Source organism: Rhodococcus sp. 14-2483-1-1 (assembly GCF_002259335.1).
Lineage (GTDB): Bacteria > Actinomycetota > Actinomycetes > Mycobacteriales > Mycobacteriaceae > Rhodococcoides.
Genome location: NZ_NPFX01000027.1, coordinates 111,835 through 162,232, shown reverse-complemented (window position 1 = coordinate 162,232; position 50,398 = coordinate 111,835). Strand labels below are relative to the sequence as shown.

Below are 50,398 nucleotides of genomic sequence, written 5' to 3'. Positions count from 1 at the left end.
TCGTGTCCAGAACGTCGTCACGTCAGGAACGTTCAGCCTCGACGGCGGCACCTGGGATGTCGAGAACAACATCTGGCTGATCGGCGACGACGACGAGGTGGTGATCGTCGACGCCGCCCACACCGCTGCCCCGATCATCGACGCCGTCGCCGGCCGCACGCTCAAAGCCGTCATCTGCACGCACGGACACAACGACCACGTCACCGTCGCCCCCGAGCTCGCCGACACCCTGGATGCGCCGATTCTGCTGCATCCCGCCGACGACATGCTGTGGGAGCAGACCCACCCGGGCGTCGGTCACATGCTTCTCGAGGACGGTCAGCGCGTCACCGTCGCCGGAACCGACATCGTGGCGCTGCACACCCCGGGGCATTCACCCGGATCGACGTGCCTGTATCTGCCCGAAGCGGGGGAATTGTTCAGCGGCGACACCTTGTTCTCCGGCGGTCCGGGAGCCACCGGACGCTCGTTCTCGGATTTCCCGACCATCATCGGGTCGATCCGCGACCGATTGTTCGCGCTGCCCGCCGACACCCGAGTCAACACCGGACACGGAGACGGGACCCGTATCGGCGACGAGGCACCACACCTCGAGGAATGGATCGCCCGCGGCAGCTGAGTGCGCTGATATATCAAAGTCGGCAGTTCCTACTCATTGGTAGTGCAGACTCGGCGCTGCGCACAGCCCAGACGGCCACTGTGCGCACCGCCGGGCCGGTGCCACCTCGCACCGGACGAACAGGTCCTTGCACGCGCTAACCACGTGTTCAGCTGGCAGAACGTGCGGTTTGCCCGAATCGAGTTACATCATGTTTCGCAGGGGTGAAAAGTGCCGTCTCCTATTGACACGATCTTGTGTCGATGTTCACACTGTTGTTGCGGGAAGTAAGACGTGTTCCGCATAGCGATACAGAAAGGATCCGAATGCTCAAGGTGTGTCCCCTGGCCGACCTCCCGGGCGGCGAAGCTCTGCGCGTCGACACGACCCCTCCTGTGGCGGTGTTCCACACCGAGGACGGCGAGCTGTTCGCGATCGACGACACCTGTACGCATCAGGACGCGTCTCTCGCGGACGGATGGCTGGAAGGGTGTGCGGTCGAATGTCCGCTGCACGCGTCCACATTCGACCTGCGCACCGGTGCCGTCGACGCTCCCCCCGCGAAGTTGCCGGTTCGTACTCACACCGTTGTCGTCGACGACGGCGTGATCTACATCGAGCTGAGCACCGCGACCCCCAATCTTCCGCCCGACGTTCGCAGCCGGCTGGCCGCCGAGGGACATTCATGAAGAGCGTCACCATCGTCGGAGCCTCCCTGGCCGGCCTGTGCTCTGCACGTGCCCTGCGGGCGGCCGGGTTCGACGGCTCGGTCACCATCGTCGGTGCCGAGAGCCACCGACCGTACGACCGCCCTCCCCTGTCGAAGGAGTACCTCGCCGGCGACGTGGACGCGAGCACTCTCGCCCTCGAGCCCGAAGACGAAGACCTCGACGCCACCTGGATTCTGGGGCGTACCGCCACCGCACTCGATCCATCGCGTCGCACCGTCACCCTCGACAACGGCACGGAGCTGACCTCCGATGGCGTCGTCCTGGCCACCGGCTCGCGCGCGCGATCGCTTCCCGGTACCGATCACCTCGCCGGTGTGCACGTGTTGCGTACGATCGACGACGCCGACCGCCTGCGCGCAGAACTCGCGCCCGGCGCGCGTCTGGTCGTCATCGGCGCAGGCTTCATCGGAGCCGAAGTAGCCTCCACCGCAAGGAAACTGGGCCTCGACGTCACCGTCGTCGAAGCCGCCCCGTCACCACTCGCCGGACCACTCGGCGCGCGACTGGGTAGCGCGGTGGGCAATCTGCACCGCGACAACGGCACGACGTTGATCTGCGGAATCGCCGTCGACGGACTGACCGGCACGGACCGAGTGACGGGCGTTCGGCTCGCGGACGGTCGCCTTCTCCACGCCGACGTCGTGGTCGTCGGCATCGGCGGCATTCCGAACATCGATTGGCTCGGCACCAGCGGACTCGCACTCGGCAACGGAATCCTGTGTGACGGTGGCGGCGCGACCGCAGTGCCCGGAGTGGTCGCCGTCGGCGACTGCGCCGCATGGCTCGACTCGACCGGTGCCCATCGGCGCGTCGAGCACTGGGCCGGGGCGTCCGAACGACCCACCGTTGCAGTGGCCACTCTGCTCTCGGGTAGCTACGGCGGCCAACACGTCAAACCTCCGTATTTCTGGTCCGACCAGTACGGGTCACGTATTCAGTTCGCCGGCAGCGCCGGACCGGACAGTGAATGCACCATCGAAGAGGGCTCACCCGAGCTCGGGAGCTTCCTCGCCGTCTACCGCTCCGACGGACTTCCGGTCGGCGTACTCGGTGTCAATCAGGTTCGTCTGTTCACCCGCTGGCGCCGTCAGCTCTCGGCTCCCGCTCGCGCGGTCTGACCACACCCCGGCTGCTGTTCCACTCGTCGTATTCCACTATCCCAGTTGACGTCTCGTCACCGATCCACAAGATCGGCCACGTACGGAGGACCCCTTGACCACCATTCCCGACACCACGCCGCCCGCCACCTCCCTTCCCCTGCCCGAGAGTCTGATCTCCACCCTCCCCGGTCGCTACTACACCGATCCGGCCATCTTCGAGCTCGAGCAGGAGAAGATCTTCGAGGAGCTGTGGATCTGCGCGGTCCGTGCCGCGGATCTGGACAAGCCCGGTGCCTTCCGTACCGTGCAGATCGGCCGCGAGAGCGTGATCGTGACGCGCACCCGGACGGGGGCCATCAAGGCCTACCTCAACGTCTGCGCGCACCGCGGTGCACGAATCTGCATGGAGGACAAGGGCGAAGTCAAGCGATCCTTCCAGTGTCCGTACCACGCCTGGACGTACGACCTCGACGGAAAGCTCATCGCAGCACCGAATCTCACCAAGATGCCCGATATCGACCGGGTTCGCTACGGCCTGTCGTCGGTGTCCGTCGAGGAATGGCTCGGATACGTGTGGGTCAACCTCAGCGACAACCCGGCGTCCTTCGACACCACTGTGGTGCAGGACATCCGCGATCGACTCGGTGACGTCGAGTCGATCGATCGCTACAAGATCGAGGACCTGGGCCTCGGCAGGCGCGTGAGCTACGACGTCAAGGCCAACTGGAAACTCATCATCGAGAACTTCATGGAGTGCTACCACTGCGCTACCATCCACCCCGAGCTGACCGAGGTGCTACCGGAATTCGCCGACGGATACGCCGCCCAGTACTACGTGGGCCACGGAGCCGAATTCGGGGAATCGGTCAAGGGATTCACGCTCGACGGTTCGGAGGGACACGACTCCATCCCCGGAATCGCACCCGAACAGGACAGGCGCTACTACGCCATCACCGTCAGGCCGCAGGTGTTCGTCAACCTCGTCCCGGATCACGTGATCATCCACCGCATGTATCCGCTCGCCGCCGATCGCACTCTGGTGGAATGCGATTGGCTGTACCTACCAGGCGTCGTTGCCTCGGGACGGGATCTGCAGAAATCGGTGGAGTTGTTCCACCGCGTCAATCTGCAGGATTTCGAGGCGTGCGAACGCTGCCAGCCCGCCATGAGCTCCCGCAAGTACCGAGACGGCGGAGTGCTGGTGGGCAGCGAACACCACATCGGTATCTTCCACGACTGGTTGAAGAACCGCATCGAGGCCTGACCGACCCTGCCCCGCGCTCAGTGCCGATAGGATCGGTGACCATGAGTGTCGAGGTTGCGTCACCGGGCACCCCCGGATCGTCGGGGGTGCCCGGCGAACCGGGGGCGACCATGGCGGACGCGGCCTACGCGGCTATTCGCGACAAGCTGATCATGCTGGCGATCAAGCCAGGTGAAGCCGTCGTCGAGTCGGCGTTGTCCGTCGAGCTGGGCGTCGGCCGTACACCGGTGCGGGAAGCTCTGAAACGGCTCGAGTACGAGCGCCTGGTGATCTCACATGCCCGCCGTGGCACCTTCGCAACCTCCATCGACGTCGCCGATCTGGGCGACATCTCCGAGATTCGCCAGCGCCTCGAACCCCTGGCGGCAGCGAAGGCGGCCACCGCGTCCACTGCGACCCAACGTCAAGTTCTGTTGGGCATGGCCGATCGCACCGAGAAGTTCGAGGCCGCGCCGCCGAGCCAACACGACCTGATCAAATGGGACGCAGAGGTACACCGCACCGTGTACCGGCTGGCGGCGAACCCGGTTCTCGAAGACGCCTTGATTCGCTACAACAATCTGGCCACGCGAATCTTCTGGTTGTTCATGGATCGACTGCCGCCGCTCGCCGATCATGTGGGTACCCACACCACGCTGCTCCGGGCGATCGCGGCCGGGGAAGCCGAGGACGCTGCGGCGATTGCCCGAGCCCATGTGACCGAGTTCGACGACGCTGTTCGCGCCGTCATCTAGACGTCACTGCCCGAGGGTGCGTACCACCAGGTAGGTGTCCGGTACGTATAGTCCAGGGGGTGGCAACCGACGATTCGACACGTGCCCCAGAGGGTGGCGTCCAGTCCGTCGACCGCGCATTTCGAGTGCTCGAGGTCGTAGCGCGGCTCGGGGAGGCGGGCGTGAGCGCCATCGCCACCGAGATCGGTGTGCACAAGTCCACGGTGTCGAGGCTGCTTGCGTCGCTCGAAGAACACGACATGGTGATGCAGACGCACAATCGCGGTAAGTACCGGCTCAGCCTCGGAGTCCTGCGGCTCGCCGCCGCCGTACCCGAGCGCCTGGAGATCACCGAATACGGCCACGCCGTCTGTGAACGCCTCGCAGGCAAGCTCGGCGAGACAGTGAATATCGCTGTGCTGCGGGCCAATACGGCCATACACCTGGATCAGGCCCGCGGTCCCAGTTCGGTCGGCACCCACAACTGGATCGGGGAACAGACTCCCCTGCACGCCACCGCCAGCGGCAAGGTGTTGCTCGCCGCACTGGATGCCGACACCCGCAAGACGGTCGTCGAATCGCTCGACCTCCACCGATACACCGAGCACACCCTCACCACCAAAGCCGGTCTGACGGCCGAACTCGATGCCGCGGTGTCCCTCGGGTATGCAGTGGTCGTCGAAGAGTACGAGACCGGACTCAATGCCATCGCAGCTCCGGTTCTCGACTACACCGGCAAGACGACTGCGGCACTGAGCGTCTCCGGTCCGGTGTATCGCTTCGACGAGACCAGAATGCGGGCCATAGTCCCGGACGTACTGGCTGCCACGGCCGAGATCAGCGAGAAGATGGGCTACCGCGAGTCCTTCATCCCCTCGGCCTGAGCGGCTTCCGCACACTCCACCACGTTCGTGAGCAGCATTGCCCGCGTCATCGGACCGACGCCGCCTGTCGCTCCACTGATCCGCCCCGCGATCTGCTCGACGCCGGGGTGCACGTCACCGAGAATGCCCTCGACGGTGCGGGTGATTCCTACCGACAGCACCGTTGCCCCGGCACTGATCCAATCCGGTTGCACCAGATGCGCAACGCCCGCAGCGGCGATGACCACATCGGCGGCCCGAGTGTGCGCGGCGGTGTCCACGGTTGCCTCGTGACACATCGTGACCGTCGCGTGTTCACTTCGCCGGGTGAGCATCAACCCGAGCGGACGCCCGACGGTGATCCCGCACCCGATGATGCAGAAGCGTGCGCCGGTGATCGGAACATCATGGTGGCGAAGCAGTTCCAATATCCCGCGCGGTGTGCACGGCAACGGCCCGTCCATGCCGAGCACGAGCCGGCCCAGATTGGTCGGATGCAGCCCGTCGGCGTCCTTGCGTGGATCGATCAGTTCGATCACCCGATGGGTATCGATGTGCGGGGGAAGCGGCAACTGGACGATGAAGCCGGTGCACTCGGGGTCGTCGTTGAGCGCGTGCACCGCGTCTTCGATCTCCTGCTGGGTCGCGGTCGCGGGCAATCGCACCTGAATCGAATGCAGCCCCACCTCGGCACAGTCGCGATGCTTCGCTGCGACGTAGGAACGACTACCCGGATCGTCGCCCACCAAGATCGTGCCGAGACCGGGCCGGATCCTCTGCTGGGCGAGCCGTTCGACGCGATGTCGCAGATCGTCCTTGACGATCGCGCTGACCGCCGTCCCGTCGATCTTGAGCGCTGTGGTCATTCTGTGATTCCTCGGTTCGGCAGGCCCTGCGTTCTGATATATCAACTGTCGGCCAGGGTACGGCTGGTCGCCTCCGTCGGTCAAGAGCGGCGGTGTGGGAGGGTCGAGCCATGGAGCCCCTGCAGCCGATGCGGCCGGTCGACGTGCAGCGGGACGAGCGAGAGTCTGCACCGCGGTGGAAGGTGTTGTGCGCCTACGCCGGCGGCCCGGCGCTGTACCTGGCATCGATGTGGATCGACGGGGGTCACGAGTGGGCCGTCGTCGCTGGTGCCTGCATTCTCGCGATCGGGGCCACACTCTCCATCGCAGCGGCACGGCGAATTTCACGTGAGAACGCGGGGAGGCTTATTCCATGGACCGGATTCCCGCCGGTCCGGCCACGCAAGGTCGACTTACTCGAGAGCGTCGGCGCGTCGATGGCGTTGTCCGGTGCACTGTTGGCGGCGAACAACCTGTCGATTCCGTGGCCGGTTTCGTTGCCGATCCTCGGCTTCGTCTTCATCGGGGTGCCCCTTGCGGCGCAGGCATGGCACAACTACCGGGTGCGCACGACGTAAGAGCGCTCAGCCGGGCAGCGTCCAGGACGACCCTCCCGGCGAGGTGACGAACCCGGTCGCGCGTCCGTCTGCCTGCAGTTCCCAGCCCATCCGCTTACGCGAGCGCAGGGTCACCGACGACTCGACGACATTCAAATTCGGCGCTCGCTGTTCGAGCCACTCCTGCACTCGCAGAATGTCCGGCAGAGACGACACCCACATGCTGACAAGGAAGTTCGCCGGACCGGTGAGCGACATGCACAGTCGGAGTTCCGGGCGCGCGCGAAGGACGTCCACAACCTCCTGATGTGCCTGCACCGGCAGCCGGCACCACCACGTGACGGTGATCGGCCATCGCGTCGCCTCCTGGGCAACCTCACAGCGCAACACCACCGCTCGCGATCGCAGCAGCGCCGCCAGCTGACGGCGGACGGACGACGCCGGCCGGCCCAGAGCCGACGCGATCTCGGGCGCCGACGCCCTTCCGTTTCCCGTCAGTTCACCAACGAGTGAACGGGCGACTTCGTCGGTCAGACTCTCCGGCCTGGCAGAGCCCGGCCTGTCCGGCACGTCACCGAGCGCGGCAATCGCAGCCAACTGCGCACCGTCCAAGGAATCGAGCCTCCAGCGACTCCCCTCTGCGTGCAGCGCCGTGCACGTGTGCGTCTGGGTCGACTGCACACCGACGAAGCCGGGCAACTCGTCCAACACCAGACCCGACAATTCGTCGAGTGTCGAGGTCTGCACCGTCAGCACCAGATCCCGACCCCGCGCGGCATGCTCGATCGACACCACCCGTGGGTCTCGAACCAATGCGTCTACGAGGTCAGCCGAGTCCGCTCGACCGCACGTCACCTCGATCATTGCGGTGATCGACCCACCACCGGTCAACGGCGCGGGATACGCGGTGATCCAAGCCAGCCCCCGCTCCGCGATCGATTGCCATCTACGCGCCAACGTGGCCGCCGTGGTCCCGAGGATCGGTGCAAGGTCGGACCACGATGCTCGCGGAGTCACTTGAAGCGCGTGAATGAGCGAAAGCTCGGATTCCGTCAGTATTTCTTGCACACAACACCTGCTTTCTCGTCCTCGATGATCGAATCCGACGAAAATTCTCGTCCTTCGATCAGTCGACTCCACACTATGACCACGGACACAGTCCGACTGCAACAAGACCGCTGACACGAAGGTGCAGAATGAACCTCCCCGACGACGCCGACGCCATGGCTGGCGATCTGGTGCAGCTCAGACGCTCACTTCACCGCACACCCGAGGTCGGCCTCGACCTCCCTCGCACGCAGGAAATGGTGCTCGACGCCCTGGCCGGGCTTCCTCTGGAGATTCACATGGGCACGGCCACCACCTCTGTGACCGCAGTACTGCGCGGCACCGCTCGCACCGGAACTGCCGTACCCACCGTGCTGCTACGTGCGGACATGGATGCACTGCCGGTAGTCGAACAGACCGGCCTCGACTTCGCCGCACAGAACGGTGCGATGCACGGATGCGGCCACGACTTGCACACGGCCGCACTGGTCGGCGCGGCACAGTTGCTGTCTCGGCATCGAGACCGTGTCGCAGGAGACGTCGTACTGATGTTCCAACCCGGCGAGGAAGGCTGGGACGGTGCCGCCGCGATGATCGACGAAGGTGTGCTCGACGCATCGGGCCGGCGGGCCGATGCCGCCTATGGACTACACGTCTTTTCCTCGCAGCAACGCAACGGAACATTCTTCTCTCGACCCGGGACCCTGCTCGCCGCGTCGTACAGACTCTCGGTCACGGTGCGCGGCGAAGGCGGCCACGGGTCTTCGCCCTCCACCGCACGGGATCCCGTCACGGCGATGGCCGAGATGATCACTTCGATGCAGACGATGGTCACGCGGACGTTCGATGTCTTCGACCCGGTCGTCGTCACGGTCGCACATGTGCGGGCCGGTGTGCGGCACAACATCATTCCCGATGACGCTACCTTCGAGGCCACGGTGCGTTGCTACTCGGCGCGCACGTACGACGCAGTGCCGACCGCGCTGCGACGCGTTCTGGAAGGTGTCGCAACCGCTCATCGCGTCGATGTCGACGTCTCCGTGACGGCAGAGTTTCCGATGACGGTCAACGACATCGACGAGACCGGTTTCGGAGCGGCGACCATCGCCGAACTACTCGGCGAAGAACGCTACGAGACCGCGGCACATCCCCTGTCCGGCTCGGAAGATTTCTCGTACGTACTGCAGGAAGTGCCCGGCGCTTTCATCGGACTCGGCGCATGTATGCCCGACAACGATCCCGCCGACGCGCCGATGAACCACTCCCCTCGAGCCGAGTTCGACGACTCCGTGCTCGTCGACGCCGCGACCGTCTACGCCGGTCTGGCCATCGCTCGGCTCGACCACGCCCCCTCACCCGAAAGCGACGCCCGATGACCGACAGCGCAACCACTTCGTTCACGTCCGATCCCACCCGACGGCACGAACGCCGCGAGAAGTTCAAAGCCATTGTGGGAGTGGGTGCCGGCAACGGTATCGAGTACTTCGACTGGACCGTGTACGCAATCTTCGCGGCCTTCTTCGCGCCACAGTTCTTTCACACCGGCTCCGCCGTGTCGGACCTACTGGCATCCTTCGGCGTTTTCGCCGTAGGTTTCGTCGCGCGTCCGTTCGGAGGTCTGCTGTTCGGCTGGTTGTCCGACCGGCGCGGCCGAAAGCTGTCCATGACACTCGCTGTCGCGTTGGCATCGGTGGGTAGCCTCGTCATCGGCCTGACTCCGACGCATCAGACGATCGGCGCTGCTGCCGCCCTCGTTCTGGTGGTGGCTCGGATGGCTCAGGGAGTAGCGCACGGCGGCGAACTGCCCTCGGCCCAGACGTACATCATCGAGTACGCTCCTCCGTCCAGGCGGGGCCTGTGGTCAAGTGTCATCTACGTATCCAACACGTCCGGAGTCGTGGCGGGAACGCTGATGGGCGCCGTACTGACGACCACGTTGAGCAGTGAGCAGATGACGGACTGGGGTTGGCGACTGCCGTTCCTACTGGGTGGTGTGCTCGGCTTGTTCGTCCTGTGGATGCGCTCACGGATGACCGAGACCGTAGTGTTCGAGAAGTCCGGTGACACAGAGACACCGGTTTCCCTACGCCGACAGTTCTCGACCCATCGGCGGCAGATTCTGCAAGTGCTGTTCTTCAGTGTCGGCGGCACTGTCTTCTACTACGTGTGGGCGGTGTCGGCACCGGCGTACGCCATCACCGTGCGTGGAATCGATCCCTCAGGTGCACTGTGGGCCGGAGTCGGAGCAAACGTCGTCCTGATCGCATCGCTTCCCATGTGGGGCGCGCTTTCGGACCGGATCGGCCGGAAGCCGGTGCTGTACACCGGAAACATCGGGATTGCTGCGCTGCTGTTCCCACTCGAATCGTTCGTCGGCTCCAGTGCATTGTCCCTGTTCCTCACCATGTCGGTGGCCCTGTGCGCCATCGGCGCCATCCTTGCTGTGATGCCCGCGATGATGGCCGAGCTGTTTCCCACGGGTACGCGCGCCGCAGGTGTGGGCGTGCCGTACTCGATTGCCACCGCGGCCTTCGGCGGAACCGCCGCATACGTGCAAACGTTCTTCGCCGATCGCGGTTCGCCGGAGCTGTTCCAGTGGTACACACTCGCTTTGCTGGCCGTGTCCATCACCGCCCTGATCACCATCCCCGAGACGGGGAAACGGGACTTGACTGCGCCCGAACCGGCATCGGCGACCCGTCAGGTACGAAGTGCGATGTAGAGGGAATGTTCGGACGCCGTATGGATCGGATATCGATTGTCGTACTGCGTCGGGTCGACCTGAGCGTCCGGGTACGCACGCAAGAATGCGGTGACGAAAACGGCGATCATCGACAACGCGAACGACTTCCCCGGGCACGACCTCGGACCCTTGCCGAACGGCATCACCTTTGCCGAATCGACAACTGCACCATGCGCGTTCAGTAGCCGTGCCGGATCGAATGTGGGCCCACTCAGGGCATGAACTGCATGAATGTTCGGCATTATCAGCGTGTTTCGATGAAGCCGCACCACGCGGTCACCGACCTTCAGATCGAAATCCTCCGTGACTCGGCCGTTGAAGACCGATCCTGGCGTGTCGACCCGCAGTGCCTCCATCACGCACGCCCGCACCACCGCCGATGCGCCAGCAGATTCTGGGGCAACCGCGCCGACTTGGGTCTTCCAGATCGAATTCACTGGGGCCAGAATGTGTTTCAAGGTCGCGAGCACCGCGGTACGGGTGGTATCCACGGCGGCCACGAACGACGTCGCGGTGTCGTCACGGATGACGCCGGTGGAGAACCCGGAGTCACTGTGCAGCCGCGCGAGGTGACCCGCGACGGTCGAATCCGGTGGGTGAGCCGACATCTGCAGCATGTGCTGCTGCAGCGCGCGTGTGTTCGCACGCATCAGGCGTTGCTCGCGCGTCAACGGCAGGTGCTGCAGCCTCGGCTCGACCCTCATCGCGTAGGTGTTCGCGAACTTCCGCAACCGCAGAAAGTTCTCGTACAGCGCCTCCGCGAACGGGAGGCTGCACTCGCGTCCCTCCCGGTCGACGTACCGGACCGGCGCGAACGCTGCCTCACCCCACACAGCCTCGGCCACTGCCTCCCGGACACACACCGTGACGACCGGACGCAGATCGAGACCGATTTCAACCGAGTCGAGCGGTAAATGGCGATCTAGTGCACGTACGGTGACGCCAAGCGCGTTGCTCGAACCGGTCGCCACGACCAGGTTTCGCTTGCGCTCCTTGAAATCGGCTCGAGTCGACGACGCGAAGGTGACGGCCTCCGGACTCAGCTGTCCGAACGAATGACGCGCCGCAGTATCTCGGTCGATGTGAACGCCCGCGACCTTGGGATTGACTATCGCGTCGATCGCCCGCCGGGACAGCGCATACAACTGCACGCGACTGCCCCGCCACGTGCCGATGAAATCCGAGGTGCCGTCGCCGATGAAAAGATGGTCACGGGTCAACTTGTGTTCGATGGCCCCTGAGACCCCGAATTCGGCCGACAGCGGCAGCGCCCCACCCTCGAAGTGAATCCCCTGCCGAATGTAACTGGAGCGCTGCGCGAATACCGAGCTCACGTCATCACGGCTCCTCGACAATCACTCCTGCCGCCACTCGGCTGCTTCGGCCAGCTTAATCGCGGGTCGAGCAGCGCAAGGAGGATCGGAGAGAGTATTTCGGCGATACTGGAAACCATGATTCGCAACGTGGTTGTCGGACGCCTCCGTGCCTCGACCGATTCCGAGCAGGCCGACGCAGATGCGGCACAACTTCGGGACGGTCTCGCCGGAATCGCGGCGTTGAACCTGCCCGGCCTGCTCATGCACCACAGCGGCATCGATCTCGCACTGCGCGAGGGCGGTTGGAGCTTCGCGATCACCAACGACTGGCTCGACGCCGACAGCTACCGCGTCTACGACCTCGACGCCGAACACAATGTTCACCGTGCCCGAATCGCCGAGGTCTGTGACCACATTGCTCGAGTGCAGTTCGAAATGTGAGCGAGCCTCCGGATCTACATCTCCCGCTATGCGAGATCCAAGGCAAGTGCTCGGTGGTCGGACACCTCTGGTTTCGCGACGATCTGGAAACTTCGCACTGCAGTCGGATCGGACACCAACAGATAGCTGGCGCTTCGAACTCGTTTCGTATAACTGGACGCTCGCGTGTCTGCTTCTCCCACCAGGTCGGTCATTCCGTGCTCGGCCAGCAGTGTGAATGTCTTGCTCGACGGCAGCAGGTTCAGGTCGCCGCAGAGCACCATGGCGTCGCTCGACGGGCGAACATGTTCGACGACCTCGACCATCTTCCGGGCCTGCTCCAGCCGAATGGGACTGTCGTCCTTGCCTGCTGGATCACGCAGACCGTGTAGTTGGATGACGGAGACGAACCTGTCGCCGACGCGATCGCGAACGGTCACCGTCAACGCGGCTCGTGGACGGTCGTCCACGTTCCACTCCGTGTGATCGACGAACCGTGAATGCACGAACCGCGCGTCGAGTCCGACGACAGGAAAGTCCTCACGCACCCAGGTCGCAATCCCGAAGTCCTGTCTCAGTTCCACGCCGTCGGCGTCGGTGACAGGTCCGGCGTCGTTGGCGACGAAATACGGCGTGTATCCGGGCAACGCGGCGGACACGTCGCCGAACAGATCGAGCCGCTGCGGCAGAGTGCGCTCACCGTCGGCGAACGTTGCCCAACCCGATCGATTCGGAGTACGAGTGACTTCCTGAAGGCAAATGATCTCGGCATCAACGGATTTCAGCCATCCCACGAGCTCGTCGTACATGGCACCGCCCCACGCATTGATCGAGATGATCTTCACAGCACGATGATGGCAGATGTGGCGTAACTCGCGCGCTTCATTTTCGGTTACGACGAGTAGACCCCTGACTCGACTGCCAGATGGACCGGACGTAACGTCATCACCAATACGCACAGTCCGTGCGAATAACGCACCGAAGGAGACGCCGATGCCCGATCCAGACGCGGGAACCGTTGCCGAGGTTCAACTCCTTTACGGCAGGCAAAGCCACGCAATCGATTCCGGACGCGCAACGGAATGGGCAGAGACATTCACCGCAGACGGCGTCTTCGACTCGCCCAGTTACCCCGAACCCCAGGTCGGTAGCGACCAGCTGACCGCCTTTGCCCAACGCTTCTTCGACAGCGCGGCCGACGCGAACGAGAGGCGTCGGCACGTCATCACGAACATTGCCGTCGATCTCGTGAGCGTCGACGAACTGACAGTCGACTGCTACCTCCAGATCATGGCAACACCGCGTGGCGGCGAGACTAGGCTCGTTCGGTTCACGTCGGTCCGGGATCGTGTTGTACGAGTGAATGATCGGTGGCGTATCCAGCACAGGACCGTGTCTCGCGACGACGCCTGACACGACCCTCAACCTCCGGCTAACGAAGCAAACGCCCCAACCGTGCCGCCGCAGCGACGACGGCCGCACCGAGTTCCTCTTCGTCGTCGATCTCGAACACCGACGCACCCACACTCGCCATGGCGTCTCCGCGGCGACCCGGCACCACGGCGGACACTCCGCCGACCGATGGAATCACTTCACCGTGGGTGACCGCATATCCGACGCTTCGCGCCCTCGTCACTTCTGCACGTTCCCCGTCCGCCGGGGGCAAGGACGCGAGCATTGCCAGGCCGGCAGATCCTCGGTCGATCGGATCGACCTGCCCCCCACGGAACGCAACGTGCACCTTCGCGCCTCGTGGCTCGACAACCATCAAAGCCCTTACTTCCGTTTGATTTTCGCGAACGACGAGATGGACGGTCGCTCCCAGCTGATCCGCCAGTTCTTCGAGAACGGGGCGCGCCACGGTTCGCAGATCTTGCTCGACGGGTTCGGCGAGCGCCACCAGCCCGGCCCCGAGCGAAATGCGCTTGAAGTCGTCTCGCCGGCACAGATGATGAGCCTCGAGCGTGCGAACCAGCCGGTGCGCGACGGTGCGGTGCACACCGATTCCGTCGGCGATCTCGGTGATCGACAAGCCATTGGGATGTTCGGCCAATAGCTCGAGCACGGCGAGGCCGTGGTGCAGCGTTTTGGACATCCCAGAATCGATGGCCACGGAGTGACTGCCGTCCATGCGGCGTGGATCGGTGTCGGTCATGAAGCGCCCCCTATTGACGAGTGTGAGGTGGACCACCTACAGTTCGACCTGAATCGCACACTGCGTGCGATTATCGCACACAGCCTGAATCGCCGCAAGCTGTCCCCTCGGACCGCTTCGCAGGCTCGATCACGATCTTTCGCACGAGGAGAACGCCATGAACAATCCCAATCCAGGACGCGTCGTCGATCGCACGATGACCGCGGTCTACCCCGAACTAACAGGCAAGGTTGCTGTCGTCACCGGGGCCGCTCAGGGAATGGGATCGGTGTTCGCCAAGGGACTTGCGGCGCGCGGCGTATGCGTCGTCGGTGCCGACATCAACGACGCTCGCATGAAGGAAACAGCGGAGCAACTCAACACGGAGCTGGCCACCGACTCGCTGGTCGAGCAACCCGGAACGATCATCGGCGCACGAGCCGACGTCACCGTCGCCGATGATCACGAGGCTCTCGCCCGAACCGCTCTGGCCGAATTCGGGCGGATCGACTTCTGGATCAACAACGCGGGGATCTTCCCGTTCGCGTACGCCGCGGACATCACCCCCGAGCAGATAGGTGCCACGCTCAGCGTGAACGTCGAAGGCGTTCTGTTCGGTTCGCAAGCAGCAGGTCGCCATATGCGCGAAGGCGGCGCGATCGTCAATATGTCCTCGGTATCCGCGCTTCGCGTCCGTAAGGGCCGCGGTGCCTACTGCACGTCCAAAGCGGCCGTCGCCCACCTGACGGAATCCCTTGCCGTCGAATTCGGAGATGTGGGCATTCGCGTCAACTCCATTGCACCTGGCTACATCGACACCGAGATGACTCGGTGGGTACAGGAAGATCCCGAAGCGCTGGCCAAGGCACTCGATTCCGTTCCCCTGCATCGACTCGGCGCACCGGAAGAAGTCTTCGGGCCGCTCCTGTTCCTACTGTCGGACAGCGCTCGCTACGTGACCGGGCACAGCATTGCGGTGGACGGCGGGTCGCGACATGTCTGACACCGACTACGACGTCGTCGTCATCGGCGGCGGCGGTGCGGGGCTTGCCGCCGCAGTCACTGCAGCCGAAAACGGTGCGTCCGTCATTCTTTTCGAGGCGTGCAAGGAACTGGGCGGATCGACGGCACTGTCGGCCGGATTGTTCACCGCTGCAGCGACAAGCGTGCAACGCGCCCTCGGAATCGACGACAGCGCAGAGAAGTACTTCCAGCACTACATGGATCTCAATCAGTGGATGCTCAAACCCGGCCTGATCAGAACCTTTTGCGAGCAGGCAGGACCGACTCTGGAGTGGCTGATCGAACTCGGATTGGACATCCCCGCAAAGACTTCCGGCAACGCACACCAACCGGGCCTGAGCCAGGCGGGGGTCGAGGACGTCTGGAGGGGTCACGTTCCGAAGGATCAGGGGTACGGCCTCGTCCAGGTTTTGGACGCCGCACGCCGCAGGCACGGAATCGAGGTCGTTCTCGACACTCGTGTGCAAGCGCTACTCACCGAGAACGATCGGGTCGTGGGAGTCGTTGCCGATGATGTCGAACTCCGTTCTGCGGCAGTCGTCGTGGCCACGGGTGGTTTCGCCCGGGATCCCGAGCTGGTCGATATTCATTTTCCAGCTGCCAACCGGGCCGGCTCCGCTCTCTTCGTCGTTGCTGCCGAGGGCAGCCGCGGTGACCACCTTCGCTACGCGCCGTCGGTGGACGCATCCATAGCAGGTCACGGGTGGGGACTCATGCTGCCCACCGTCTACTTTCAGCGCTACCACCACTGGCAGTCGGGATTTCCCCCGAAATCACGTATTCACGTGAACGCCGCGGGGCGTCGATTCATGGACGAAGACGCCTCGTACGCGGTCTCGACCGGAATCATCGACGGTCAGGGTGGCTCGGCCTGGATGATCTTCGACGACAACGCTCGACAGAATCTGCCTGCGGGATATGCCGATTGGGCACCCGATCGTATCGAGGACGAGGCAGACGCCGGCCGGACACTTCGCGCATCCTCCCTCGCGGAGCTGGCCGAACTCATGGCGGTGCCCGCCGCGGCTCTCGATTCCACGGTCGAGCGATGGAACGCGCATCTGCCCCACGGCGAGGATCCCGACTTTCTGCGCCATCGGACACTCGCCAACAAGGGCAGTACGTCGAATCCCGAACCCATCGAGACCGCCCCCTTCTATGCCGCACGAATCCTCCCCGCCGAATTGGTGTGCACACATGCAGGTTTGGAGATCGACTCCGATTCCGCGGTGCTGACAACACGCGGCACCCGCGTACCCGGCCTGTTCGCTGCAGGCGAGGCAGGAGCGGGAGTTCTCGGGCAGAGGTACGTCGGTGGCGGTAACGCTGTCGCCAATGCACTCACCATGGGCCGGATTGCCGGTCGAAATGCCGCCCTTCACACCGTCGATGCACAGCCACTGACGGCCTGACCACCCCCGACCTCGAGGACACCGATGACTACGAACGATCGCGCCGTGCAGCCCGAGTCGGACGCACGAGCCCCCAGCACGAACCCGAAACAATCTCCCCTGACAGTGATCCGGGCCGCTGTCGTCGGAACCGTCGTCGAGTACTACGACTTCGGCATCTACGGCTACATGGCCACCACCATCGCCGCGCTGTTCTTCGTGTCCGACGATCCGACGGCCGCCCTTCTCGGTACGTTCGCGGCGTTCGCCGTTGCCTTCTTCCTGCGCGTTCCGGGCGGAATCTTCTTCGGACACATAGGCGACAAGTACGGCCGCAAGAATGCGCTGTCCTGGACCATCCTGCTGATGGTGATCGCAACCGCCGGAATCGGATTGCTCCCGACCTACGTCACTCTGGGAGTGTGGGCCACCTCGGTTCTAGTCCTGTGCAGATGCCTGCAGGGATTTGCTGCGGGTGGTGAGCTAGGAGGGGCCAACGCGTTCGTCTCCGAGTCCGCGCCGACGCGGTGGCGTGCGACCCAGACGTCGATGGTCAACACCGGAACCTACATCGGATCGTTGCTCGCCTCGCTGTGCGCACTGGCACTGAACTCCGTGTTCACCGACGAACAGATCCTCTCCTGGGCATGGCGAATCCCGTTCCTGCTCAGCCTCGTGATCGGCGGTGTCGGCATCTGGATCAGGAACCGTCTCGACGACACCCCGGAGTTCAAAGAGCTCGAGGACAAGGGAGAGACCAAGAAGCTCCCCATCTCGGAGCTACTGAGCACCTCGGGCGGCAGCGTCGTGAAGATCATCCTGCTCGGTGCGCTCATCACCGGTGGCTACTACATCGCATCGGTCTACGCCGCCACGTACCTCAGGACCGAGGGCGGTCAGACCTCGCAAGCAGCATTTCTCTCGACCTCGCTCGCGTTGGTTCTCGGAGTGATCACCCTGCCAATCTCGGGCTACATGGCCGACAGATACGGGCGGAAGCCCGTCCTGTTCGCGGGCAGCTTCGCGGCCATCGTTCTCGGTGTCCCGATGTTCATGATGATGGCCGGCGGCACGCTGTGGCAGGCCGTCGTCGGGCAGTCGGTGTTGTTCATCGCGGTGTCCGTCGTCAACGGTGCCTCGTACGTGACCTACGTGGAAATGCTCAAGACCTCGGTGCGGTACACAGGCCTGGCGCTGGGTAACAACACCACCAACATGTTGCTGGGTGGCACAGCACCTTTCATCGCGACGTACCTGATCTCACTCACCGGAAATCCGCTCGCACCCGCGGGTTACTTCGTCTTCTGCGCCGTCATCACCTTCGCCACGGTCTTCTTCGTGACCGAGACGAAGGGGACCGAACTGAAAACAGAGTGAGAGGCCCTCGCGTGAACTTCGAGAACAAGACGATCGTCGTCACCGGCGCAGGTAGCGGCATGGGCCGCGTCGAATCGGAGATGCTGGCGGCCCGGGGAGCCAAGGTGTGGGTCACCGATATCTCCAAGGCCACAGGCGAAACGGTGGTGAAGAACATTCTCGATGCCGGCGGTCGGGCAGAGTTCTACCAGCTCGATGTCACCGCACCGGACTCGTGGACGGCACTGGCGACATCCATCGAGTCATCGGATGGTGACCTCGACGGTCTGGTGAACAACGCCGGTGTCAGTCACCGAGCGGGCATCGAGGACACGACCGTCGACGACTGGCACCGCGTCATGAACATCAATCTGAGCTCGGTGTTCTATGGAATGAAAGCTTGTGCGCCACTTCTCAAACAGGGTGGTGGTGGTTCGATCGTCAACGTGTCGTCCATTGCCGGGATGCTCGGTTACTTCGCGGCAGGGTACGGTGCCAGCAAATGGGGAGTGCGTGGCCTGTCGAAGGTAGGAGCACTCGAATTCGCCGAATACGGAGTTCGAGTCAATTCGATCCATCCCGGCCTGGTCGACACACCGTTACTGCATTCCGGCTCAACGGCTTTCGTGGAGACCAGCCTGCAATCGGTACCCGCGGGGCGCGTCGCCGACGCCGAAGAAATCGCAGAATCGGTCGCGTTCCTGCTGTCGGATTCATCGCGGTACATCACCGGCACAGAAATCGTCGTCGACGGTGGCCTGACCTCCGGCGGGATCTACCACCGCATCACCAACGAGTTGAAAGCCGGTTGCTGATGTCGAGTGAAGACCGAGTGGCGATCACCGAGGTGCTGTATCGATACGCCCGGGCCGTGGACCGCAAGGACTTCGAGAGCCTGAGGAGGTGCTATTTCCCTGACGCCGTCGACCACCACGGGGGCTATGTCGGCACGATCGACGGTCTGATCGAGGACATCGAGCTTCGTCATCGAACCATCGACAGCTCGATGCACTTCATAACCAACGTCATCATCGATCTGGAGCCGTCCGAACAGGTGGCCGACGTCGAGTCCTACTGCCTGTGCTACCTGCGGCAAGAATCCGAGATCGGATCGTCGACGCACGTCTTGACGACCGTGAAATGCCGATACGTGGACCGCTTCGAAAGACGGGACAGCGAGTGGCGGATAGCCGATCGAGTAGTCGTGTTCGACGAGTCCCTGTGCACCACTGTCGAAAACGTGCTCGACCCGGGTTGGGTCACCTCCCGCCGTTCCCAAGCCGACCCGGTATTCACACGTGGGGCCCGAAACAGCGGGTGACAAGTTGCGAACGCCAAGATCCGTTGGGTATCTACTATGGAGGCGACGTCATCGTCCAGCTGCGCTGACAGGTTCTATTGGCACGTTCGCGCTGCACTCGATTGGAGACTCGGTGAAACGTAAGTCCGCTTCTCAGTCGATGTTCCGCGACGGTGCCGGAAGCCTGGCGTTGGTGGCGGGCATCGTGGCAGTCATCTGCGCATTCGTGCCGTTCGTCGGAGACTTCGTGACCATCCCGACCGGAATCGTCGCGGTGATCAGTGGCTGGATCGGTCTCGGCCGCGCGGTCGAGGGCGATGCGTCCAACGGTCGGGAGGCAGTGATCGGTGCGGCGCTCGGGGGTGTCGGATTGTTCATCGTGTTTCTGACCTTCGCGGCATCGTCCATGTGATCTCAGGACCATTCGCGGCCGACGGCGAATTCAGTTGTTGCGGAGTCCCGGGGTCATCGCGATGTCGGTTACTTGTTGGACCGTCAGCACGCGATCGGCGGATACATCGACATGGCTGCCGTCGGTCGCGTATACCTCTACGCGACTTCCTTTTTCGGATGACCTGACATCGACGACGGTGCCGTCATTCAGTGTGCGGCGCTCATCGACGTACCCCGCAATACACGCCCCGACGGGTTGATCGGATGTCGACAGCGTCACGTTCACGTCGCCCACGGCCCCGCCCAGCGCGATTCGCCCATACGCAATGGCTCGGGTATCGAAGGTCAGCGGTGGGAACATCGCATCGGGCTCGACCGTGGTTCCAGCGGGCAGTGCCTGAATCAAGGCGGCGGATTTGGCCGCTGCGTCGAACCCCGCGGGGACAGAATCAGGGCCGGCAATTGCGTAATTGATTCTCTGCATATCCTCGGGCAGGAGGACCTCCTCGCAGCCGGGTATCGACACGGCGGGGGGTTGAGGATCGTGCAGTAGACCGGCAACTACGACGCCGGCTGCCACGGTGCCGACGATCACCGCAACTGTGGACCACACCGACTTCGGGTCACCTGGATTTGCCATCCTGTCAGTGTCCACTGCCGACGACGACCCGGCGAACCCTGACCGACGTCTCTCAGCGTCGCCCCCGACGGAAGGGGGATGTAACGAGCGATGACCGTCCGTCGACCTAGGGGCATGAAGATTCGACGGTTTGTCCGTTACTCGCCTGTCGCATTCGCTCTCTGTACAGCGGCCGCAGTGCTCAGCGCTCCCAGCGCCTCGGCCGAAGTAGTGAGTCTCGACATACTTCCCGGTCTGAGTTTCGGGCAGACCACGCCGTACGGGGTCGGATGCACGTACGTCGCCGTCGCTCGCACCGAACAGCTGGTCGAACCGCGCGTCGACATAGCTCCGTTGGATGCCGAGTCCGCGATGCCGATCGAGGACTTCGTATGGCAGTTCGATGGATACTTCAGCACCCCAGTCGTACTCGGGCACAAAGTGACTCTGTGGACACCTACCACCCCCGGTCAGCATTCATTGATGGCGTACCAAACGTCGGCCGGTGGCCCTGTTGCAACGGTGAACGTCAATCCAGCCACCCCGGCTGGGCCGCTGTGCTTCGTCGCGCCCTAGGTGTCGGCACCACCGCGTGTCAGCATCGAGTTCGATGACATGCGGGGGCGAGGCAGGCTTATCGCCTGGACCGTTCGGCAAACCATGACGCCACCGCTCCGACCACGAACACGGATGCCGTCAGCATGATGTTCAGACACAGGCTGAAGCGGGAGTCGAATGCCCATTCTCGCGGAACCAGGTTCTCGACGTCGTAGAGGTTCGACACCAGACTCGCAGCTACCGCGACAGCTCCTACTGCCGTCAGTAGGAGTGATCTCAGACCGACACCCCACACCAGAACGGCCGCCGATAACGTCAGCAGGGGCACGAGCCCTCTGATGGTCAGATTGCCGAAGTAGAACAACAGTCCGCCCTGCACCAGAACGATTGTCAGGACTGATGATCCGAGACTTGCAACGAGCCACAGCCGAACCCTCGATGTGATGCCCGATCTACGTTCGCTCCACCCGCAATACACCGCGACAGCCCCGATGCACACCGGCACGGCAATCAGCCAGTACAGACTTGTTTCCGGTGCTGTGAGGAAAGCAGATCCGCCCACCCACATCGGATCCGACACCGACTCACCGGCATCGAACGGCTGCCGAACGTAGAACGGCACAGCACCGACGAAGAGCAGTGAGAGGAACACGAGAGGGACGGCCAATCGCGGGACCACGGCACTCGGCGAAGCGTCGGACTCACTGACGGCTGCCGTTCCACCCGATCGATCGCTCACATTGCCTCCTCCAGGGATGACAACAAACCCTACGCCCGGTTTGTTTGGGTTGTCCAGATCCCGGCCGGACCAGGGCCAATCCACGCAAACACAAATGCCCCGAACCGCATCGCTGCAGTTCGGGGCATTTTTTCCTGTGCGCCCGAAGGGATTCGAACCCCTAACCTCTTGGTAGTAGCTCACACGGATTTGCGGACCGATATGGATCCACATACACCATCCGGCCAGCTGTTTTCGCAATTCAAGTATCCACCGAAGTTCTGATGGAACCACCCGAACCGAGATCAAAGTGTTGAGTAAGTGTTGAGCGAGTTCCAGGGTCGAGCGTCCTGCGAAGTCTCACTCAGTCCATCAACGTCTGCCCGTTTAACGGGCCCGGTGCCACCTGGGCAGGGCAGGTCCAACTGGTCGGTGCGTCAACGAGCACGGAGGTCCGACGACGCAGCATGTGACTGCGCATATCGGCACCGATCTCGCCGTGCGAACACGATGGCCTCGGGCGCGCCCGACGTAAACGGCAGTTACCGCACCGTCAAGGTTCCTTGACGGATGTGTATGCACCTCGGGTCGTGACCACCAAACCTCGACCCGACTGAGCCGCTTCGCCGGGCCGCTACGCCGGTGTACTTACACCTCAAAACTGCCGCTGGGAGGGCAGGTCTCGAACCGTTCTAATAATGACGGAGACTGTCACCACCTCACGAAGGAAATGAGGGATCAGAGACTCCGATAGCCTGTCGAGCCCTCGTCACGCGTTAGTTTTTCTCTTACGTTCCTTTGGTGTCGTCTATCCTTGCGTCAGAACTCCCGCCGGTCCCACCAGCAGTAGTCGTTGAGATTTTCGTCTTTCTCGTATCGGACACCAATCTCCGTCAGCCACGTAATGACTCGCTCGCAAGTCGCCTGCAGAACTGTCGTGAGAAACTCTACGGATGCTGGTTCATTGGCAGCAGGCACACTGGCGAACAGTTCGAATATGTCCGGCCAAAACTGACCGATGTATTCGTCCCACCCGGTCGGCAGTGGGCTCGGGGGGAAGTGGCTCTCGGTCCCCTGCCGTGTATTCTGCCGCCAGATAGCCAAGAGCTTTCACCATCTCTTTCGCTGCACCCAGCGCTTGCATCGCGGCTCGCCTGGGGTTGTCGTCAATGTGGGCAGCGCTCTCGTTCAATGCGCGTCGAAAATGCTCTACATCGTCACTTGCGGTGGACTCATGGGTCGGAGTCATGGTCACGCGACGGTTGGCTGCCAACTCACAGCGAAATTCATCGATTGCTTCACCAACGTAGTGACGCCATGCTCGAACGGTTGGCGAACCCGTCAAGCTATCAACGTAGTCGCTTGAGTCCGTGCTGCTCAGATGCATCAAGATGTGCTGTGGCTCATGTGCCGCAAGGTGTTCCAAGATTTGCGTTTGGTCGTCGACTTCGGCCTGGGATTCGGGAGATTCGTTCAGAAAACGTTCCCAGTCGATCACAACGTCCCACGTGTCGTCACTAGCCAGCACGGTCTTGGCTTGAGCTATATTCGCCCCCCTCGTTGTGGTTTAACCCGAACCTCCTTTTCCGTACAAATCCGGTTGGAGGTTGGCGAGGGTGGCAGCCATCGACGCCGTGATTCGGATTCGAACGACCACGTCGTCCGGGAGGTACTCATCGAAGACAGCCAGCACCATTTGACGACGACGGCTGAGAAGTCCGCGCGGAACGATGCCAGGTAGCAGTGATGGCCCACCTCGCCACTCAAACTCGTCCTGAATCACGGTGCGTATACCGTCATAGACCACTGCCTTGTTGGACGTACGCCCACCCGCGGCGGTCTCACGTTCCAACGGCTTCTTCCGATCCCGTTTCCTGGACATGTAGTGATCATGCCGACAGACACCGACACATAGCGCTGCACATGCCGGCGAACCGCACGGAAGTTACGGTGGGCACAACGCGATTCCCCATCGCTCGCTACGCGCGCCGGCGCAGGCTTGGCCTGATTGGCGGATGAGCCGGAAGCAGCTTTTGGAGGTGGTAACGGCGATTTACTGCACTGCCCGCCGTTATGTGGTCTGATGCAGTCGTGCTCCGGAAAGCCATTTACTCGCTCGGCCTGGCTCAACATCCACCGCTTGGACGTGTAGTTTCCAGAGTGGAGCGAGGTTGCACTTTGATCAACTGGTCTATGCGCGGGCCTACGGCCCCCGACTTTCCAGACAGCGATAGCTCTCTTGCCCGTGATGACGCTCCGGCTCTTCCCGAAATACCTCCCCGAGGCGTGGTAGGCGCGGCGGTCGGACCGATCATGTGGGCCACCGACCAACTTTCGGCATTGCATATTTTGACCGACCAAGTCGCCCACACAATGCCGTTCAACCACCATGCGGCGAGTTTTATGTCGTTGTGCCGGACAGCATTCGAGTGCTCTTCGCAGGCAATCTGGGTAATGTCCTCCCCAGATCGCGAGATTAGACGACGGCGCGCAGCCGGGATGTCGCTCGCAAACGTTGGCGACGCCAAGCGATACCTTGACGGTGAGATCTCACTGGCACTGGGTCGAGGGGAACCCGGCCCGACATTGGAGCGCGACGAAGTCCAAGGATGGATTGCCGAGTTGAACCGACTCGGCCCGCAATCGGCAAAACCCACCGCGAGGGTTATCGCAGCCGGACGATGGATCCAGGACAACTCTCCTCCACACCTGGCGGCAGAAATTGGCTCCAGACCGATTGGACTACTTGTCGAGCAGCAGTACAACGTATGTTCGAGCTTCAGCCACGGAGAAACCTGGCCGGCTACCCTTGTCGGAGGTGACATCTCATCGATGTTTTCGATGATGGCAGACGCTATCGCGGTAGCTGTCTACGTCACCGAATGCGCAGTTGCGTTGATCGAAGCGCACGCCACCACCACCGGATCGACACGGGCGATTCACTATCCAGACCGTTTGAGTTCGACCATTAGGGCTTGGCAGCCAATTTACAGCTGGACAGACTAACGAACTGACCGAACGGAGCTACACCGAATCAGTTGGACTCGGCCGTATCAGCCTAGCCCGGGAAGCATTGCTGCCTGGGTTGTCGAACAAATAGTTCGCAATTATGTACGCGATGCCGAGCACCTCGACGACCGTTGCGCTGATCCAGGCAATCATCACTGAGTCTGCAATATCCCCCTTGTTCCAGATCATGAAGATCGTGAACAGGACAAAGTTTCCGAACAGGCTTCCGACTACGGTTAATCCGGCCCACTTGAAAAAACGCTTGCGCAGCCTGTTCTGTTGCCGGGCCTTCTTCTGTTCAGCCCGGTTCATTTTCGCCAGGTGGTTCCGACCCTCTTCTGCGGTCCCCATGAAAGTTGGATGCTGACTTTGGAGGTCACTCAACTTGGCGTTGTCGAAGAACTCGTCCAAGTCCTCAGGGTCCGGATTCGCTTCAAGCCATGCATCGAAGTCATCATCCATAGGGCCGTTGTCGTCTGGTGCCCCAAACTCCTCGCCGTGCACTAACTTTTGCCCAGTCGCCGCAACCGGGTCTGCATTGCTGGAAGCGAGATGTCGAAGGCCTTGGCCATCTCGATTGTGCTCATGCCGCGGGCTGACAGCATCTTCACAGCTTGAGGCGGGGCAAGAAGGTTTCCTGCGAACTCATCGGCGTAGAACTCGTGCAAGTCGCGGCCAGCGGGTGCACCGCGGTAATCAGTGAAAGAGAACGACCCCTCCGGGTCGACCTTCACGCGTTCGATGTAGTGACCGATTTCGTGGGCGACGGTGAAGTTCTGCCGCGCAGGCGTGTCATTTTCGTCCACAATGATCTGAGGGGCTCGCCCCTTCTTGCGAATCAACATGCCAGAGATGCCCGGATCCAGGGTCATATAGGTGATCTCGATACCAAGGCTTCGCGCGATCGAGAAGGGATCGATTGGTAGTTGGGTACCCCAATGCGCCCGACGCGTTTCCTGCGCATCTTCGAGCGCAGCATCTTTTACCAGTGCCACCGACTTCACCTCCTCCTGGCCAACCGTCACGACCAAATTACTTACATGTTATTCCACGAGCTGACGTGGCTCCAGTTGCCGCCCCACGCGAATCGGCGCAGTACTTACAGGCCGATGTCGGTAACGGCGTTGCCCACCAGCGGTGCGTATTCGCGGCGGTACACCTCGACGGAGTCGAGTCTGGCGTGTCCGGTCTGTCGGGCGATGGCGGATCCGTCGGCACCGTTGCGGTTGCCTTGGGTGACGAAACCGGCGCGGAGCGAGTGGCCTCCGAGCTTGGCGAGAGCCTTGAGGTCGTATCCGGCATGTTCGGCGCGGCGGCGGATGGTTTGGTGGATTGCCGCTCCGGATAGCGCGGTGGAACCGAGATTGCCGTTCTTGGTGACTGTACGAAGCAGGGGCACCCGTGCGGCGGTGCGGGGCACCCTCCCACGGCACACGTGACCGTCGAATGGATCCCGCTTCCTGAGAAGCCGGATCACTGAAGGCCGGCCGCCGGCATCGAAGGCGGCGACCACCTGCGCCCATCGGACGTACGCGCAGGGCGGGCAGGTCTGGTGGGACTCCGTGTAGGGCAGGGCTTTCACCGCTCCCCTACCCTCCTGGTCGGTCTTCGACTTACGTAGCCGGATGTGGAGTCCGTCGTGCCGGTGCACGGTGACGTCTCCGCAGACCATCTCGGAGAGTTCGCTGCGGCGGTAGGCACCGGCGAACCCGAGGAGCAGAATGGCCGAATCGCGGCGTTCAAGGACCTCGTCGGCCCAGCCGTGACACCGTTCCCGCGCGGTCGCGACGAGCAGCTTGATGTCGTCGACCAGCAACGGGTCTCGCGGGGTGCGGGGTCGGTCCCCCGCGGCCGCGTACTCCCGCCGGATCCCCGACAGGGTTGCAGTGACGAGTTCGTGCGCGGAGGGCGATAGATGTCCGGTGGTTCGGTGTTGGTGGTTGATCGCCGCGATCCAAGTACCGAACGTGGCGACGGCATAGGCCCGCTCCCCTGCTTCGGTGCGGGTATCGGCGGCGTCGACGAGGTAGGCGGCGACAGTGACCGGGTGCGCCGGTAGCGTCACGTGACCATTCGTCTCGCACCAGCTTGTGAAGCGTTTCCACGCGGCCGCGTAGGTCTTGCGCGTTCCCTCGGAGCGGGAGGACTGCACGGCGCTTGCGATCCGCTTCGCGACGGCGGGCGGGATCTCCGGCTCGACAGCCATCGGCCTTCCCGTGCCCGAAATGCCTGCGGAAGGGGTCACCGCATGTGTTCGGCCTGGTCGGAAGTCCATATGCGCAGCCTAACGCAGATTGCCGACGTCTCTGCAGAGCGAAACTGTGCTGAACTGGTGTTTTCCTCAAGACGGCGCGGAAAATGCAATTTACCGCGGCGACATTAGATCGACTTTCAGACACCTATCTACACCGACCGTCCCGCAAATGCGTTGCCAACATTTACGGACCCGAGTCGTACTCACGCATATGGTTCACCGCTCGTCCGAGCGCCTCCGAACAAAGCGCACCGGAACGACTAGATACAAAACGAAATACAGACCAGCTGGTTGCTAGCGCGACTGCAAGCCTTTCGTTACTGTTCCTAGTTACCCAAGGTAGCGAGGCGCAGGAGGGGCGAGCAGATGCCAGGTGAATGGAAAGCAGCGATTACCGGCGCGGGTTCGGGCGTAGGCCGCGAGATCGCCTTGCAGCTAGCACAACAGAAGTGGTCACTCGCGCTCGCCGACAGCAACTACGACGCCCTCCTCGACACACAGTCTCGATGTGCTGCGACGGCCGCGATCGCGCGAGCGACCCGTGTCGACGTCTCCAGCCGGGCCGAAATCACTTCGTGGGCCGCATCTTCGCGCAATGGGCTCGGCGGTATTGATGCGGTCTTCAACGTCGCAGGTGTTCTATATAGCGGCGATGTCATCGACACTCCCCCAGCTGATTTCGATCTCGTGATGGCAACCAACTTCGAGAGCGTCGTCAACAGCTCTCGCGCTTTTCTGCCGGACATTCTAACGTCACGTCGAGGCCGAATTATCAACGTGTCGTCCGCATTTGGAGTCATGTCCGCACCAGGCTACTCGGCATACAACTCATCCAAATTTGCCGTTCGGGGCTTTACCGAAGCCCTGAACCAGGAACTCCGCCTGGCGTCACGAACCGCGCGTGCGACCTGTGTGATCCCTGGTGGACTCAAGACGTCGATCGCTCGGACGGCGCGGGCGGCACCGGGCGTTGATCACGTGCGGACTGCCGATTTTTTCGATAGACGCATAGCCCGAACCACCCCCGAAGTGGCCGCCCAAAAAATCATTGCGGGTGCGTGGAGGGGGAAGTCGCAGGTGACAATAGGGAACGACGCCCGCCTCGTCGCCGCGACAACGCGCGTGCTTGGCCCTCACTACCAACGGCTGCTGCCTTCGCTCCGAGCACTGCGACGGACCTAGCAAGTCGTCATCAACAGAAACCACTCACCAGACCTGCGGGGGTCGGTCAACCATGTCGAATAGCTGGATCCTGATAGAGACGTTCGGAGATGAAGAGCCGTCCGTGATCGGAGTTGGGTCCTCGCCCAAGTCTTTTGTTTCACCTCGTCATGTTCTGCGCAGCTCCGCCAGCCGCAACGAGGCACTGGCCGCGGTGACGGAGACGCTTGTTACGGGAGCCATGGTGGATCGGCTGTCCAGAGACCGATACAGGCGAGTACTGGCCGAACCACTGCAAACCTTTGCGGGCCGTACGCACGGGGCATGGGTGTGGCTCGGCCGGCGCGATGAGACTCCACCTCCGCGAGACGCCACCGGGGCGTGGCAGTTCAACCTCACGAATAGCACAGCAAGCGGAAGCAATGATCTACTCGATTTGTACCGCGTTCCGCAAAACGAGCGCGAGACCCAGCGCGCACTCGCGGGAGCGTTCACCCGACTTGTCACAAACCGTGACGAGAGCGAAGCTATGGCCAAGATCGTGCAGTCAGCACCGGGCACTACCCATCAAGCAGTTTGGACAGTGAGACGGGACGACGGCGAACTTCGGGCCGCGCACTTCTCGTGCCGGATGATTGCCGAAGACCAGGCTGCGGGCACCGAAATAATCCTGAGGGGCATCACGCATGACATCGGCCCCGCAGGTGAAATCACTATCGCTCCCCCACCCACGATACTCGAGCATCGTGTCCTGGAGGCGTCTACCAAGGAGGGCGAGTACCGCGCACTGGTCAACCTCAGGACTCTGAACTTGTTGCGCTGGTACAACTCTGAACCTGTACCGAATATCTGCTGGGAAAACCTTCCCGACGAACCGGTACCGGCCATTCATCCGGACGACGTACCAATTGCGAAGCAAATGTCGAATGCACTCGCACGCGAACGCACTAACGCCGTGCTTCGATTCAGAACTCTCGACGGACATTGGAAGCCCATGAAAGTCAACGCGGTTCTGGTCTCGCTTGATCAGCACACCACGGCCGCACTTGTCACTCTGACCGAATTGTGCGAAGAGTAAAAAATCTCGCGGATCCATGCGGATCTACAGAGACTATTGCGGACTCACGTCGATCGCAGCGCCCGCACTGCACGTACGTTTAATAGTTGCGTTTTTTACAAGGACTGCGCGCGTGTCGTGCGTGCATCGCGAGTTCGACTCCATGCAGCTGCCACCGTTCGGGTGGATACCCCATACGCTTCCGCAAGCGACTCGATGCGCTCCTCCGTCTCAGGCTTGCGCCCCCGCTCGATGTCGGCGAGAACAGTGGCCGACATCCCCAACATCCGCGCAGCGTCGCCCTGGGAAAGCGCCGCATGCACCCTCAGGTCGGACAATTTGAGCTGAGACTCCGGAATCGGAACTAAGGCTGCGACCGACGTGTGCAGGGCATTCGCGATTCGACCAAGGGTCGCCGGCGGTGGCGTTGAACGCCCCGTTTCCCAGGTGGATACCGCTTGCCTAGTCGCGCCCACAGTCGCCGCAAGGTCGTCAGCACTGAACCCAGCGCGTACCCGAAGCTCGCGCAACCGATCGGCCCGAAATCCACGAACCCCGCTTCGCGGCACTGTCCCCACTCTCTATCGACCTTCCAAGACAGCTTCATCTTCCTCGATCCACGTCAACCTCGATGTCTTGTGCGTTTTATAGTTGCGCGCTATCGTTGCAACAATGCGCTCGCCCGTTCCGAGTTCCACAACCTTCAACCAATTGCGCGGTGCACCAAACCTGTTCTACAGTCCTATTGCGCGCCCAAAAGGGATTCCTCGGTGCTTGTCGCTCTCGGCACTGCTTGTAGCGCGGGACATTAGGACGGTTTGCTCACAGATTCCGTCCGATCATTCCTGTCGGGAGTTCCACATGGTCACGTCGCTCGCGGTTTCCGCTCCACCATTGCCGTCGACAGCTAAGCCCAGAATTGGACAGCTTCGAAGTTCAGTGCTGGGCCAACACGGACGAGGCGCGACGACAAGTGCGTTCGACCGACATTGCCACTTTAGCCAAGGGTGTGGGGGTGGACCGAGGTGAGTGCCGCACGGGATGCGATGGAGTCAACTTTCCTCGCACAGAGACAGTTTTGCGCGTCAATCGTCGTGAATCGGACACATGGTGACTTGATTGCATGCTCGCTCGACCACGGGCATTCCGGTCGCCACCAGTACATCGGTGACGACGGAGCCCTGCTAGCCGAGTGGGGTCCATCCACATCGTGCACTGATCGATCCATTACTTCCAGTAAGCCGTAGACCTGGCGGTTCGAATTGCAGCCCGACCCGAGTGGGCTTCTGCTGATAGTCCCGCTCGTGAGCTACAGGAGCTCCCCCGACGTCCTGTAGCTCGAACGGTGGACCGGCGCGAGGGTCGCGCAGTAAGCGCATTTCATCATGTTCGGTACTGCGCGGCCCCGCCGGGACATCACCCCTCGAACCCACACCCGTTCTGACAGAGAGGATTTCGATACCCGATGTGGATTTTCCAGCAGCCTTGGTTCTGGTCGGTGTTCTTCGGCTGGCTCTGAGCCTCTAGCACGTGATGGGTGCGTGCGACTGGCCCACAACCTATGGATCGCACGCACCCATCCACTTTCTCCACTCACTTGATCTAGAACCAATCGTCGCCAGAACGGTTGCTCCGCAATCGCATTCACCAGAACGACCCGACCATCGGGTCGCACCAGGAAGGGATCGACACACAATGCCAGCAACACCGGGCACCGGACACCACCGCTCACCCAACACGCGAGGGCGGGTGATCAAATCGCTGCCCGCCATGGCCGCGGTGACGATCGCAGGCCTGACCATGCAGGCCGCTCCCGCGCAGGCCGCACCCTCACAGCCGGGCGTCATCGCCCCGCAGGAATCACAGCCGGGCGTCACCGGCACACCGCAAACGGCTCCGGCCACCCCGCCGCCGGCCGCACCGGAAGAACGCCAGTACCTACCCGGCTACCAGCCATCACCACAGGTCCAGCAGACCCCGTCGCGTAGCTATGACGACTACCTGGCCGGTAACCAGCAGTCCTCGTACTACCAGAACACCTACTACGAAGCCCCTGCTCCGCAGGCCGCCCCGAGCGAAGCACCCCCGGCATTGCAGGCGACTCCGCCGCCCCCGCCGCCGGTCCCGACGGTGCAGCGCAAGGTCATCGCCCCGATCGACGCACCTGACGGGTACTTCCTCGTCGGCGGTGAACTCGTGCCGTACGACCCGAACATCGTGGACCGCAATTTCGTCGAGCAGTTCAACAACACCACCCAGGCAATTCAAGCCGACGGTGGTAACTGGCTCGTGGACAACGGTTTCGCCGATGCACCTCGTGCCGACCGCATCGCGGCCGGTACCGCCACCGGTGTCATCACCGGTGGCGCTGTCGGCCTGGCTGCATCGGTGGCCCCGGCCGCAGTGATCACTGGCACCGGTGCTGCTATCGGTGGCGCGCTCGGACTTGCGGCGACGACCGCAGCCACACCCGCGGTCATCTGGGCCGGACCGGTGGGGTACATCTTCGTTCCCGGTGCGGCCGCACTTGCCGGTGCCGGCGTCGGCGCTGCCCTGTCGGCACCGATCGTGCTGGGTCTGACCGGCGCTGGCGCTGCCATCGGCGGTGTCCTCGGTGCCACCGTTCTCGGCGGCGAACAGCAGATCATCGAAGAGCCGGCCCCCGCACCCGCGGTGGTTCCCCCGGCCGCCGACAGCGTCCCGGCGATCCCGCCGGCCGCGACCGTCGATCTCCCCGGACCCGTCGGGCAGGTCCGCGACACTCTTGCTGCCGACCCGAACGGCCGCCAGGTGCTCGCGGCCGCCGACACCGCAGTCCAGAACGCGGCACCGATCGTCGACAAGGCCGTCAGCGACGCGTCGGTGTGGACCGCACCTGCCGTCGAAGCAGCACAGGGGTTCACCTCGAAGGCCCTCGAGCAGCCTGCCGTCGCCGACACCGTCGCCGCGGTCACCACCGCAGCAGCACCGATCGTCGATCAGGCCAACGCCGCGCTCGCAGGACTGAACGCCGCCTTCGCCCCTGCGTGACCGCTCTCTCCCCGGATTCATCTGTCCCCGAAAGGATTCACCCTCATGGCGCGTGAGCACCACGGTTCGTCGATCGTCAGCGCCACCGGCCCGAGCCGGTCACCGAGACGTCCACAACCACCGCGCGCCGCATCCGGATCCCGTGACGGCAGTCGTCGCCGAGCAGCCCTGCTGTTCGGCGGCGCTGCCGTCACGGTCGCCGCAATCCTCACCGGCGTCATCGTGGCCACCGGTGACGACCCGCAACCCGCGCAGGGCCCACTGCCGGCCGATGCACTGATCACGTCCGCGCCGTCGACGTACACCGAGCAATCACCCAGCGAGAGCTCACCGACGTCTGCTCCTGCCGAGTCCGCGCAGGGTGATTGCTCGATGCCCGCGGGCGGGCAGGACAGCGGCGAGAACGCCATCAGGGCGTTCGAGTACCGCCTGTACGTCGAACGGTCCGGTGCCGCCGCGTTCGAGCTCCTCTCCCCGGCCGCCCCGCCGTTCACCAGCGTGGCGAACCTCGACGCGGGTATCGCCGCGACCCCTGTCGGCTCGATGTACTGCCTCGACCTCGATCCGGTCCTGCCCGGGCTGTTCACCCTCACCGTCAGTCTCGTCCAACCCGACGGGACACCCGGCCCGAAGTACCGCACCCAGCGCGTCACCACCTCCGTGGTCGACGGGCGTCATCTCATCGAATCGATCACCGAAGTAGGGGAATAGACCATGCGCAGTGCCGTCTCCGTCCGACTCGCCGCCCTGACCGCCGCCGTGGCCACCGGACTCGTCCTCGTGGCCCCGGTCGCCTCCGCCGCACCCGCAGCCGGGTCGCCGTGCGCGCGATACGTGGCGGTCCTGGCACCGGGAACCACCGAGACCCGCGCCGATGCCGACCCCACCAAACCGGCCGGAATGCTCGGACAAGTCGGCCAGGAGCTGCAGCGCCGCTACGGATCTCAGATCCAGGTCGTCTACCCCTCCTACCCCGCACAGGCATTCCTCCAGTCCGGCATGACGTACGCGACCTCCAAGACCGAAGGCGATCGGGCCACGGTCGACGCCCTCACCCGCTGCCCCGGCTCGAAATTCGTCATCGGCGGCTACTCCCAGGGCGCTCAGATCGCCAACGACGTAGCGGTCGACATCGGGACCGGGTCCGGACCGACGCCGCCGGCCTCGGTACTGGCGGTCGCACTGCTGGCCAACCCCAAGCGCGGCACCGCAGGTGCGAAGGTCGTCGGTCCCACCCTCGCCGGTCAGGGAATCGGAGGACCCGACGCCCGCGGATTCGGTGCCCTGTCGGGGAAGGTCTTCGACATCTGCCACCCCGACGACAAGTACTGCAACACCGAAACGTCCTCGAACTCCTTCCTGGCCTCGCTCGGCCGCATCCTCGCCAACCCACCCGGCACCGTAGAAACAGCAGCCGGAGCCACCGTCACACCCGGCACCAGCGCGCCCACAGCCACCGCAACCGGCCAATCCACCGCAGCAACCGCGACAGGCCAGTCCACCGCGACATCGACGCAGCCCACCTCGACCAGCGCCACCGAAAGCACCCCCACTCCGTCGACGTCCTCGACCCCCGGAGCCCCGACAGCCACCGGCGCGGGTGCAGGTGCGTCGTCGTTCCTGGACGCAGTCACCTCCGACTACGGATTCGCCGACCTCTCCGCCGCACCCGGTGCCGCGTCCTCGCTGGCAGCCTCGGTGGACAAGCTGCAGACCGCCGGCGCTCCGACCTCGACCTCCTCGGCTCTCGACATCGCCGAGATCGGCCAGCAGGCCAAGCTCCTGTCCGGCACGTTCGCACCGGTCGCCCAGACACAGTCGTGGATGGCGGCGAACCCCGCCGCCCGTGACGGCCTGCGCACCGCAGCCGAAGGGTCACCGGAAGCAGCGACCAGCGGAGTCGTCGACGCGCTCGACCAGATCGACATCCCCAAGATCGTCGGTGCCGCCGACCAGGTCGTGAGCTTGGCGAGCAGCGTCCTGTCGGGCGCATCGGCTCTGAGCGGCTCGACCCCGTCCGCAGCCGGCGCAGCTCCCACCGATGCCGCGAGCACGTTTGCGGCCTTGTCCGGCCCCGCGCAGACGTTGAGCACGGGAGTGTCTCCGCTGGCCAGCACCCCGGCCGATCAGCTCGCGACCGCGACATCGGTTCTGTCGGCCATCAAGCCGGTCACGATCATCAACCAGGTCCTAGGCGTGGTGACCGGGGTGACGTCGGTCGACTACAACGGCGTCGCGGCGAACCTGCAAGCCCTCCCCGGATTCTTGCTCTCGGGCAACATCAAAGAAGCGCACCGGGTTTCGGGTGAGCTGAACAATCAGCTCTCTCCACTGGTGAAGATGGCTGCCGGGGTCGATCTGTCCTCGATCGCGCGGTTGATCAGCCTGATTCCGGACCCGTCCGGCACCGCGGCCGCGACGTCGATGGTGGCAGGTCTGCTCGCGAACGTCGACGTCATCCGCCTCGCCCGCGACGTCGGACAGCTCCAAGAGGTCGCATGGCAGGTCGTCGAGACCGGAAACCTTCTCGCTCTCGGTCAATTGCTGCCCATCGGAATCGATCTCGCCAACGTCGCACTCGGCGTCCTGATGCCGAGCCAGAAGATGTCCGCCGACCAACTGCACGCACCCACCGATGCGATGACCGCGCTGATGAGCAGCCAAGCACAGAGCAGCGACCTTGTCGGACTGGGAAATTCGGCATTGGCGACGGTCACCTCCCCGGACGCCGCAGCCCTGGGGCAGATCGTCGACGCCGGCGTCACCGCAGCGAGCTTCCTGGGCTCGCGGGTGCACGAGTCCTACGGCCAGTGGCTCGTCGACGGCAAACGCACCGCCCTGCAGGAAATGGTCGAGATCTACACCAAAGCAATCGGAGGCTGACCGCGCCGGACACCGAACCCGTTGCCCCCGAACACCTATCCGGCCCACCGCACCTGTCCACCCGCAGCGCATGTGACCTCGCGTCACCGATCAGATGAAAGGACGTCGAAGGCATATGGGCAAGTCCAGCACCACCTCGAACGGCATCAAAGCCGGGGCCGCGGTCATCGCGGCCGCGGTGGTGCTGGTCGGCGGCGTGGTGCTGGGCAGCGACAACCCCAAGAAGGTCGACGACTGCCTACCCACAGCCCCGGCGGCCGGGCAGGTGGCACCGGGACCGGGAAACAAGACCCAACCCGTGCTGGCCGGAACCTACGAGATCACCTCCGGTTTCGGTCCTCGGTGGGGCACGATGCACCGCGGCGTCGACTTCGCCGGGCCTTTGGGCACCCCGATCTACGCGGCGACCTCGGGAACCGTCGCCGAAGCCGGTCCGGCAGCGGGGTTTGGCAACTGGGTCATCATCGACACCACCATCGACGGCCAGCGACTGTCCACCGTGTACGGCCACATGAGCGCCGACACGATCACGGTGAAGAAGGGCGATCAGGTCACCGCGGGTCAACACATCGCCGGCATCGGCAACGAAGGCGGATCGACCGGCCCGCACCTGCATTTCGAGGTCTGGCAGGGCGGGCGACTGCCCGACGGCGCGGGAACACCGACCGACCCGCAACCCTGGCTCGCCGGTGCCGCCGAACCCACACCAGCCGCCCCCACGACCCCGGACACCTCGGCTACCTCGTCCCCGGCAATCGTCAATGCCGCCTCGGTCCGCCCGATCGGCGGGGCCGGATGCGCCCGCCCCTCGATCGGTGGATCCGACCTCAAACCGGGCAGTGTCCCACCCGAATTCGAGCCCTGGATCAACCGAGCAGCGGCCACCTGCCCGGAGATCACCGCACCGCTCATTGCCGGGCAGTTCAAGCAGGAGAGCAAGTTCGACGTCAACGCCTACAACGCCCGGTCCGGTGCCACCGGCCCGGGACAGTTCCTCCCGTCCACCTGGGAGCAGGAAGGCGTCGACGGCGACGGCGACGGCAAGCGGGAGATGAACTCGGTCGCCGACGCAGTGATGTCGATGGCGTCCTACGACTGCAAGATGGTCGAGCTGTCGAAAAAGGGCCTCGCCGACGGTCGACTGACCGGCAACGTCGTCGATCTGGCGCTGTCGATGTACAACTGCGGACCCGGTGCCACTCTTTCCCAGGGCCACACCTGCACCAACAGTGAAACCCAGGGCTACATCACCAACATCCGCAAGTTCGCGATCGAGGAGTTCACCGCACCAGTAGCCGCGATCGTTCCCGGTGGCCCGTCGTCCGGATCGGCCGTCGTCGACGCCGCCACCCGGTGGCTCGGCACGCCCTACGCCTGGGGCGGAGGCGACGAGAACGGGCCGACCGTCGGCACCCGAGACGGCGGGGTCGCCGATATGTACGGAGACTTCGCCAAAGTCGGATTCGACTGCTCCGGTCTGGTCAAATACGCCGTCGCCCAGGCCACCGCGGGCCGCATCGTGCTCCCGCACCTCGATTCCGCCCAGATCAACGACTCCCGCGGCACGACCATCGCCAACCCTGCCGACCTGCGGCCGGGCGACATCATCCAACCCCACTCCGGACACATCTTCATCTGGATGGGCGCGAACACCGTCGTCGAAGCTCCCCAATCCGGCGACGTCGTGAAGATCTCGCCCTGGACCCCTCCCGCGTCCGGACTGAAAGCCAAACGCTTTGTCTGACATCACACTTCCATGCCCGCCCTACCCGTCCACCGATGAAAGGCAGAACCTCAAGATGACCGTTTCGGCAGCAACTGAATGGGAGCAAGCAGCGGCCGCAGTGCACTCGGCCGCCGACACCCTGCGCGAGTACACCAGCGCCGACCTGCGGACGTGGGCGAAGGAGAACAACCTGTTCGCACGCTCGATGTGGCCGAAGATCAAACGAGAACTCGTCAAACAGCTCGACATCGACTACGACGAGCTCCGCGAGAGCGAAGCGATCGCACGCACGAACGAAATTGCCGCCGTCGCAGAGAATGCACCACTGATCGAGCTGTACGCCGCCGGCGACGACCGCGGCAGCTTCGCCATTCTCGGACCGGTCGACGACGCCGCTTGGTACGGCACCTTCCACCGCAACGACACGGTGTTCCGCAAAGGCAACCAGACCTCCGCCGACGACTCCGCCGCCGGCAAGGCGATCTTCCTCGCAGGCAAAGCCCGCGAGCACGCCGGCGTCGAGGCAGTGCGCCTGCTGCTGCACATCAGCAACCCCCACGTCGACGGAACGGCACTGGCGGGCGTCGCAGCCAGCCACGGGGTCTCCCTCGAACTCGACATCACCGACGACAACCGCGCCGTCGACTGGTGCGAGGAAACCGGTTTCCAGGCCTGGCAAGCGATCCGGCTCTCGGACCTGTTCGTCGACGAGGACCCGTCGTGACTGCCGCCCGGAACGCCGCCATCGCCGCCGCGCTCCTGGTCGCCGTCGGCCTGGCCGCAGGTTGCTCGTCCACCGACACCGCCACACCGCCGACCACCGCCACCACCGCAGGTGCACCGGCGCAGCAGTGGACCCCCGGCGCGGCCCCCAGCGCCACCCAGACACGGTCGCCGGCCACCACCCCGGCCCAGATACCGGACACCCTGGCCGGGGTCGACGACAGCGATCCTGTCGCTGTCGCCGATGGGGTGGTCACCACGTGGTTCACCTGGAACACCGCCGTCGACGCCGGGCCGAACGACGCCGCTGCCCGTACCGGGTCCGCTCTGACCGACCGCTTCCGTGAGCAGCTCCTCGCCACCACGCCCACCGGGAGCCCGGGCGGTCAATGGCTCGAATGGGCCTCGGTCGACGCCCAGGTCTGGCCGACGGTGTCCAACGTGCCCAATCAGGGCGCGATCGATACCGCGAGCGCTGTGCACCGGATGTACCAGGTCGAGCAGACCGCGATCGCCGCCGACGGCTCGGTCGCCGGCGTCGACACCGTCCAGGTCGCCGTCCTTGTCGTCGACGACGACGGCCGTTGGAAAGTCGATGCGGTGCAACAACTGTGACCGATGACCGCGCAGCACACCCCGGATCCGCCCCCTCCCCGAAAGGAACTCCGATGAGCATTCCTGACCCGTACAGCGAGCACCGCGAGAACTATGAAGCCGAGACCGCCGTCGACCTCCGCAAGCAACGCTTGCGCCGCCAGAGCGACCCCAACCCCGAACCTGCCGTCGTCGACGAGGACACCGACGGTGAGCACGACGCCGGCACCGACGCATTCGACGACGGGGACGTCAACGAGGTGTTCGCCGACCCCTACCAAGTGGGTCAGGATGCGTTGGCAGCCAACGAAGAACCTGCTATCGACATTCCTGCCGAGTACGGCGGCCGCGACTTCGACTCCGAGACCGCCGAGCTCGACAACCGCCCTGCCCTCTGGGGACTACGCGGCCGGGTCAACGCCGCTCTGGGACTGACCCGCCCACCTCTACCCGAGTCCGCCGAAGCCCGGTTCCGCCAATCGGTGCGACGGGTCCAGCAGCCGCTCCCGGGATGCATGGTCGTCTCGGTCATCGGTCTCAAGGGCGACGCGGGCAAGACCTCCACCACCACCGCGCTGGCGAACACCTTCGGCACTCACCGCGGCCGCGGAGTCGTCGCCTGGGATGCGTGCGAGAACTCCGGCACTCTCGGCCATCGCGCGCACCGCACGACCGATCCCGAACTCGGACCGTGGGACATCCTCGAGAACGCCCGCGCCCTGGCCTCCGCCGATGCAGTCTCGGGCACCCTGGGGCACTATCTGCGCCTGCAGCCCACCCATGACGAGGTGCTGGCCTCCGACAGCTCGACGAGCCGCCAGAGCGGGATCGGGTGGGACGAATGCGCCGCGCTCATGGCAGTGCTGCGCCGTCACCGTGACCTGATCATCGTCGACACCGGCAACAACGCCACCGCCAGCAACTGGCAGTGGGCCGTGCAGCATTCCGACATCCTGGTCATCCCGCTTCCGCTGCGACGCGACATGGCGATCCTGACGATGAACATGCTCGACGGCATCATCGCCCGCGGCTACGAGCACCTGGTGCGATCGGCGCTGATCCTGACCGTCGTCCTTCCCGGCGACAAGGACTCCGTCGATACAGCACTGCGGCTCGAAGGCTGGCTCGAGAAGGAGTTCGAGGCCATCGGCGGGGTCGGACGCATCATGCGGGTGCCCTACGAGCCGAAGTTCGCCAGCGGTGAGCGGATCCGCTATCAGGAGCTCGGACAGGCGACCGTCGAGGCGTACACCAACGTGGCAGCGGAGATCGCCGACAGGCTCGCCGATCGCGCGTACGAGCGGACCGCCGAATACGCCGATGCATATGCCCCACAGGAGTTCACACGTCCCTCGCAGGCCGAACGCCGCCCGCCGCGTCGTCCGTACTCGCTCCCCCCGCACTCGATCCCACAGCCCGCTCCGCAGAGCTACGACGCCGACGCGGACTACGACCGGCACCCGCCCCGGGAGCAGTGGCGGCCGCGAGCCGTCCCACCCCGAGACCAACCACCCCGAGAGGACCCGTTCCGATGACCACCGAACCTGTTGCCCCACCCGACTCTATTGCTCTACCAACCGTTTCCAGTGAAAGGACGCCACCGATGATCACACCGCCTCCCACCCCGACCCGGGGCCGCGCCCTCGCTCGTCGCGCAGGGAATGCCGCAGCGATGACCGCCGCCGCACTCACCCTCGCGGTCATCTTCGCCGGCCCCGCCTCCGCCCAGGACTTCAACCCGATCAACGGAATCAAGCCGTCGTTCGAGTTCCTCGGCCCGTCCTTCCAGAACGTGTGGGCGCGGGTCGCCGCCTCGATCTGGGGTGTCCTGCTCGCCGGAGCATCGGTGAAACTGCTTGTCGCGCTGTACAAGATGCGCGCCGCGAAAGCCGGCGGTTACGGCGCGGAGATGAGCGACTCGATGGGCGAGGCGAAAGTCGCCGGGGTCGCGGTCGGCGCTCTGGCCATCGGCGGCGTCATCGTCGGCGCAATCATGTTCGTCGCCAATCCTGGCTGACCTATCACCAACAACGTTCCGGCTCAACCCCATTCGATGAGAAAGAAGAACTGACATGGCACGAGATTTCTCCGCAGTCGGCGCCGCCGGCTCGACCACCAGCGCGACGGGATCGGCGTCCGGCTCGCCCGGATCGGGCCTGTTCGGGCTGCCCAAGTGGGTACTGGCGATGATCGCCGCCGCCGTGGCGTTCGTCGTCGTGATTGCCGTGGTCGTGTTGACATCCGGGGGGAGCGAGAGCTCCACCGATGACGGAGCCGATGCGATCCGCGCCGCGCACGGCCCGACCACCACCATCGACGGCGTCCCTGCCGGCTACACCCGCGATCAAGCGGGCGCCCAGACCGCCGCGGTGAACTTCACCCAAGCCAACGGCCAAGCCTATGCAGGTCGCATCGATGCTCAGCGCCTCAAAGACGTTGCCGTAGCGGCAGAACCGACACCGGCGTTGACAGAGGTCCTCGACGTCTCGTCCGAGCGCCAGGAGACCGAGCGCGGCACGGTCAACGGCGTTCCGATGATCGTCACAGTGGAGAACTTCTCGCAGGATTCGGCGACGGTGTCGGTCTGGGGCATGGGAGTGAGCCAGAGCCGGGTCAGCCAGGACAGCGACAAAGTCGGCATCTTGGCCATCTACTCCACCACCACCGTGACGATGGTGTGGGAGAACGACGACTGGAAGGCCAAGGACTGGAGCTACAAGTCCGGCCCCACCCTCGAGGAAGCACAGTTCCCCGCCGATGAGTCCTCCCTCGCCAAGCAGGCCGCGGACGGCTTCTACGCCTTCTACGTCAACTGATGAAGGGTCGGCCTGCGATGTGGCGAAGGATTCTGTTGACGATCGCGGTGGCGGTCATCGCGGCGGTCGGGTTCGCGTGGCCCGCGGCCGCGCAGCCCTCGGCTGTTCCGGCACCGGTTCCCGGTGGCGGATCGACCGCGACCACGACGGCGAAGAAGCTACCCGAGACCTTTCCTGCGGATCTCCGCAAATACATCGCAGGTACCGACGAGTTCAAAGCAGCACCGTGGTTCACCGGGCCCTGCAAGGACAAGGGCGGCGATATGGGCCAGTACGTCGGATCGGTGATGAGCAACGAAGGCCGCCTGCTGTATTGGACGGCCACCGAGAACGACCGCATCGCGCGGTGGACCGCCGCGGTGTCCGTGCGCAAGGACCCGGTTCTGATCGGTGTCCTCATCGATGCCGGCGCGGTCGGCTCGCAGACCACCGGTGTCGATCTCGGGGTCGAGCAGAACCGCAAGGCCGCGCTGTCCATCACCGACGATGCGGTGCTCGAATCGTTCTACCCGCCGGTCTATCCCGCCGGCGATGCCGCGATGGCTCCCCCAGCCCCGACCTGCGCACAGGATCTCGCCCGGTGGACGACCAAGACTTCGAGCACCTGGGGCTTCGAGTGGGCCTCGACTCCCGATGCGGCCTCGCTCGCCGAGATGAAGGCGCAGCCCAATGCCGACCAGGTTCCCGAGCAGGCCTGGACCGACGCGTGCGCCGAGGGAGTGCCCGGGTCGCTGTGCATGCACGCGATGTACGTCAACTGCAGCAAGGCAACCGACCGCGACGACGAGGTGACCTGCCGAGAATGGAACACCAGGGTCGGAAAACTGTTCGGCGGCACCATGAACTGGATCGATCAGAACACCAGCTTCAGTGACCGCCTGAGCGAGACCCTCGAGTCAGCGTTCAAGGCGACCCCGCAGTACAAGGTCGGCAAGATGTACGTCGACGGCTTCTCCTGGGTGTGGGACAACACCGTCGGCGCGGTCGGCGACATCGTCGCCTTCGTCAAAGACCCCTCCGACGTCATCGACTCCTGGGCGAACAAGCTCAAGAGCGCCGCCGTCGGCACCACCACATCGGTCCTGCACGGGCTCGCCGGTATCGGTGAGTTCAACCCCACCGACCCCGAATTTCTCAAGGTCTACGCGATGTCGACGGGTCTGGGCATCTTCGTCATGGCGCTGATGGTGCTGCTGGCAATCTACAAATCCTCCGACGGCAGCAGACCCGGTATGGAGCTGGCCAAAGACCTGTTCGCCTACGCCCCGGCCGGGGTGATGATGATGCTGTTCGCGCCCTCGTTCGCGCAGTTGTTGATCTCGCTCGCGCACGAACTCTCGGTCAGTCTGGTCTCACTGCTCGGTAGCTCCACCGACGAGGTGGTCGACAACATCTCCTCGGTCCTCGGCCCGCTGACAGATACCACCCTGATCGGCGGTGCCGTCGGTGCCATCGTCGGGTTCGGGTTGATGTTCCTCGGCGCGTTGTCGCTGTTCTTCGGGTTCTTGATGCACGCGAACGCCCTGCCGATCCTGGGCGTGGTCTCGGCGATCGCCTTCGGCATGTGGGTGCATCCGAACTGGCGCAAGAAGGCCCTCCGCCCAGTGATGGTGTTCCTGGGCATCGTGTTGTCCAAGCCTCTGCTGTTCGTCATCCTCGCCGCGATCTTCGCGGCCATCAACATCTCCGCGGCCGGCGCGGTCGCGGACGACGGCGAGCTCGAATCCCTCGGGGACCTCGGCTCGATCGCCGTGTGCCTGGTGATGGTCGGACTGGCCCCGTTCGCGCTGCTCAAGTGGTCTCCGATCCTGCCGAGCGCCTCCGATTCCGCCGACTTCGGCAGTAGCGGGTCGGCCACGGGTCAGATGATCGGATCGAGCGCGGGGATGTACCAGATGCGCGCCGGCGGCGGCGGTGGAGGAACCGGGGGCGGCGGGAGCGCGGCCTCGCGCAATGCCGGTGTCGCCGATGCACCCGGCCGCGTCGGTAGCGGCGGTAGCGGCGGTGGCGGTGGTTCCCGGCCGGGTGGCGGCTCGTCGGCATCGAGCACCCATGCCGGTCAGCAGAGCGGCCAGACCGCATCGAGATCCGGCGGTCTACCGGGCAAGAGCGGTGGCCACGGCGGCGCGAAAGCAGGTGGCTCGGAATCGAGGCTGCTCGCCGCCGCCGGAAAGACAGCAGGAATGGCGGCGGGCGCCGCGACTGTCGTCGCTCCGATCGCCCTCGCCTCGGCCGGGGCCGCGATGAACAAAGCCGGAGCGGCCGCGCAGAGCGCCCCCGAACACCCCGACAGCGACAACTGATGTCCCACAACACGAACGGAGAGACCATGACCGCCACGACTGACATCGGCTGGTTCGGTCCGCACCCAACGCCGACTGCCCGGCGGGGGGCGCGGCGGTGAGCGGGCCACGGTCGGCGATTCTCGGCCGTCAGACCGCGCGCCGGGGAGTGCTCCCGTTCCCCGAGCCGGTCGTCGCCGCATGGGCAGCCACGCTGGTGGTGGCCCTGTATCTGCTGTTCATGGTCGGGCAGTCGACGTGGACGTTGGCGATCGATGCCGTCCTGATCGGCGGCGTCCTGTGCGCGACACTCGATTTCGGCCTGCACGAGTCGTACGCGGCCCGCAAGGTCAAAGCGATCCGCAACAGGCAGCGCCGCAAGAGAGGCGAGCACGTCTGGGTCTCGCCTTCCGATCCGCACTACGGCGACCCCGCCCTCGATCCGGGGTGGACGATTCCGGTTCCGCTGTACCGCACCGAGCCGGTCGACCTGGCCGGAACGGGCCTCGACGACATGTTCATCCTCGAACATCGCACCCCGGGCGACAACGACTACTACTCCGTTCTCATCGCGAAACAGGGCCTGGCCGAAGGCCTGCGCGGCGACGATGCGTGGGCGGTCACCTCGGCGGCGTTCGGGCGAGTGCTCGCCGGATTCGCCAAACGGTCCTCGTTCGTCCGCGGCCTGGAACTGCTGCACCGCAGCGTCCCCGCCGACATGGTCCCGCACGAGAACTGGGTCACCGAACAGATAGCGGCCGGCGACCCCGACCTGGCCGTGGTTCCGGCGATCCGGTCCTACGGACAGTTGATCGACCGGATGAGCCCGTACTCCGAAGAGCACCGCTCCTACGCGGTGCTGATCTTCCCGAAGTCGGCCGCGTTCCTCGCCGAAGCCGCGCGGATCGCCCGCCGCAAGGACGCCCCGCTGGTCGGCGGTATCGCCCAGGTCATCCGCGATGACACCGCCCGCGCCGTCAGCGCCCTCGAGCGTGCCGGAATGGGGCGCGTGGAGGTCTACGGCGAACAGCGCGCCTGCGCGGTCCTGCGGGCATTCCAGGACCCCAGCTACCCCCTCGACGCCCACAGGGGCGTCCGGTGGGACAACTGCTGGCCCTCCTACGTCGGACGGGACGAATCGGTCGAGGTCGCCGGCACATGGCACACCCGAGTCGGCATCATCCCCACCCGCGCCATCGAACCGGTCGAAGTCGGCCCGCTGTGGCTGGCGACCCTGCTCACCGGAGTCGAACCCGATGCCGGCGACGACGAGATCCCCGCAGCACCGACCATCCGGACGGTGACCGCGCGAATGGACTTCGTCGAGGCATCCAAGGCCCGCGCTGCGACCAAGAAGGACGTCACCCAGGACAAGGCCCGTCAGATCACCGAAGAGCGCAAGGGAAAGATCACCGACGGTGCATCGGAGGTCGCGATCAGCGAATCCTCCCGTCGCCGTGAAGATCTCATGCCCGGAACCGGGCACCACGGAATGATCTACACCCTCGCCGTCTCGGTCACCGGCCACGACGAAGACGACGCCCTGCGGGCGTGCACACGCGTCGAACAGGCCGCCGACGACTGCGGTATCGGCGAGATCGAATGGCAGGACAACCGCCACGACGTCGCCGCATTCGTCACCTTGCCCCTCGGCCGCGGACTCGCGGCCACCAAATGGACCCGCTCCCGATGAACCGAACCCAGAGTCCGCCGACCACAGAACGAGGCGAGAGACGATGACCAGTACCGACAACAAGCAGGACCGACGCCGTGGCCACGCCGCCACACCGCGCACCGCCCGCCGTTTCTCGCTGACCCGGCGAAGCAAGCGCACCGGCCCCGATCTGGCCGCGCAGGCCGACACGGCCGCCACTCTCGCCGCGGCACAGTCCGCCGGCATGATCACCACCCGTCGGCACCCGCCGACGCGGAAGAAGTGGCTCGACCGATGGGGCTGGTACGAGATCCGCGTCGAGGGCGCGTGGACGACCACCCGGCAGGGCGAAGCGCTGAACCTGGCCACGATGCGCCGCTCGGTGCGTCACGAGGGCCTGCTGACCGGGCTGAACAAGATCAGCCAATCCGGAGTGATCACCGACCCCTACGCTCTCTACGGGTCGGAAATCGAGAACATCAACATCGCCGTCATCGGCGACATCGGCAAGGCCAAGTCCTCGCTCATCAAGACCGCGATGTGCCTGCGCCAACTCGCACTCCCGAACCGGCAGGTGGTGGTGATCGACAAGAAACGCCAGGGCAACAAGGGCGGCGAATACAGCGGAATCGCGGATGCTGTGGGCGCTGGTTCGATCCGATTCCGCACCGGCACAACGGGAATGCGCATCAACCTGCTCGACCCCGCGATCGCCACCGGCGTCGAACGCACCGACGGAGTCGCCCCGGCCGGCCAGGAAGCACTCGTCGGGGCAGTCATCGAGGACACGATGGGCCGCCCCCTGGTCGAGACCGAGAAAGCCGCACTCGGGCTCGCTCTGCAAGTGGTCAACGACCGCGCAGCCCGGGAGAACCGCGAACCGATCCTGATGGAACTCGCCGACGAGCTCCTGGGCCCCTCCGCCGGCAGCGGCGCAGCGTTCGGTGATCAGTGGGCGCAGGAATCGCGGCGTTGGGGCCTCAATCCCGGTCTGGCGCTGCGGGAGCTGTGCTTGGGCGATCTCAAGGGCCTCGTCGACGGCGCGACCTCACCGGAGGTCCGCGCGGCTCTCGATCACCCGTTCGTGCACTTCGACGTGTCGGCGTTGCCGAACAAGGGTCCGGCCCTGCGGGTGATCATGACCGTGATCAACACCTGGTTGGCGAACGTGCTCGCCTCCCGGTCCGCCCGGCACATGCAGACCCTGCTGCTGGTCGAGGAAGGCTGGCACGTCGCCGACGGCTCCACCGGAAAGGTCTTCCGCGAGAACATGAAGCTCTCGCGCGGTCTGGGACTGTCGACCGTCTCGGCGTTCCACCACATCTCCGACCTGCCGGTCGATTCGCCGGCGCGGGCGCTGATGAAAGAGGCCGGCATCGTCTTCCTCTACGGGCAGGACCGGGTCGAGGACGCCGAAGAAACCGCCCGCATGTACCACCTGCCGCCGGGGTCGACCGAAATCATCATGTCCCTCGCCAAGGGCCACTGCCTGGTCAAATACGGCAACGCCGACCCGATCCTGATGGAACACGTGCGCTCGGATCTGGAAATCGCACTCACCGACACCGACGAAGTGATCAAAGGAGCAGCAGCATGACCGACCACTCACGCAGCGCAGCGCTCTCGCACCCTACGGCCGACCGTTCGACTCTGGTGGGTGTGGACGTGACGACCCTCGATGTGGCGGGCAGTACCGCCGTAGGTCGACTGTTCCGGTCTCGTTCGGCAGCAACGGCATTCGCCCTGACGCACGCCGCACAATCCTGGGCCACGCTGGTCTCACTCGACTTCACCGTCTTCGAGTGCGATACAGCGTCAGTCGATTCGGCATCGGAGGGCATGTTCTGCGCGTGGGACGAGGTGTCCGTGACGGGCTCGGTAGCCGAGACAGCCTGCGCTTTAGCGATTCTCGACGAATACAGTCTTGGGGTGAGGCGGGCGAGGTTGCCGCTGCCCGCTGCTCTGACGGCCGAGATCTCCACGCTGAGCAACGCCGTCGCTTCGCCGGTGCATCCATCACGGGTCGACGACCCCGACAAGGTGGAGGTCCGCCTGTGCAGCATCAGGCCGGACCCGTTGCCGCACAGCAGAACATCGATAGGGTTCTACGGCAGCGACGACGCGGAGCGGGTGGCCGGGGTCCTGGCGTATCGGTTCGGCGGCGACATCGCACCAGCGACCGAACGGGGCTGCATCCAGGTCCACCACAGCGCCGACATCAGCGACGTTGACCGCGCCGCGGTCGCCCGCTACACCCGCATCGGCGAACTGCGCGCCAACATCGCCGCACTGGACCCGCGACGAGACATCGCGGCGATCACGCGCCTCGACGGCGAGCTCGACACCCTCTGCTCGGCCGTACTCCATCGACGATCGACACCCTCGCCCACTCCCGTCGCCGGCAGCGACGTGGTCCGCAGATACCTTCCCGCGCCTGCTCCAAGGCCCGACTCCAGCGAGGACCGCCCCCGATGAGCACACCAGAACTTCGCCCCACTCCCCCGGTACTTCCCTACGGCACCGGCCCCGTCGTCGGTTTCGTCGCCGGTGCATTCGTCTCCGTGGTCGGCGGCGGCTACCTGTCCGGTCTCGTCGCCGGCACCGGCCCTGCACTTCCCGCCGGCATCTACGGGGTGATCCCCGTGGTGGTAGGCCTGTTCAGCAACCCATCCGACCCCGCGTCGGCGTGGCCGGTAGGTGCTCAGCCGGGCGGCCCGATCCTGACCTGGCTGTGCATCGGCATCATCGCGGCCGCATGCATCCTGCTCGGAGCTATCGTCTCGGCGAAGAACATGGCCCGCAAAGCATCTCGGCGGGTGCGGGCGAACGGATTCGCCGATCGGGCCGCGCTCGCAACTGTCGGGATCGACGAGAAAAGCGCGGTGAAGAAGGCCAAGGCCACCCGGCTCTCACTCTCCGACGTCCCGGTCCGCCGGATCGAGGCAGCAGCGGAGACCACGCGCATCGGCACGCTGTACGACGACAAGAAACAAGGGGTGTTTCTGCAGTACCGAGACGGTGTGCTGGTCGAAGGCCCCACCGGATCCGGTAAGACCTGGCGCATGTTCTACAAGGCGGTCGTCGAGGCGATCGGGCCGGTGGTGGCCACCTCGACCCGCGGTGACCTTCTGCGCGCGACGTGGGCCGAGCGCGCGGCTGTGGGCAGGGTCGAGGTGTTCGATCCGGACGGGCTGACGGTGTATCCGAACAAGATGCAGTGGTCGATTCTCGACGGCTGCGACGACCCCGAGGTGGCCATGCGGCGGGCCGCGGCGTTGGTGCAGGCCATGCCGATGGACGGCACCTCGAATTCGAGCTACTGGAACGGCAAAGCCGCGATGCTCATGCGCGGCTACCTGTATGCCGCAGCGGTATTGGACAAGGATCTGGTCACACTGCGGGTGTGGGCTGCCTCGCGCAACGTCAAGCCCGTGCATGAGGTTCTGTCGAGGGATCTACCGGACTGGGACGCCGACCTGAGTCAGGCGCTGGAATCGAAAGCCGATTCCTCCGACGACATGATCGGTGCCTGCACACGCCTGCTCGAGCCGTTGGCGTCGCCGAAGCTGATGCGCTCGCTCAATGTCCCGCTCAGCGAATCGGCGGATCTACGTTCCCTGATCACCGAAGGCCGCAACACCGTATATCTCATCTCCGAGGGTGGCAGTGCGTCGGCGGCCGCGATGACGACCGTTCTGTCGGCCGAGCTCTATCACGTGGCGAAGACCCACGGCCTGACCCAGCCCGACGACAAGATCGACCCGCCGCTGCGCATGGTGCTCGACGAGATGAACAACGTCGCAGCAATCCCGAACATGCCCTCGCTCATCACCGACTCCGGTGGCCGCGGAATCCAGATCTGGGCCGGAGTGCACTCCCGGCTGCAGAACGAACAACGCTGGGGCCACGTCGCCGGCCAGCAACTGTCCAACGACTCCCCCACTCGCCTGTATCTGACCGGCCTCGGCGACGCCGACGAGCTGGCGACCATCTCGAAGGGCCTGGGAATGCGTGACGAATACATGAGCGCCTCCCGGATGGCCGGGCCCCGGTCGGTCCCGGTCATGGCCGGCAGCGACATCGCCCGGATGCCCGCCGATCAAGCCCTACTGCGCTACCGGGAGGCCAAACCGATCAAGCTGCACGTTCCCTCCGTCTGGGACGTACCCGTGCTCGCCGCCCGCGTGAAGGCCAATCAGAAGGCGTTCGACGAGTACTGCGCTACCGGTTACGAGAAGAGCTGACGTCATGGCACTCCCGGCGTATACCCCCGGTGCGATCGACTGGCCGTACCTCGACAAGGACAGCGCCGCCCGACTGTGGGTCGAGCTCGGCACCTGGGTGGAATGGCTACGCGACCGCTACGAGCTCGGCCGCACCATTCCCCCGTGCTGGTTCAAACACGGCCCAGTGGTCGAAGAGCTGACCGCAGCGATGTTCGCCCGCCGTGAGGCGTACCAACAGGGCAAGAACGCCTATCACGGTGGGCCCGCAGCGTGGCACTACCAAGTTCTCTGGCCGATGGTGCACCGGATGAAGTCGATCACCGACTTCGAGCAGTGCACTCCCCACTCGTGCGGGTTCACCCCGCCGACGCCGGCCGTCGCCGGCGACTTCGCCGAATTCATCGCCACCGACATCGACGAGCGCGACGACTCACCGATCGAGCCGACCCAGCACGACGCCGCACCCGCCGAGGCCCCATCGGAACTGACGATGGAGCAGGTCATCGACATGATCGACACCGACAGTGCTGTCGCAGAAGATCCCGCCGACGATTTCACCGCCGTCATCATCGACGACGCACGGTGGGAGTACGACGAAGCCACTGAGACCTACAAGCCTGCCCCTTGAGATCGATTCCGGAACAAGGGGTGTCGAGTCGCGGTCCGGCGGACGTCCGGACTGGCACTCGTCTCTCATCCCACAGCGTCAAGGCCGTACAACGTAAAGTCTCTGCGATGCCCCTGCTATCGAAGTCACTCGGCGAATCGGTGACACTCGAAGATACAACCATCAGGACATTCACATTCAACGTCGTTGGCACCCGTCCCATTCGGCGGTTCTCCTACCGAACCATCGAGCACATCACAATCCCCGCCGACGCCTTGTACCCAAATTCCTGGGTATCCGTGCCGCCTGGAAAATTTCACCCAGGGAGCACCTTCACCACCGAATATGCACATGGCGCTGGCCCCGGACCCGTTCTCGTGGAAGTCCGGTACACCATCTCGGCACTGCTACCGTTCTGGTTCCTCTCCCAACAGTTCGTGCTGCGCTAGAACTAGACCCAACGTTCTTCCCTGGCTTGCACACCGAACGAGCCCCACCACACTGGGTGTGGTGGGGCTCGCCGGCGAACTGGGACGACTAGCAGAGCTGCTTGTTTCCGGTGTCCATCAGACCGATGCCGTTGGCGTTGCCGATCTTCACGCGGAAGGTCACGCACGCACTGCCCGGGGCGTACACCATCGGCGTCCAGTAGCTGTTCGGGCTGTTGCCGTACGAGGGTGACCACTG

At 64.3% G+C, this 50,398-nt stretch carries 48 protein-coding genes (1 of these 48 cut by a window edge); 36 read left to right on the top strand and 12 right to left on the bottom strand.

Annotation, left to right across the window (positions count from 1 at the left end; genetic code table 11):
* From CH294_RS27095 to CH294_RS27070, 6 genes are all read left to right on the top strand, one after another.
* A partial coding sequence (locus tag CH294_RS27095; RefSeq protein ID WP_094739394.1) for an MBL fold metallo-hydrolase occupies positions 1–619 on the top strand: 619 nt, incomplete at its 5' end.
* A gap of 305 nt (positions 620–924) precedes the next feature.
* Positions 925–1,287, top strand: coding sequence for a bifunctional 3-phenylpropionate/cinnamic acid dioxygenase ferredoxin subunit (locus CH294_RS27090; RefSeq protein ID WP_032405160.1), 363 nt, complete (start codon positions 925–927; stop codon positions 1,285–1,287).
* The gene (locus tag CH294_RS27085; RefSeq protein ID WP_170944876.1) at positions 1,284–2,447 is read left to right on the top strand and encodes an FAD-dependent oxidoreductase; all 1,164 of its coding nucleotides are present in this window, start codon (positions 1,284–1,286) and stop codon (positions 2,445–2,447) included. Before CH294_RS27090 ends, CH294_RS27085 begins: the two co-directional genes overlap by 4 nt.
* Positions 2,448–2,541: 94 nt before the next feature.
* Positions 2,542–3,693 carry an aromatic ring-hydroxylating dioxygenase subunit alpha gene (locus CH294_RS27080; protein WP_207309267.1) on the top strand — a complete coding sequence of 384 codons (1,152 nt, stop codon included), beginning with the start codon at positions 2,542–2,544 and terminating at the stop codon, positions 3,691–3,693.
* A 41-nt stretch (positions 3,694–3,734) separates the two neighbouring features.
* Positions 3,735–4,427, top strand: coding sequence for a GntR family transcriptional regulator (locus CH294_RS27075; protein ID WP_080734492.1), 693 nt, complete (start codon positions 3,735–3,737; stop codon positions 4,425–4,427).
* A gap of 59 nt (positions 4,428–4,486) precedes the next feature.
* Positions 4,487–5,290, top strand: coding sequence for an IclR family transcriptional regulator (locus CH294_RS27070; protein WP_032405159.1), 804 nt, complete (start codon positions 4,487–4,489; stop codon positions 5,288–5,290).
* On the opposite strand, the gene CH294_RS27065 is transcribed toward CH294_RS27070, so the two are convergent.
* Positions 5,260–6,135: a bifunctional methylenetetrahydrofolate dehydrogenase/methenyltetrahydrofolate cyclohydrolase gene (locus tag CH294_RS27065; protein ID WP_032405158.1), complete on the bottom strand. Its 876-nt coding sequence runs from the start codon at positions 6,133–6,135 to the stop codon at positions 5,260–5,262. The genes CH294_RS27070 and CH294_RS27065 overlap by 31 nt on opposite strands.
* Positions 6,136–6,245: 110 nt before the next feature.
* Here CH294_RS27065 and CH294_RS27060 point away from each other — a divergent pair, with 110 nt between their 5' ends.
* Positions 6,246–6,692 carry a hypothetical protein gene (locus CH294_RS27060; RefSeq protein WP_032405157.1) on the top strand — a complete coding sequence of 149 codons (447 nt, stop codon included), beginning with the start codon at positions 6,246–6,248 and terminating at the stop codon, positions 6,690–6,692.
* A 6-nt stretch (positions 6,693–6,698) separates the two neighbouring features.
* Here the strand turns inward: CH294_RS27060 and CH294_RS27055 are convergent, their stop codons facing one another.
* The gene (locus tag CH294_RS27055; RefSeq protein ID WP_032405156.1) at positions 6,699–7,739 is read right to left on the bottom strand and encodes an Lrp/AsnC family transcriptional regulator; all 1,041 of its coding nucleotides are present in this window, start codon (positions 7,737–7,739) and stop codon (positions 6,699–6,701) included.
* 128 nt (positions 7,740–7,867) lie between these two features.
* Between CH294_RS27055 and CH294_RS27050 the strand changes: the two genes are divergently transcribed.
* A complete protein-coding gene (locus tag CH294_RS27050) occupies positions 7,868–9,094 on the top strand; it encodes a M20 family metallopeptidase (protein ID WP_094739393.1) in 1,227 nt (408 codons plus the stop codon).
* Complete coding sequence (locus CH294_RS27045) at positions 9,091–10,440, top strand: MFS transporter (protein ID WP_094739392.1); 1,350 nt, start codon at positions 9,091–9,093, stop codon at positions 10,438–10,440. Before CH294_RS27050 ends, CH294_RS27045 begins: the two co-directional genes overlap by 4 nt.
* Here CH294_RS27045 and CH294_RS27040 read toward each other — a convergent pair.
* Entirely contained in the window at positions 10,419–11,795 is a 1,377-nt protein-coding gene (locus tag CH294_RS27040; RefSeq protein WP_094739391.1) for a cytochrome P450, read from the bottom strand. The genes CH294_RS27045 and CH294_RS27040 overlap by 22 nt on opposite strands.
* 117 nt (positions 11,796–11,912) lie before the next feature.
* On the opposite strand from CH294_RS27040, the gene CH294_RS27035 reads away from it, so the two are divergent.
* Positions 11,913–12,218, top strand: a complete 306-nt coding sequence (locus tag CH294_RS27035; protein WP_032405153.1) for a hypothetical protein — start codon at positions 11,913–11,915, stop codon at positions 12,216–12,218.
* Positions 12,219–12,244: 26 nt separating this feature from the next.
* Here the strand turns inward: CH294_RS27035 and CH294_RS27030 are convergent, their stop codons facing one another.
* Positions 12,245–13,042, bottom strand: a complete 798-nt coding sequence (locus tag CH294_RS27030) for an endonuclease/exonuclease/phosphatase family protein (RefSeq protein ID WP_094739390.1) — start codon at positions 13,040–13,042, stop codon at positions 12,245–12,247.
* Between the two features lie 148 nt (positions 13,043–13,190).
* Between CH294_RS27030 and CH294_RS27025 the strand changes: the two genes are divergently transcribed.
* Positions 13,191–13,610, top strand: a complete 420-nt coding sequence (locus CH294_RS27025) for a nuclear transport factor 2 family protein (RefSeq protein ID WP_037152917.1) — start codon at positions 13,191–13,193, stop codon at positions 13,608–13,610.
* A 19-nt stretch (positions 13,611–13,629) separates the two neighbouring features.
* Here the strand turns inward: CH294_RS27025 and CH294_RS27020 are convergent, their stop codons facing one another.
* Positions 13,630–14,292, bottom strand: coding sequence for a helix-turn-helix domain-containing protein (locus tag CH294_RS27020; protein WP_170944880.1), 663 nt, complete (start codon positions 14,290–14,292; stop codon positions 13,630–13,632).
* A gap of 217 nt (positions 14,293–14,509) precedes the next feature.
* On the opposite strand from CH294_RS27020, the gene CH294_RS27015 reads away from it, so the two are divergent.
* From CH294_RS27015 to CH294_RS26990, 6 genes are all read left to right on the top strand, one after another.
* Positions 14,510–15,334, top strand: a complete 825-nt coding sequence (locus CH294_RS27015) for an SDR family oxidoreductase (RefSeq protein ID WP_249305520.1) — start codon at positions 14,510–14,512, stop codon at positions 15,332–15,334.
* Positions 15,327–16,766, top strand: a complete 1,440-nt coding sequence (locus CH294_RS27010; protein WP_094739388.1) for an FAD-dependent oxidoreductase — start codon at positions 15,327–15,329, stop codon at positions 16,764–16,766. The genes CH294_RS27015 and CH294_RS27010 overlap by 8 nt, the downstream gene beginning before the upstream one ends.
* Before the next feature lie 24 nt (positions 16,767–16,790).
* Complete coding sequence (locus tag CH294_RS27005) at positions 16,791–18,122, top strand: MFS transporter (protein WP_094703566.1); 1,332 nt, start codon at positions 16,791–16,793, stop codon at positions 18,120–18,122.
* Between the two features lie 11 nt (positions 18,123–18,133).
* On the top strand, positions 18,134–18,916 hold the full coding sequence (locus CH294_RS27000) for an SDR family NAD(P)-dependent oxidoreductase (RefSeq protein WP_094739387.1): 783 nt from the start codon (positions 18,134–18,136) through the stop codon (positions 18,914–18,916).
* Complete coding sequence (locus tag CH294_RS26995; RefSeq protein ID WP_037152905.1) at positions 18,916–19,422, top strand: nuclear transport factor 2 family protein; 507 nt, start codon at positions 18,916–18,918, stop codon at positions 19,420–19,422. The genes CH294_RS27000 and CH294_RS26995 overlap by 1 nt, the downstream gene beginning before the upstream one ends.
* Positions 19,423–19,534: 112 nt before the next feature.
* Positions 19,535–19,813, top strand: a complete 279-nt coding sequence (locus tag CH294_RS26990; RefSeq protein ID WP_249305518.1) for a hypothetical protein — start codon at positions 19,535–19,537, stop codon at positions 19,811–19,813.
* 30 nt (positions 19,814–19,843) lie between these two features.
* On the opposite strand, the gene CH294_RS26985 is transcribed toward CH294_RS26990, so the two are convergent.
* Positions 19,844–20,434, bottom strand: coding sequence for a hypothetical protein (locus CH294_RS26985; protein WP_094739386.1), 591 nt, complete (start codon positions 20,432–20,434; stop codon positions 19,844–19,846).
* Positions 20,435–20,611: 177 nt separating this feature from the next.
* Here CH294_RS26985 and CH294_RS26980 point away from each other — a divergent pair, with 177 nt between their 5' ends.
* Positions 20,612–20,989 (top strand): hypothetical protein, encoded by a 378-nt coding sequence (locus CH294_RS26980; RefSeq protein ID WP_242459103.1) that lies wholly within the window; start codon positions 20,612–20,614, stop codon positions 20,987–20,989.
* A gap of 58 nt (positions 20,990–21,047) precedes the next feature.
* On the opposite strand, the gene CH294_RS26975 is transcribed toward CH294_RS26980, so the two are convergent.
* Complete coding sequence (locus CH294_RS26975) at positions 21,048–21,710, bottom strand: hypothetical protein (protein WP_094739384.1); 663 nt, start codon at positions 21,708–21,710, stop codon at positions 21,048–21,050.
* Between the two features lie 2,292 nt (positions 21,711–24,002).
* Here CH294_RS26975 and CH294_RS26965 point away from each other — a divergent pair.
* Entirely contained in the window at positions 24,003–24,695 is a 693-nt protein-coding gene (locus CH294_RS26965; protein WP_094634017.1) for a hypothetical protein, read from the top strand.
* An 18-nt stretch (positions 24,696–24,713) separates the two neighbouring features.
* Here the strand turns inward: CH294_RS26965 and CH294_RS26960 are convergent, their stop codons facing one another.
* The 3 genes from CH294_RS26960 to CH294_RS26950 form a co-directional block, all read right to left on the bottom strand.
* Entirely contained in the window at positions 24,714–25,160 is a 447-nt protein-coding gene (locus CH294_RS26960) for a DUF2569 domain-containing protein (protein WP_141216552.1), read from the bottom strand.
* 41 nt (positions 25,161–25,201) lie between these two features.
* Entirely contained in the window at positions 25,202–25,723 is a 522-nt protein-coding gene (locus tag CH294_RS26955) for an ImmA/IrrE family metallo-endopeptidase (protein WP_094634015.1), read from the bottom strand.
* 74 nt (positions 25,724–25,797) lie between these two features.
* Entirely contained in the window at positions 25,798–26,904 is a 1,107-nt protein-coding gene (locus CH294_RS26950; protein WP_249305516.1) for an integrase, read from the bottom strand.
* A 414-nt stretch (positions 26,905–27,318) separates the two neighbouring features.
* Here CH294_RS26950 and CH294_RS26945 point away from each other — a divergent pair, with 414 nt between their 5' ends.
* The gene (locus tag CH294_RS26945; RefSeq protein WP_094634013.1) at positions 27,319–28,134 is read left to right on the top strand and encodes an SDR family oxidoreductase; all 816 of its coding nucleotides are present in this window, start codon (positions 27,319–27,321) and stop codon (positions 28,132–28,134) included.
* Positions 28,135–28,186: 52 nt separating this feature from the next.
* Complete coding sequence (locus CH294_RS26940) at positions 28,187–29,191, top strand: GAF domain-containing protein (RefSeq protein WP_094634012.1); 1,005 nt, start codon at positions 28,187–28,189, stop codon at positions 29,189–29,191.
* 95 nt (positions 29,192–29,286) lie between these two features.
* On the opposite strand, the gene CH294_RS26935 is transcribed toward CH294_RS26940, so the two are convergent.
* The gene (locus CH294_RS26935; protein WP_094634011.1) at positions 29,287–29,739 is read right to left on the bottom strand and encodes a helix-turn-helix transcriptional regulator; all 453 of its coding nucleotides are present in this window, start codon (positions 29,737–29,739) and stop codon (positions 29,287–29,289) included.
* A gap of 1,126 nt (positions 29,740–30,865) precedes the next feature.
* On the opposite strand from CH294_RS26935, the gene CH294_RS26930 reads away from it, so the two are divergent.
* The 15 genes from CH294_RS26930 to CH294_RS26860 all read left to right on the top strand — a co-directional run bounded on the left by CH294_RS26930 (position 30,866) and on the right by CH294_RS26860 (position 49,732).
* Positions 30,866–32,200, top strand: a complete 1,335-nt coding sequence (locus tag CH294_RS26930) for a hypothetical protein (RefSeq protein WP_249305514.1) — start codon at positions 30,866–30,868, stop codon at positions 32,198–32,200.
* 45 nt (positions 32,201–32,245) lie between these two features.
* Complete coding sequence (locus tag CH294_RS26925; protein ID WP_249305513.1) at positions 32,246–32,911, top strand: hypothetical protein; 666 nt, start codon at positions 32,246–32,248, stop codon at positions 32,909–32,911.
* 3 nt (positions 32,912–32,914) lie between these two features.
* Complete coding sequence (locus CH294_RS26920; protein WP_094634009.1) at positions 32,915–35,083, top strand: cutinase family protein; 2,169 nt, start codon at positions 32,915–32,917, stop codon at positions 35,081–35,083.
* Between the two features lie 115 nt (positions 35,084–35,198).
* Positions 35,199–36,827 carry a peptidoglycan DD-metalloendopeptidase family protein gene (locus CH294_RS26915; protein ID WP_249305511.1) on the top strand — a complete coding sequence of 543 codons (1,629 nt, stop codon included), beginning with the start codon at positions 35,199–35,201 and terminating at the stop codon, positions 36,825–36,827.
* A 55-nt stretch (positions 36,828–36,882) separates the two neighbouring features.
* Positions 36,883–37,533: a hypothetical protein gene (locus tag CH294_RS26910; RefSeq protein ID WP_094634007.1), complete on the top strand. Its 651-nt coding sequence runs from the start codon at positions 36,883–36,885 to the stop codon at positions 37,531–37,533.
* Positions 37,530–38,147, top strand: a complete 618-nt coding sequence (locus CH294_RS26905) for a hypothetical protein (RefSeq protein ID WP_094634006.1) — start codon at positions 37,530–37,532, stop codon at positions 38,145–38,147. The genes CH294_RS26910 and CH294_RS26905 overlap by 4 nt, the downstream gene beginning before the upstream one ends.
* Positions 38,148–38,200: 53 nt before the next feature.
* On the top strand, positions 38,201–39,661 hold the full coding sequence (locus CH294_RS26900) for a ParA family protein (RefSeq protein WP_141216551.1): 1,461 nt from the start codon (positions 38,201–38,203) through the stop codon (positions 39,659–39,661).
* A 68-nt stretch (positions 39,662–39,729) separates the two neighbouring features.
* Positions 39,730–40,143 (top strand): hypothetical protein, encoded by a 414-nt coding sequence (locus CH294_RS26895; protein WP_249305509.1) that lies wholly within the window; start codon positions 39,730–39,732, stop codon positions 40,141–40,143.
* 55 nt (positions 40,144–40,198) lie between these two features.
* Positions 40,199–40,942, top strand: a complete 744-nt coding sequence (locus CH294_RS26890) for a hypothetical protein (RefSeq protein WP_094634004.1) — start codon at positions 40,199–40,201, stop codon at positions 40,940–40,942.
* A 35-nt stretch (positions 40,943–40,977) separates the two neighbouring features.
* Positions 40,978–43,245, top strand: a complete 2,268-nt coding sequence (locus CH294_RS26885; RefSeq protein WP_141216550.1) for a hypothetical protein — start codon at positions 40,978–40,980, stop codon at positions 43,243–43,245.
* 97 nt (positions 43,246–43,342) lie between these two features.
* Positions 43,343–44,917, top strand: a complete 1,575-nt coding sequence (locus CH294_RS26880; RefSeq protein WP_094634002.1) for a hypothetical protein — start codon at positions 43,343–43,345, stop codon at positions 44,915–44,917.
* 43 nt (positions 44,918–44,960) lie between these two features.
* Positions 44,961–46,475, top strand: a complete 1,515-nt coding sequence (locus tag CH294_RS26875) for an ATP/GTP-binding protein (protein WP_094629896.1) — start codon at positions 44,961–44,963, stop codon at positions 46,473–46,475.
* Positions 46,472–47,353: a hypothetical protein gene (locus tag CH294_RS26870; RefSeq protein ID WP_094634001.1), complete on the top strand. Its 882-nt coding sequence runs from the start codon at positions 46,472–46,474 to the stop codon at positions 47,351–47,353. The genes CH294_RS26875 and CH294_RS26870 overlap by 4 nt, the downstream gene beginning before the upstream one ends.
* Positions 47,350–49,122 (top strand): TraM recognition domain-containing protein, encoded by a 1,773-nt coding sequence (locus tag CH294_RS26865; RefSeq protein ID WP_249305507.1) that lies wholly within the window; start codon positions 47,350–47,352, stop codon positions 49,120–49,122. Before CH294_RS26870 ends, CH294_RS26865 begins: the two co-directional genes overlap by 4 nt.
* 4 nt (positions 49,123–49,126) lie before the next feature.
* Complete coding sequence (locus CH294_RS26860; protein WP_094629898.1) at positions 49,127–49,732, top strand: hypothetical protein; 606 nt, start codon at positions 49,127–49,129, stop codon at positions 49,730–49,732.
* Positions 49,733–50,248: 516 nt separating this feature from the next.
* On the opposite strand, the gene CH294_RS26850 is transcribed toward CH294_RS26860, so the two are convergent.
* Positions 50,249–50,398 carry the 3' end of a DUF2690 domain-containing protein gene (locus CH294_RS26850; protein WP_141214649.1) on the bottom strand. It continues 279 nt past the right edge of the window, so only the last 150 of its 429 coding nucleotides appear in the window; the start codon falls outside the window, past its right edge; its stop codon occupies positions 50,249–50,251.

Coding starts and splice junctions, on each gene's coding strand:
- CH294_RS27090 (WP_032405160.1), top strand. CDS start 925: ATGCTCAAGGTGTGTCCCCTGGCCGACCTCCCGGGCGGCGAAGCTCTG.
- CH294_RS27085 (WP_170944876.1), top strand. CDS start 1,284: ATGAAGAGCGTCACCATCGTCGGAGCCTCCCTGGCCGGCCTGTGCTCT.
- CH294_RS27075 (WP_080734492.1), top strand. CDS start 3,735: ATGAGTGTCGAGGTTGCGTCACCGGGCACCCCCGGATCGTCGGGGGTG.
- CH294_RS27065 (WP_032405158.1), bottom strand. CDS start 6,135: ATGACCACAGCGCTCAAGATCGACGGGACGGCGGTCAGCGCGATCGTC.
- CH294_RS27060 (WP_032405157.1), top strand. CDS start 6,246: ATGGAGCCCCTGCAGCCGATGCGGCCGGTCGACGTGCAGCGGGACGAG.
- CH294_RS27050 (WP_094739393.1), top strand. CDS start 7,868: ATGAACCTCCCCGACGACGCCGACGCCATGGCTGGCGATCTGGTGCAG.
- CH294_RS27045 (WP_094739392.1), top strand. CDS start 9,091: ATGACCGACAGCGCAACCACTTCGTTCACGTCCGATCCCACCCGACGG.
- CH294_RS27035 (WP_032405153.1), top strand. CDS start 11,913: ATGATTCGCAACGTGGTTGTCGGACGCCTCCGTGCCTCGACCGATTCC.
- CH294_RS27025 (WP_037152917.1), top strand. CDS start 13,191: ATGCCCGATCCAGACGCGGGAACCGTTGCCGAGGTTCAACTCCTTTAC.
- CH294_RS27020 (WP_170944880.1), bottom strand. CDS start 14,292: ATGTCCAAAACGCTGCACCACGGCCTCGCCGTGCTCGAGCTATTGGCC.
- CH294_RS27015 (WP_249305520.1), top strand. CDS start 14,510: ATGAACAATCCCAATCCAGGACGCGTCGTCGATCGCACGATGACCGCG.
- CH294_RS27010 (WP_094739388.1), top strand. CDS start 15,327: ATGTCTGACACCGACTACGACGTCGTCGTCATCGGCGGCGGCGGTGCG.
- CH294_RS27005 (WP_094703566.1), top strand. CDS start 16,791: ATGACTACGAACGATCGCGCCGTGCAGCCCGAGTCGGACGCACGAGCC.
- CH294_RS26995 (WP_037152905.1), top strand. CDS start 18,916: ATGTCGAGTGAAGACCGAGTGGCGATCACCGAGGTGCTGTATCGATAC.
- CH294_RS26985 (WP_094739386.1), bottom strand. CDS start 20,434: ATGGCAAATCCAGGTGACCCGAAGTCGGTGTGGTCCACAGTTGCGGTG.
- CH294_RS26965 (WP_094634017.1), top strand. CDS start 24,003: ATGTGGGCCACCGACCAACTTTCGGCATTGCATATTTTGACCGACCAA.
- CH294_RS26960 (WP_141216552.1), bottom strand. CDS start 25,160: ATGGATGATGACTTCGATGCATGGCTTGAAGCGAATCCGGACCCTGAG.
- CH294_RS26950 (WP_249305516.1), bottom strand. CDS start 26,904: ATGGCTGTCGAGCCGGAGATCCCGCCCGCCGTCGCGAAGCGGATCGCA.
- CH294_RS26945 (WP_094634013.1), top strand. CDS start 27,319: ATGCCAGGTGAATGGAAAGCAGCGATTACCGGCGCGGGTTCGGGCGTA.
- CH294_RS26940 (WP_094634012.1), top strand. CDS start 28,187: ATGTCGAATAGCTGGATCCTGATAGAGACGTTCGGAGATGAAGAGCCG.
- CH294_RS26930 (WP_249305514.1), top strand. CDS start 30,866: ATGCCAGCAACACCGGGCACCGGACACCACCGCTCACCCAACACGCGA.
- CH294_RS26925 (WP_249305513.1), top strand. CDS start 32,246: ATGGCGCGTGAGCACCACGGTTCGTCGATCGTCAGCGCCACCGGCCCG.
- CH294_RS26920 (WP_094634009.1), top strand. CDS start 32,915: ATGCGCAGTGCCGTCTCCGTCCGACTCGCCGCCCTGACCGCCGCCGTG.
- CH294_RS26915 (WP_249305511.1), top strand. CDS start 35,199: ATGGGCAAGTCCAGCACCACCTCGAACGGCATCAAAGCCGGGGCCGCG.
- CH294_RS26910 (WP_094634007.1), top strand. CDS start 36,883: ATGACCGTTTCGGCAGCAACTGAATGGGAGCAAGCAGCGGCCGCAGTG.
- CH294_RS26900 (WP_141216551.1), top strand. CDS start 38,201: ATGAGCATTCCTGACCCGTACAGCGAGCACCGCGAGAACTATGAAGCC.
- CH294_RS26895 (WP_249305509.1), top strand. CDS start 39,730: ATGATCACACCGCCTCCCACCCCGACCCGGGGCCGCGCCCTCGCTCGT.
- CH294_RS26890 (WP_094634004.1), top strand. CDS start 40,199: ATGGCACGAGATTTCTCCGCAGTCGGCGCCGCCGGCTCGACCACCAGC.
- CH294_RS26875 (WP_094629896.1), top strand. CDS start 44,961: ATGACCAGTACCGACAACAAGCAGGACCGACGCCGTGGCCACGCCGCC.
- CH294_RS26870 (WP_094634001.1), top strand. CDS start 46,472: ATGACCGACCACTCACGCAGCGCAGCGCTCTCGCACCCTACGGCCGAC.
- CH294_RS26865 (WP_249305507.1), top strand. CDS start 47,350: ATGAGCACACCAGAACTTCGCCCCACTCCCCCGGTACTTCCCTACGGC.
- CH294_RS26860 (WP_094629898.1), top strand. CDS start 49,127: ATGGCACTCCCGGCGTATACCCCCGGTGCGATCGACTGGCCGTACCTC.